The organism is Noviherbaspirillum sp. (assembly GCF_035654295.1).
In the GTDB taxonomy this organism is placed as follows: domain Bacteria; phylum Pseudomonadota; class Gammaproteobacteria; order Burkholderiales; family Burkholderiaceae_D; genus Noviherbaspirillum.
This window is the reverse complement of sequence record NZ_DASRXF010000084.1, coordinates 1-49,568: the sequence shown is the minus strand read 5'-3', so window position 1 is coordinate 49,568 and position 49,568 is coordinate 1. Positions and strand designations below refer to the sequence as shown.

The following is a 49,568-nucleotide window of genomic DNA, read 5'->3' as shown; positions in this document are numbered from 1 at the left end:
CACGATGGTGTACGGCGTTCTGAATCTGATCAACTTCGCGCACGGCGATGTGCTGATGATCGGCGCCATGATGGGCGTCACCATCCTCAAGATCCTGCAGACGGTCGCTCCCGACCTGCCCGGCATCGTCAAGCTCGGGATCGCCATCATCGGCGCCATCCCGGCCTGCATTCTGGTCAATATCATCATCGAGCGCGTCGCCTACCGCCGCCTGCGCAACGCGCCGCGTCTCGCTCCGCTGATCACTGCGATCGGCGTGTCGATCCTGCTCCAGACCTTCGCAATGATGATCTGGGGCCGCAGCCCGATCCCCTTCCCGCAAGTCATGCCGTCCGAGCCGTTCACCATCGGCGGAGCGCTGATTTCGCCGACCCAGGTCATGCTGCTCGTGCTTGCCACCGTCGCAATGATCGGCCTCGTGCTGCTGGTCGAGCGTACCCGCATGGGCCGCGCGATGCGCGCCACGGCGGAGAATCCCCGCGTGGCCGGCCTGATGGGCGTGGACGCCAACAAGGTCATCGTGCTGACCTTTGCGATCGGTGCGGCACTGGCAGCGGTTGCCGGCGTGATGTGGGGCGCCAACTACTCGTCGGCCCAGTTCGCAATGGGCTTCGTGCCCGGCCTGAAGGCATTCTCCGCAGCAGTGCTCGGCGGCATCGGTAACATCTACGGTGCGATGGTCGGCGGCATCCTCCTCGGCCTGATCGAAAGCCTCGGCGCCGGCTATATCGGCGACCTGACGGGCGGCTTCCTCGGCAGCCACTACCAGGACATCTTTGCATTCATCGTGCTTATCATCGTACTCACATTGCGTCCGTCCGGCATCATGGGTGAACGTGTTGCGGACCGTGCCTAAGCGCAAGTAGAGGAGAGATTCATGTCAACACTATTCGACGTCAAACAACATCCGCGCAAGGCGTACACGAGCTTTGCGATCCTGGCCATCGTGCTGGTCGCGTTCCCGTTCATTGCCTCCAACTACGGCAATTCCTGGGTGCGCATCATGGACCTCGCGCTGCTGTACATCATGCTGGCGCTCGGCCTGAACATCGTGGTCGGCATGGCCGGCCTGCTCGACCTGGGTTACATCGCGTTCTACGCGCTGGGCGCCTACATGACGGGCCTGCTTGCTTCGCCGCAGTTCGCCACGGTGCTTGAGTCCTTCGTCAACACGTACCCGATGGTGGGTAATGCGCTCATCTGGATATTTGGAGAGGAAGCTGCGAAAAACGGCATACACCTGTCCGTCTGGATGATCGTTCCGCTCGGCGCTGCGCTGGCTGCCTTCTTCGGCGCGCTGCTCGGCGCGCCGACCCTGAAGCTGCGCGGCGACTACCTTGCCATCGTGACCCTCGGCTTCGGCGAGATCATCCGTATCTTCATGAACAACCTGAACGCGCCGGTCAATATCACGAACGGTCCGCAAGGCATCAACCTGATCGACCCGATCCGCATTTTCGGCGTGTCGCTCGCAGGCGAGCCGGGCTCCAATGCGACCGTCAAGTTCCTCGGCTTCTCCATGCCGTCGGTGAACGCGTATTACTTCCTGTTCCTGTTCCTGTGCGCGGCGATCATCTTCATTTCCATCCGCCTGACGCACTCCCGCCTGGGCCGCGCATTCGTCGCCATCCGTGAAGACGAAATTGCTGCCAAGGCAATGGGCATCAACACCCGCAACGTCAAGCTGCTGGCATTCGGCATGGGCGCTTCCTTCGGCGGCGTGGCCGGTGCCATGTTCGCCTCCTTCCAGGGCTTCATCTCGCCGGAATCGTTCTCCCTGATGGAATCGATCGCCGTGCTCGCAATGGTGGTGCTCGGCGGTATCGGCCATATCCCCGGCGTCGTGCTGGGCGGTGTCATCCTTGCCGCTCTGCCGGAAGTCCTGCGCCACGTCGTGGAACCGCTGCAGCGCCAGCTGTTCGGCGCCGTGCTGATCGATGCCGAAGTTCTGCGCCAGCTGCTGTACGGCCTGGCAATGGTCGTGATCATGCTGTATCGCCCGTCCGGCCTGTGGCCGTCGCCGCAGCACGAAGACCGCATGGATGCGAACGCCAAGAAGCGTCTCGACGAGAAAGAACCCACGGCGCTGGCTGCATAAGGAACTTACATGAGCGAACAAGTCATTCTGAATATTGCAGGTGTCAACAAGCGCTTCGGCGGCCTGCAGGCGCTGTCGGATGTCAGCGTCAAGATCATGCGCGGCCAGATCTACGGCCTGATCGGTCCGAACGGCGCGGGCAAGACCACGTTCTTCAACGTGATCACCGGCCTCTACCAGCCGGACACCGGCAGCTTCGAACTCGGCGGCAAGCCGTATTCGCCGTCGGCCCCGCATGAAGTGGCCAAGGCGGGCATCGCCCGTACGTTCCAGAACATCCGCCTGTTCGGCGAGATGTCCGCGCTGGAAAACGTGATGGTGGGCCGCCATGTGCGCACCAAGCAGGGCGTGCTTGGCGCAGTCCTGCACCATAAAGCCGCGCGCGAAGAAGAGGCATCCATCCGCCGCCGCGCGATGGAGCTGCTCGACTTCGTCGGTATCGCGCACTTTGCGCACCGCACTTCGCGCCACCTCTCCTACGGTGACCAGCGCCGCCTGGAAATTGCGCGCGCGCTCGCGACCGAGCCGCAACTGCTGGCCCTGGACGAACCCGCTGCCGGCATGAATGCGACCGAAAAGCTCGCCCTGCGCGAGCTGCTGGTCAAGATCAAGGCTGAGGGCAAGACGATCCTGCTGATCGAACACGACGTGAAACTGGTGATGGGACTCTGCGACCGCCTCACGGTTCTGGACTACGGCAAACCGATTGCGGAAGGCGCACCGGCCGAGGTGCAAAAGAACCCGGCCGTGATCGAGGCATACTTGGGAGGGTCTCACTAATGAGCGAAAACATTCTGAAGATCAGCGGCCTGAAGATTGCCTACGGCGGCATCCAGGCGGTCAAGGGCGTCGATCTCGAAGTCAACAAGGGTGAACTGGTCACGCTGATCGGCGCCAACGGCGCGGGCAAGACGACCACCCTCAAGGCGATCACCGGCACGCTGCCCGGCTGCAAGGTGGAAGGCCAGATCTATTACTCCGGCAGCCAGATCCAGGGCGCGAAGTCGTTCGAGCTGGTGAAGAACAAGCTGGCGATGGTGCCCGAAGGCCGCGGCGTATTTACGCGCATGACCATCCTCGAAAACCTGATGATGGGCGCCTACATCCGCGACGACAAGGGCGGCGTCCAGGCTGACATCGACAAATGGTTCGGTGTCTTCCCGCGCCTGAAAGAGCGCTCCTCGCAGCTGGCCGGCACCCTGTCGGGCGGCGAACAGCAGATGCTGGCCATGGCGCGTGCGCTGATGAGCCATCCGAAGCTCCTGCTGCTGGATGAGCCGTCGATGGGTCTGTCTCCGATCATGGTGGAAAAGATCTTCGAGGTGGTGCGCAGCGTCTCCGCTCAGGGCGTGACCATCCTGCTGGTCGAGCAGAACGCAAAGCTCGCGCTGCAGGCAGCGCACCGCGGTTACGTGATGGACTCCGGCCTGATCACCATGACCGGCAATGCGAAGGACATGCTCGACGATCCCAAGGTGCGCGAAGCCTACCTCGGCGAAGGCTGACGCAAGCACTTCCGTCCTGCACAAACCGCCTTGTTCGCTCCCGCGACAAGGCGGTTTTGTTATGCACCTGCACCCTCGCGCAAGCGCGAATGACAAGTGGCATAATCGTCGGATAACAAGGAGCACACATCATGCAATTTGCCATTCCCCAGCAACCCGCCGCCATCGTTCCCGTCGCCGGCAGCGACGCCGTATTTCCAGTCCATCGCATCTATTGCGTCGGCCGCAACTACGTCGAACACGCCAAGGAAATGGGTGCCACCGGCAGGGAGGCACCGTTTTTCTTCATGAAGCCGGCAGATGCCGTGCTCCCGGTTCCGCACGGTACCGTCGGCGAGATGCCTTATCCCCCGATGACCAGCGACCTGCACCACGAAATCGAACTCGTGGTGGCCATCGGCAAGGGCGGTCGCAATATCTCCGCGGCCAGCGCACTGGAGCACGTCTGGGGCTATGCGGTCGGCCTCGACATGACGCGCCGCGACCTGCAGGGCGAAGCCAAGAAACTCGGCCGGCCGTGGTGCACCGGCAAGGGCTTCGACTTTTCCGCGCCGATCGCGCCTATCCATTCGGTCGCGGAAGCCGGCCACTATGCAAAGGCCGAGATCAAGCTCGATGTGAACGGCGCAAGCCGTCAGAAGAGCGACGTCGAAAAGCTGATCTGGAATGTCGCTGAAACCATCGAACACCTGTCCAAGTACTATGAGCTGCGTCCCGGCGATCTGATCTTCACCGGTACCCCGGAAGGCGTCGCCGCGGTGAAACAGGGCGACCTGCTCGAAGGCGCGATTACTGGATTGGGTGAGTTGAAGGTCCGCGTCGTTTAACGCTCACGACTCCGGAGGCATCGGCATGAAACTGTACAGCTACTTTCGCAGTTCAGCGTCCTACCGCGTGCGGATCGCGCTGAACCTCAAGGGACTACCTTACGAGACCGTCCCTGTGCACTTGCTTCGCAACGGCGGGGAGCAGTTCAGCCCGGCATACAGGAAGCTGAATCCCGATGCGCTGGTACCTGCGCTCGTGGATGAGGCGGATGGCGGGGAAAGGGCGCTGACCCAGTCGCTCGCCATCATCGAGTATCTCGAAGAAACGCACCCGACGCCGCCGCTGCTTCCAACCGATCCGCTCGACCGCGCTTTCGTGCGCGGCATCGCGCTATCGATCGCCTGCGATATCCATCCGATCAATAACCTGCGCGTGCTGCGTTACCTCGTCCGCGATCTGAAGGTCAGTGAAGACGACAAGAACGCGTGGTACCGGCACTGGTGCGAACAAGGGCTGGCCTCGCTGGAGACGATGCTTTCCAGGGACAGCCGTACCGGCCGATTCTGCTACGGCGACGCGCCTTCGCTGGCCGATTGCTGTCTCGTCCCGCAAATCGCCAACGCACAGCGGCTGAACTGCGATCTTTCCGCGATGCCCACGCTCATGCGTATCAACGAGGCCTGTCTCGCCCTCGATGCATTTGCGAAGGCGGCGCCGGCCAGGCAGCCGGACGCCGAATAGGGCCGGCTTATCCGGCCTTGTAGGCAATCACGGTCTGGCGTTGCTCGCCCAGGCCGTCAATCCCGAGGACCAGCTCGTCGCCGCGCTTCAGGAATTGCGGCGGCTTCATTCCCATGCCGACGCCCGGCGGCGTGCCGGTGGTGATGATGTCTCCCGGCATGAGCGTCATGAAGCGGCTGACATAGCTGACCAGCTTCGCAACCGAAAAAATCATTTTCCGCGTATTGCCCGACTGGACGCGCTTGCCGTTCAGGTCGAGCCAGAGATCGAGGCGCTGCGGATTGGGCACTTCGTCGCGCGTGACCAGCCAAGGGCCGACCGGGCCGAAGGTGTCGCAACCCTTGCCCTTGTCCCATTGCGTTCCGCGCTCGAACTGGTATTCGCGTTCCGACACGTCGTTGACCACGCAGTATCCGGCGACGTGGGAAAGGGCATCCTTTTCGCTGACCGAGCGTGCAATGGTCCCGATCACGACGCCGAGCTCGACTTCCCAGTCGGTCTTCTTCGATCCCCTCGGCAGCATGATCGGATCATCAGGGCCGCATAGGGAAGACGTCGCCTTCATGAAGATGATCGGCTCCTTCGGGATTGCCAGGCCGGCTTCCTGCGCATGGTCCGAATAGTTCAAGCCGATGCCGATGAATTTCCCCACTTGTGCGAGAGGAACGCCGCGCCGCGGATTGCCGCGCACCAAAGGCAGGGACGCCGGCTTGATCCTGGCCAGCCTGGCCAGCGACTTGTCCGAAAGCTGCTCCGGACCGATGTCCTCGACGACAGCGGACAGGTCCCGCAGCCGGCCCTCCTCATCGATCAATCCCGGCTTTTCCTTGCCGATGCGGCCGTAACGTACCAGTTTCATGCATTCTCCTGATGATGTTCTTATGGGTTTCCGAGAGGGAAATCGAGAAGGCAATATAGGTGCAGCGCCGACGCTTGTCCATAGCGTTGCGCAAAGGGAGGCGGGGATCGGGCTTATTGCCCAGGGGCGGGCAATGAAATGAGAGACGGCCGGCAAAGCCGGCCGCCCTGTGCTTTCGCTTTGGGTGGTGTTCTACAGGACCAGGAAAATCAGCGATAAACCGGCCAGCATCGCACCTTCCATCAGCATCACAACGAACGGGATTTTCATCTTCGTCCTCCTTCCAAAAGACAAGTCTGGTGGCTCGATGAAACCTCTCAGTCGTTAGTCAGGGTCGGACAGGCAAAGTTCGCCCTTTCGCAGCAATACGTTGGTGCGAACCTGGATCGCGCGAGGCGCGGGTACGGGCTAGTGCGGAGCGGGAGGGATGATGAGTTTCCCGAGAAGGCTGAGGCGTTTCGACACTTCGGAGACGCTTTCCGGACGGTCTTGTTCTGCGGCATCCCCGGCCTGGGTGTCATCCGGCTCGTCGTTTGTAAGTGCGGGGGCAACCGGCTTCTGGTTCGGCAGTGTCGGCATGTGTAACTCTGGTGAAGAGGGATAGAGCCATCTTACTGCCGGCATCCCGCCGCATCTTGAGTTTCGTCATTTGCCGCCGCGCGTTGCTCAGCGGCTCCAAACCGTGCCCGACCAGCCTGGACCGCCCATCTGCGAACCGGCTCCATTGCCGCTGCGCAGCCGCTGCCGTCCGCCGTGGCTGTGCGGATGCCGGCGGAAACCGCCGCCGGATTGGATATGCATGTTGAACGACGGGGCCGGGGCGACGTAGACCGGCGGTGCCACATACACCGGCGGCGCGACATAGACCGGAGCCGGGGCGTGGTAGTAGACAGGAGGCGTACTGTAATGGGTTACCGGCCCATGAATGTACTCGGTCGCGGTGATGTGGTGCACCGGACGCGTCTCATAGACCGCGCAGCCTGAGAGCAGGGCAGCAAGTGCGATAGCGGAAGGTGCGAGTAGTCTGGTCATGGTACGGATTCCCTCTCCATTGAGTATAGGAATACCGCTTGCCCGGCCGAAGAAAGTTACGGATGGTTACATTCTCGCGGTCCCGGGAGGACCGGACATGGTGCTAGGGAAGGGGAATTGGTCCCGCCGACAGGAATCGAACCTGTATCTAGCGCTTAGGAGGCACTCGTTCTATCCATTGAACTACGGCGAGACGCTTGACCGGCTGCATGACAGCCAAGGCAGGATTATAGCCGAGACCACGGAGATAAATGGTCTTTCCGCCATCGCAATCGGTACAATGCGTGCTTCTTCTCTCATTTCGGTCGCGCGGACACGCGGCGCGGCCTGCAACCTGCGTATCTATGGCTGTCATTTCCCTTACCAACGCCCAACTCGCATTCGGGCACGTCGCCCTGCTTGACCACGCGGAATTTTCCCTCGAGGCCGGAGAGCGCGTGGGCCTCATCGGCCGCAACGGCACCGGCAAGTCTTCGCTGCTGAAGATCATTGCGGGCACGTCGAAGCTGGACGACGGCCTGCTGGTGATGCAGCAGGGGATCAAGATCGCCTACGTCGAACAGGAGCCGGCATTCTCGGCCGAGGACAGCGTGTTCGACGCCGTGGCCGCGGCCATGCGCGAGACGCAGCAACTGCTCGATGAATACAACGGCCTGACGGCACGCCTCGGCGGGCACGAGGACGAGGCCCTGATGGACCGCCTGCATAGCCTGCAGGCGAAGCTCGACGCCGCCGACGCATGGAGCCTGGGCAACCGCGTCGAAACCATCCTGGCGCGGCTGAACCTCGACAAGAACGCGGTGATGAGCACGCTTTCCGGCGGCACGCAGAAGCGCGTAGCGCTCGCCCGCGCACTTGTCGGCGCACCCGATGTGCTGTTGCTCGATGAGCCGACCAACCATCTCGACTTCAATTCCATCATCTGGCTCGAGGCCCTGCTGCGCGAATTCAAGGGCAGCATCCTGTTCATCACCCACGACCGCTCCTTTCTCGACAACGTCGCCACGCGCATCGTGGAACTCGACCGCGGCCGGCTGCTGTCCTTCCCCGGCAACTTCAGCGCATACCAGGCGCGCAAGGCGGAGCAGCTCGAGATCGAAGCGATCGAGAATGCGAAGTTCGACAAGTTCCTGGCGCAGGAGGAGGTGTGGATCCGCAAGGGGGTGGAAGCACGCCGCACGCGCAACGAGGGGCGGGTGCGCCGGCTCGAGGATTTGCGCGTCAAGCGCAGCCAGCGGCGCGATCAGCAGGGGCAGGTGAGACTGGATGTATCGGAAGGCGAGCGCTCGGGCAAGATCGTTGCGGAACTGACCGGTATCCACAAACGCTTCGGCGACAAGGTAATCGTGCGCGATTTCAGCGCCACCATCCTGCGCGGCGACAAGGTCGGCCTGATCGGCCCCAACGGTGCGGGCAAGACCACGCTGCTCAAGCTGATTCTCGGCGAGGAAACGCCCGATGCGGGAACGGTGCGGCAGGGAGCGCGACTGCAGGTCGCCTACTTCGACCAGATGCGCGCACAGCTGAACGACGAGGCCAGCCTCGCCGATACCATTTCGCCCGGCAGCGACTGGGTGGAGATCAACGGGCAGCGCAAGCATGTGATGAGCTACCTGGGCGACTTCCTTTTTGCGCCGGAACGCGCGCGCTCCCCGGTCAAGTCGCTCTCCGGCGGCGAGCGCAACAGGCTGCTCCTGGCGCGCCTGTTCGCCCGTCCGGCCAATGTGCTCGTGCTCGACGAACCGACCAACGACCTTGATATCGATACGCTGGAGCTGCTCGAGGAATTGCTGGAGGATTACAGCGGCACCGTATTCCTCGTCAGCCACGACCGCATGTTCCTCGACAATGTGGTGACGCAGGTCATCGCCGCCGAGGGCGACGGGCTGTGGAGGGAATATGTGGGCGGCTACAGCGACTGGGAACGCGTCCGTCCTCAACAGGCGCCGTCTGCGAAGCCGGCGGCCAAGCCGGAAAGCAAACCGGTCGAAAAAACCGCGGCGCAAAATGCGCAGAAGCCGAAGAAGCTCAGCTACAAGGAGCAGCGCGAGCTCGAAACCCTGCCCGGCCTGATCGCCGGGTTGGAGGCGGAGCAGAAAGCGATCTCGGAGCAACTGGCCGACCCGGAACTGTACCGCCAGCGTCCGGACGAGGTTCAGAAGCTCAATGCGCGCTTTGCGGAGATCGACGAACTGCTGATGGAAAACCTCGAAAAGTGGGAGGCGATCGAGGCCAAGGCCAAGGGGTGAAGGCTTGAACCGATTTCAGTTCATGCGCCGGGAGGCTTCCCGCAGCTCGGGCAGCTTGCTGCGCAGGACTTCCGCATCCGAAGCGTATGGCCGCTCGGCCAGGTACGCTTCGAGATCGGCCAGCGCGGCCTGCGGGCACTCCAGGTTGGCATAGGCGAGGCCGCGGTCGCGCCGCTCGGTGATTTCGTCGGGCAGGAGGATCAGCAGGCGTTGCTGGACGCCAAGGACGCGCTGCCACCGCATGTGCTCGACGAACAATGCCTTCAGGTTGCGCAGCATGCGCACCAGGATTTCCCGCGGATGCGCCGCATGCAGGTAATACGACAGCGGTATCGCACCCGGGTAGCTGTGATGCTCGAAATAGGGCTCGAGCCGTTCTTCCAGTTCCTCCCGCGAGAGGCTCACGCCGTTGAACGGGTCCAGCACGATGTCGCCCGACTGGATCGACAGCTTCATCAGGAAGTGTCCCGGGAAGGAAATGCCTTTCACGTCCAGGCCGATCTGCTGCGCCAGTTCCATGTACAGCACCGCGAGTGAAATCGGGATGCCGCGCCGCGTCGTGATGACCCGGTGCAGGTAGCTGTTGTCCGGGTCGTAATAATCGTTCACGTTCCCGGCAAAGCCGAGTTCGCGGTAGAAGAAATGATTGAGCATGCGCAGCTTCTGCACGCTGGAGGCATCGGGTGCGAGGCGCCGTTGCAGCCTTGCCGCCATCTGATCCACTTCTGCTTGGGTTGCTGCCAGGTCGAGCTGGGGTTCGACGTCCTGCGCGATGGCGAGCGCCGCCTCGAAGAGTGGAATGGAGTCGTCCTCCTGTACGAGCGACGCAAAGTAGTCGAGGGATTTGATCACCATACAATGACCATCATAAACCATGACGCCGCCAATGAAAGGGCGGTGCGGCAAGGCGAGGGATAAATTTGGGAGCCCGGAATTGCCTCAGACGGAAACGCGTTTGAAGTCGCGGAAGCGGAATCCCATGACGATCAGCGCACCGAAGTAGGTGATGCCGCAGGCCAGCATGACGAGCGTCAATGCGCCCACTCGCTGGAGCGGGCGGTCCTGCATCCCTACCCAGTCGAAATGTCCGGCCGTCCAAAGCGCGACGCCGGCCAGCAGGAACAGCGCGCCGGTCAGTTTCACGAGGAAAAGTCCCCAGCCCGGCAAGGCTTCGTAGATGCCCTTGCGGCGTAGTCCCCAGTACAGGAAGGCGGCGTTCAGACAGGCGCCCACGCCGACCGACAGCGCCAGTCCGGCATGCGCAATCCAGGGCACGAACAGGAGGTTCATCAACTGCGTTGCGATCAGGACGCCGATGCCGATCTTGACCGGGGTGCGAATGTCCTGTTTCGCATAGAAGCCCGGAGCGAGGATCTTGACCACGATCAGGCCGATCAGCCCGACGCCGTAAGCGATGAGCGCGCGGCCGGTCATGGCGACTGCCTGCGAATCGAATTTTCCGTAGTGGAAGAGCGTCGTGGTCAAGGGCTCCGACAAGGTCAGCAGTCCGACCGCCGACGGCAGGGCGAGCAGGAAGGTCAGCCGCAGGCCCCAGTCCAGCAGCGAAGCGTACTCGGTGTGATCGCCCTGCGAATGCGCTTTCGACAGGCTGGGCAGGAGAATCGTGCCGAGTGCAACGCCGAGCAGCGCGGTCGGGAATTCCATCAGGCGGTCGGCATAGGACAGCCACGACACGCTGCCGTTTTCGAGACGGGAGGCGATGTTGGTGTTGATGATGACGCTGATCTGCGCGACAGACACGGCGAGGATGGCCGGCACCATCTGCTTCAGCACCCGCCGCACGCCGGCGTCGGCCAGCGCGGCTTTCAGGTTGATGCCGATGCGCGGCAGCATGCCGATCTTGCGCAGGGCGGGCACCTGGATCGCGACCTGGAGGATGCCGCCGACCACGACCGCAAGCGCCAGCGCATAAACCGGCTGCTCCATGTAGGGTGCAACGAGCAGCGATGCCGCGATGAACGACAGGTTGAGCAGCACAGGCGTGAAGGCGGGTACCCGGAACTGGCGCCAGGTATTCAGGATGCCGCCCGCCAGCGCGACGAAGGCCATGAACGCGATGTAGGGGAACATGATGCGCGTCATCACCACGGATGACGCGAACGCTTCCGGGTCCGACTTCAGGCCGGTCGCAATGAAGTAGACAATGACCGGCGCACCGGCAATACCGAGCAGGCAGGTCAGGATCAATGCCCAGACCAAGGCGGTTGCGACATGATCGGTCAGTTCCTTGGTCGCCGCATCGCCTTTCTGGTTCTTGTATTCCGCCAGGATGGGCACGAAGGCTTGCGAAAACGCGCCCTCGGCGAACAGCCGGCGCAGCAGGTTGGGAATGCGGAAGGCGACGAAGAAAGCGTCGGTGTAGGCGGAGGCGCCGAAGGCGCGAGCGATCAGCAGCTCGCGCAGCAGGCCGGTCACCCGCGACAGCATGGTCATGCCGGAGACCGTCGCCAGCGTTTTGTGCAGTTTCATGGGGCGCAATTATAGCCGGTCGACATGGGCCGTCACGGGGTGGCCGCTGCCGTCTTGTGCAGGCGCAGCAAGAGCGGGGCCGGGTATCGCGGTGAAAATGCGCTAAACCACGGGATGCATTGCCCGTTTCCCAAAACAAGGTTATACTCAGCGGCTTTACAGAATTTCGTATCGCATTTCGCGAAGCCCGATTTCGATTTAGGAAACATTCATGGCAAATACCGCACAAGCGCGCAAGCGTGCTCGTCAAGCAGTCAAGCAAAACGCACACAACTCCAGCCAGCGCTCCACGCTGCGCACGGCAATCAAGGCCGTCCGCAAGGCGATCGAGGCAGGTGACAAGGCTGCTGCGGCGCAAGTATTCCAGCGTTCCGTTTCGACGATCGACCGTATCGCCGACAAGAAGATCATCCACAAGAACAAGGCTGCTCGTCACAAGAGCCGTCTGGCTGCTGCCCTGAAGGCGCTCGCCGCCTAAGGTGCCCGTTCCGCCGCGCTTATCGCGGTGGCAAGCCCGGAATAAACAAACCCGCGAGGTTGAGGCCTTGCGGGTTTTTGTTGTTTTCGCCTTGTTCGGGTATTGCGCCTCTCGCGCGCGGTCATCCGGTCAGCGTGGCAGGCCCTCGATCGTCATGCCCGGCTTGATGTTCTTTTGCCGGAACCACCCCTGGTTCATTTCCAGCGCGTAACGAATCGGCTTTTTCGCGCAATGCGAATCCGTCGTCTGCGGCTGCATGTCTTCAATGTTGACAATCTTGCCATGGTCGTCGATGAAGGCGACGGACAGCGGGATGTAGGTGTTCTTCATCCACATGCAGACCGAAGCAGGCGCGCCGAAGTTGAACACCATGCCTTCGTTCGGCCCCATCTTCTCCCGGTACATCAAGCCTTGCTGTCTTTCAGCCTCGGTGGCCGCGACTTCCGCCCGGATGACATGCATGCCTGCGTTCAAGGTGATGACGGGGAAACGGGAGGGCTGCTGTGCGGCAGCCATCGGCGCGATGGCTCCCAGCAGTGCTGCGGCGAGGGAAGTCAGGGAAATCAGCGGACGTGCGGTCATGGGTCTATTGCAAATGTTGATCGTGTTGCTCCGGATGAGAGCATAAAACAAAAAAGGCAGGACGCGCCTGCCTTTCTCGCACCGCGGACGCTGATTACTTGGCTGCGGCGGCTTTCTTGGCCTTCTTGGCTTTCTTCACCTTCTTCGCCTTGGGCGCCGAAGCGTCGGCGGCTGCGGCCGGCGTAGCGGCCGGAGTAGCCGGGGTCGCAGGCGCGGCAGCATGGCTGGCGGCGAACGCAGCAGTGGCAAACAAACCGGCAACGAGAGCAGCGATCAGTTTCTTCATTTTCTTATCCCTGTGATGGAGGTTGATGGAAACCACGATTCTTTCGAATCAAAGTGATTAACGATTCGGCATGAGAGTCGTTGACAGGAAGCGCGTCTGTATTTCCCTTGCCGAAATTGCAGTCCTGTCAATCTTGTTGCTATGATCCGGGCATCCGGTGGCCTCGCGCCGCTAACGATCGTCCTGGATCCCCATGAATTCTTGCCTCTTCGCGGCCCTGCTGGCGCTGTCCTTCCTCATGCCATGCGCCGGCGCCGCTCCCTATATACCTGCCTCCGATGCCCAAGTCCTGGAGCGGCTGCCCTTCAAGCCGAACGACCCTGTGGCGCGCGAGCTGGCGGAACTGCGCGCAGCCGTGCGGCGCGACCCGCGCAACCTTGATGCCGCTGTTGCGCTGGCGAAGCGTTACTACGGCCTGGTCGGCGAAGATGGCGATCCGCGCTACCTGGGATATGCGCAAGCGGCGCTCGCGCCGTGGTGGGACATGCCATCGCCGCCCGCCGAGGTGCAAGTCCTGCGGGCCAGCATCCGCCAGTTCCGGCATGACTTCGACGGGGCAGTCGACGATCTTACCCAAGTGCTGGAACGCGAACCGCGTCACGCGCGGGCGCTGGCCCTGCGCGCCATCATTCACATCGTCCAGGCGCGCTATGGCCTGGCACGCTACGATTGCCAAGCACTTCAGCAAGCCGGCAATTCCCTCGTGGGCCTCGGATGCGAGGCGATGGTCGATGGACTGACCGGGAGGGCGGGGCCGGCATACGCTACCTTGCAGGCAGCCGTGTCCGGGCAGGCCGGCCTCGCATCGGAGGAGATGCTGTGGCTCCAGGTGCGCCTGGCCGAGCTGGCGCAGCGCCAGGGGCGCGACGACCTCGCCGAATCGCATTTCAAGCAGGCCCTCGCGCAAGGCATACCGGACACATTCATGCTGGCCGCCTATGCCGACTTGTTGCTCGATAAAAAGCGCCATGCGGAGGTGGCCAGCCTGCTCAAGGATAAATCACGCTCCGACGTCCTGCTGTTGCGGCTGGTCTTTGCCGAACGGGCACTGGCGCTGCCGACGGCCAAAGACAGGGAGGCGGAACTCGCCGCCCGTTATGAGGCTTCCCGTATGCGCGGTGAAACCGTCCACCAGCAGGAAGAGGCGCGCTTCGCGCTCCAGGTGCGCAATGACGCCAAGACGGCACTCATGCTTGCCCAGGAAAACTGGAAAGCGCAGCGGGAACCGAGAGATGCACGGATTTTCCTCGAAGCGGCGATTGCCGCAAAGGACCCCGCCGCTGCACAGCCGGTGCTGCAATGGATGGATGAAAGCAGGATCGAAGATGCAAGCCTGAGCAACCTTGCGCGGCAACTGAAGGGAGTGCGCAAGTGAGCGCCCGGTTGCTGCTGGCGATCGTTTTCGTCCTGCTCGCGCTGCCCGCCCGGGCGCACAAGCCAAGCGACAGTTACCTGACCCTTGTCACCGACGGCATGGCAATCGACGCGCAATGGGACATCGCCCTGCGCGATCTCGACTTCGCCATCGGCCTCGATACCAACGGCGACGCTGAAATCACCTGGGGCGAGCTGCGCGCCAGGCACGAGGAGATCGCGGCCTATGCCTTGCCACGGCTCGCCATTTCTACGGAGGGGAGGGCGTGCCCGGCGACCCTGACGCAGCATCTGGTCGACGACCACACCGACGGCGCTTACGCCGTGCTGCGCTTTCGCGCCGAATGCGGCGGCCCGTTCCGCGTCCTGCACCTGCGCTACGGCCTGTTCTTCGATCTCGATCCCCAGCACAAGGGTTTGCTTCGCCTGGAATACCAGGGCAAGTCCACCACCGCCATTTTCGGCACCGAGAAGGCAAGCCAGGAATTCAGTCTCGCTGCGCCGAGCAGGCTGACCCAGTTCATCGACTACGTCGGCGAAGGCGTCTGGCATATCTGGATCGGATTCGACCACATCCTTTTCCTGGTGGCGCTCCTCCTGCCAGCGGTGGCATATCGTTTCCGTCAGGAGTGGCGCCCGGTCGATGCCTTCCGTCCGGCATTCTGGAATGTCTTCGGGATCGTGACCGCGTTCACCGTCGCCCATTCGATCACTCTGACGCTCGCCACGCTTGGCGTCGTCAATCTGCCGTCGCGGCTGGTGGAATCGGTGATTGCCGCCTCGGTCGTGATCGCCGCGCTCAACAACCTTTACCCGATCTTCAGCGAGCGCCGCTGGATGATGGCCTTCGCGTTCGGCCTCGTGCACGGCTTCGGGTTCGCCAGCGTGCTGGCCGACCTCGGCCTGCCTTCCGATGCGCTGGTCCTGGCGCTGGTGGGATTCAATGCCGGCGTCGAGCTGGGGCAACTGGCCATCGTCGCAGCCTTCCTGCCGCTCGCCTACGCGCTCAGACGCACCGGCCTCTACCGGCATCTCTTGCTCACAGGAGGCTCCTTGCTGATCGCGCTGCTGGCGGGAATCTGGCTGGCCGAGCGTGCGTTCGACCTCGCGCTCCTGCCTTCCTAGCTGAGCTCGGAAGGCGACACCTCGCGCAATTCCCCGGGCCACACCGGGTGGGTGGCCAATGAGAACGGACCGATCGCGATGCGCACCAGGCGCAATGTCGGGAGACCCACTGCCGCGGTCATCCGGCGAACCTGCCGGTTCTTTCCTTCCGCAAGCGTGATCGCCAGCCAGTGCGTCGGCTTGTTCGCCCGGTGGCGGATCGGCGGGTCGCGTTCCCACAGCCAATCCGGGGCTTCGATTTCACTGACCTTGCTTCGTTGCGTGACGAAATCGCCGAGGTCCAGCGGCCCTGAAAGGCGGTCAAGCGTCGTGCCGTCCGGCTCGCCCTCGACCTGCGCGATGTAAGTCTTCGGCTGCTTGCTGTCCGGATGACTGATGCGATGCTGCAGTTTCCCGTCGTCGGTGAGCAGGACGAGGCCTTCGCTGTCGGCGTCGAGGCGGCCCGCGGGATAGACGCCCGGAACATCGATGTAATCCGCCAGCGTCTTGCGCGCGGGGTGGGGTGAGAACTGGCACATCACCTGGAACGGCTTGTTGAACAGAAAGAGCGCCATGCAATCTCGAAAAAGGTAATCGTGGTCAAGGAGGGCGTATTTTACGCTTTGAATGTGCCGGATTTTGGAGCTAATCTGGTAGGCGTCGCAGCTGGACCCTCCCTTCGCAGATCGCCTGTGTTTCCGCTTGTCCGGAGACGGGTTGACGTTTTTGCACGAGTATTGGAAGGAAGTAAAAACTATGGCATCCCGTAAAATACTAGTGCATAATACGAAATGTGGTCTTATGTCTTATATAAGACCGGAGCTTCGCTTTAAAACAAAAATTTAAAGTCAGGAACGGTCTTCTCTTTTCCTCCCCAACCCCGGAGCCTACGATGTACCAACATATCAAAGTGCCTGCCGACGGCAAAAAAATCACAGTCAACGCCGACTTCTCCCTGAATGTTCCCGACAATCCGATCATTCCCTACCTGGAAGGTGACGGCACGGGCGTGGACATCACCCCGGTCATGATCAAGGTGGTCGACGCGGCTGTCGCGAAGGCCTACGGCGGCAAGCGCAAGATCAGCTGGATGGAAATCTTCGCAGGTGAAAAGTCGACCAAGGTCTACGGCCCGGACGTGTGGCTGCCGGAAGAGACCCTGGGTGCGCTGAAGGACTATGTTGTGTCGATCAAGGGCCCGCTGACCACTCCGGTCGGCGGCGGCATCCGTTCACTGAACGTCGCGCTGCGCCAGGAACTCGACCTGTACGTCTGCCTGCGCCCCGTACGTTACTTCAAGGGCGTGCCTTCGCCGGTGCGTGAGCCGGAGAAGACCGACATGGTCATCTTCCGCGAGAACTCCGAAGACATCTATGCCGGCATCGAGTGGGCAGAAGGTTCCGACGGCGCCAAGAAGGTCATCGACTTCCTGGTCAAGGAAATGGGCGTCAAGAAGATCCGCTTCCCGGGCACTTCCGGCATCGGCGTCAAGCCGGTCTCGCGCGAAGGCACCGAGCGCCTCGTGCGCAAGGCGATCCAGTACGCGATCGACAACGACAAGCCCTCCGTGACCCTGGTCCACAAGGGCAACATCATGAAGTACACGGAAGGCGGTTTCCGTGACTGGGGCTATGCACTCGCACAGAAGGAATTCGGCGCCGAGCTGATCGACGGCGGCCCGTGGTGCAAGTTCAAGAATCCGAAGACCGGCAAGGAAATCACGATCAAGGATTCGATCGCCGACGCGTTCCTGCAGCAGATCCTGCTCCGTCCCGCAGAGTACAGCGTGATCGCCACGCTGAACCTGAACGGCGACTACATCTCCGACGCGCTGGCTGCGCAGGTCGGCGGTATCGGCATCGCCCCGGGCGCCAACATGTCCGACTCCGTCGCCATGTTCGAAGCCACCCACGGCACCGCACCGAAGTACGCCGGCAAGGACTACGTGAACCCGGGTTCGCTGATCTTGTCCGCGGAAATGATGCTGCGCCACATGGGCTGGGTCGAGGCAGCGGACCTGATCATCACCTCGATGGAAAAGTCGATCACTTCGAAGAAGGTGACCTACGACTTCGCCCGCCTGATGGACGGCGCGACCCAGGTGTCGTGCTCCGGCTTCGGCGACGTGATGATCTCGAACATGTAATTCGCGCCAGAAGGACAAAAAAGGCCGGACAGTCGTCCGGCCTTTTTTTATGCTCGCCCGCGTCTACTTGATCTGCGTCTGTTCGAGCGCGAAGCGGATCAGGTCCGCCTGTCCCTCGATGCCGAGCTTGCGCTTGATATTCAGGCGATGGGTCTCCACGGTGCGCACGCTCAGGTTCATTTCGCGTGCGATATGCTTGTTCGACTTTCCGGTGGCGATGCATTGCAAGACTTCCCGCTCGCGCGGCGTCAGCAGCAGAGCCGGCGGCATGGGCCGCGAAAGCTGTTTGGCCAGCCCGGCGCTGTAATAGATCCCCCCCGACATGACAGTGTCGATTGCCGCGATGATGTCGGTTGCCGGCGCGTCCTTCAACACATACCCGCGCGCGCCGGCCTGGATGGCCTGCATCACATACTCCGCCTTGTCATGCATGCTCAGCATGAGCACCGCGATCTCCGGATACAGCGTATTGAAGCGGCCGGTCAGCTCGATGCCGTTCATCCCGCCCGTCAGGTTGATATCCATGAGCGCGAGATCCACGTTCTGCTTGCCTGCCTGCTCCAGCGCCTCGGTGGCACTGCCGGCCTCGGCGACCACGCTGAAGTGCGGAATCGTTTCAAGGCGAGCGCGCAATCCGTCGCGCACCAGCGGGTGGTCGTCGACCAGGAGAATATGGACAAAGGGCTGGTTAAGCATATCGTTCAAGACCGGGGGAGGGTTGCTGTGACTTGCGTACCGGCGACGGAGGAGGCCATTTCAAGCTTGCCGCCGATCGCATTGACGCGTTCATGCATGTTACGCAGGCCGATTCCGCGCTTCGGGTGCTGGGCGATGTCGGCGACATCGAAGCCGACGCCGTTGTCCGAAACCACCAGCCTGACGCTTGTTTTGCCGCCTTGCAGACGTACACCGGCCTCGGAGGCATTGGCATGGCGCTTGATATTAGTGAGCGCTTCCTGGGCAATCCGGAACAGGACCGTATTGGCTACGTCGTTGAGGCCCTCGATGACACCCTCCAATTCGAAGCGCGTGGCAATGCCGGTGCTCTCGCTGAATTCGCGGGCGAGGTGGTCCAGTGCAGGAGCGAGTCCCAGGTCGTCGAGAAGGGCGGGGCGCAGGTCGTGCGATATCCGCCGGACCTCGCCGAGCACGTCGTTGAGCTGGTTTGCCGCCCGATCGAAGGACGCCCGCGCGACCTCCGGCTTGTTGGCCTGCGCGACCAGCTTGGCAATTCCTGACTCGACCTGCAGCTTGATCGATACCAGCCACTGGCTGATGCCGTCATGCAGGTCGCGCGACAGGCGGGCACGCTCCTCTTCCTGCGAACGCACGACGCGCTGCGCAAGCACGCGCAGCTTGGCGTCCGCGACGCGGTACTCGCTGATGTTCAGCGCCACGCCCGAGAGCGCAATCACCAGGACGCTGGCAATGGCGATGCCGGCGATCCACAACATCGTGTTGCGGATATTTCCGGAGATTTGCGTGTCTATCTTCGCCAGCGCCGCGTCGACGTCGTCAAGGTAAATGCCGGTGCCGAGCATCCATCCCCAGCGGTCCACCTTGACGACATAACCGAGCTTCGGGGCGACTTTCCCCGACGAGGGTTTTTCCCACAGGTAGCGGACATATCCGCCGCCGGCTTTTGCCTGTGCGACAAGGCGCTGGATGGTCGGACTGCCTTTCGTGTCACGCAACTCCCAGAGATCGCGGCCGACGAGTTGCGGCTGGCGCGGGTGCATCAGGTTGCGGCCTTCGAGGTTGTACAGGAAGAAATAGCCGTCATCGCCGTAGTCGAGCTTGGCGAGAATGGCCTTGGCTTCCTCTTTCGCAGCGTCATCGTTGCGGCCGGAGTCGACCAAGTGGGCGATAGAACGCTCGGCAAGGGACACGTAATGCTTGAGTTCCGTTTCCTTGCTCGCAAGGTAAGCCGCCTCCACCGACGCCCGCTGCTGCTGCGCAAGGATGGTCGCCTGGTAGCGTACCGCGAGCGCAATGGCGATCAGGGCCACGATGAGCGGCGCGATCGCGAGGACGATGATCTTGTGGCGGAGCTTCATGGGGCGTTACTTTACAGCCATTTGTACCGTAAGCGCCTACAAGTTTTTACGGAAATCCACGCCGTGTGGTAACTACAAGCCGTGTGTAAATTTCGCGCGGTGAAGAGCAGGAGGGAGTGAAGGCGACAGGTGAAGAAGGGCGGGCGAAAAAAAACCCCGCAGTTGCGGGGTTTTTGTGCTCTTGCCAATCGCGGGGTGATTAGGCGCCCTGGATATTGGAAGCTTGCTTGCCTTTCGGGCCTTGCGTGACTTCGAACGAAACCTTCTGACCTTCTTTGAGGGTCTTGAATCCTTGCATCTGGATTGCGGAAAAGTGCGCGAACAAATCTTCGCCGCCGTCATCCGGAGTGATGAATCCGAAGCCTTTCGAATCGTTGAACCACTTGACGGTACCTGTTGCCATAAAAGCGTCTTTCATTTAATGACTAATCACACGAGCCGTAAAAGCAAGAAGCCTCGCGACACGCTGCCCCCTCTTTATAACTTGCTCACTTCGTATTGACAATACCATAACGCTTGTGTTGTCAATCGATACCATTGTTCCTTCAAAAATTATAAAAGTCAAGGCGGTGTCAAGGCGTTTTTTGACATATTACAAGGAAATTGCACATGAATACGCCTTGATTTCGCGCATTTCAGCATCATCTGCGCTCTGTGCCGAAACGGCGTAATATCAAATATACCGATGGAATATCCTTTTCTTTCGCGCATAGCGCCCGGTTGGACGTTTTAGAATAGACGAATGGCAACTCAGCACGATAACGGTACGGTACTTGCTAGGCAGGAGCAGAAGCTCAAACCGCCGCCGATGTACCAGGTCCTGCTTCTTAACGATGACTACACACCCATGGAGTTTGTCGTAGCGATCATTCAAGAGTACTTCAACAAGGATCGGGAGACCGCGACGCAGATCATGCTCAAGGTTCACCGCGACGGCAAAGGAATGTGCGGCGTCTATCCAAAAGACATAGCGTCCACTAAAGTAGAATTAGTTTTAACCCACGCCCGAAAAGCAGGACATCCCCTGCAATGCGTGATGGAGGAAGCATGATTGCGCAGGAACTCGAAGTCAGTTTGCACATGGCGTTCGTCGAGGCTCGCCAGGCCCGCCATGAGTTCATCACAGTGGAGCACTTGCTGCTCGCGCTGCTCGACAACCCGTCGGCAGCCGAAGTATTGCGTGCGTGCGCAGTCAATATAGAAGACCTGCGCAAGACGCTGACCAATTTCATCAACGACAACACACCGACCGTGCCCGGCACGAGCGAAGTGGACACGCAGCCGACCCTCGGCTTCCAGCGCGTGATCCAGCGCGCGATCATGCACGTGCAGTCGGCGTCCAACGGCAAGAAGGAGGTCACCGGCGCCAACGTGCTGGTCGCCATCTTCGGTGAAAAAGATTCCCATGCCGTGTATTACTTGCACCAGCAAGGCGTGACCCGCCTCGACGTCGTGAATTTCATTTCGCACGGCGTCCGCAAGGACCAGCAGGCCGATTCGCAAAAATCGCCGGAAGGTACGGAGGATGCGCAGGCCGAAGGCCAGCAGAAGGAAAGCCCGCTCGACCAGTTCACCCAGAACCTGAACAAGCTCGCTGCCGAAGGCAAGATCGATCCGCTGATCGGCCGCGAGTCGGAGGTCGAGCGCGTCATCCAGACGCTGTGCCGCCGCCGCAAGAACAACCCGCTGCTGGTGGGCGAGGCCGGCGTTGGCAAGACGGCAATTGCGGAAGGCCTCGCATGGCGTGTGACCCAGGGCGATGTGCCGGAAGTGTTGCAGAACGCTGTCGTGTATTCGCTCGACATGGGTGCCCTGCTGGCGGGGACCAAGTATCGCGGCGATTTCGAGCAGCGCCTCAAAGCGGTGCTCAAGCAGCTGCGCGACAACCCGCACGGCATCCTGTTCATCGACGAGATCCACACGATCATCGGCGCCGGTTCCGCCTCGGGTGGTACGCTCGATGCCTCCAATCTGCTGAAGCCGGCGCTCTCGAGCGGCCAGCTGAAGTGCATCGGTGCAACGACCTATACCGAGTTCCGCGGCGTGTTCGAGAAGGATCACGCGCTGTCCCGCCGCTTCCAGAAGATCGACGTGACCGAACCGACCGTCGAGCAGACCGTGCAGATCCTGCGCGGCCTGAAGTCGCGCTTCGAGGAGCATCACGGCGTGAAGTATTCCGCTTCCGCACTCACCTGCGCGGCGGAGCTGTCTGCACGGTTCATCAACGACCGTCACTTGCCTGACAAGGCGATCGACGTGATCGACGAAGCGGGCGCGGCGCAGCGCATCCTGCCGAAGTCGAAGCAGAAGAAGACCATCGGCAAATCCGAGATCGAGGACATCATCTCCAAGATCGCGCGCATTCCTCCGCAGACGGTCAACCAGGACGACCGCACCAAGCTGCAGACGATCGAGCGCGACCTGAAGAATGTCGTGTTCGGCCAGGATCCGGCGATCGAAGCGCTGGGTTCCGCGATCAAGATGGCGCGTGCCGGGCTGGGCAAGATGGACAAGCCGATCGGTTCCTTCCTGTTCTCCGGCCCGACGGGCGTCGGCAAGACCGAGGTGGCCAAGCAGCTCGCCTTCATCCTCGGCATCGAGCTGATTCGCTTCGACATGTCCGAGTACATGGAGCGCCATGCGGTGTCCCGCCTGATCGGCGCGCCTCCCGGCTATGTCGGCTTCGACCAGGGCGGCCTGCTGACCGAGGCCATCACCAAGAAGCCGCACGCGGTGCTGCTGCTCGATGAAATCGAAAAGGCGCATCCGGATATCTTCAATATCCTGCTGCAGGTGATGGACCATGGCACGCTGACCGACAACAACGGTCGCAAGGCGGACTTCCGCAACGTGATCATCATCATGACCACGAACGCGGGGGCCGAAAGCCTGCAGAAGCGCACGATCGGTTTCACCGAGAAGAAGGAATCGGGCGACGAGATGGCGGACATCAAGCGCATGTTCACGCCCGAGTTCCGCAACCGTCTCGATGGCATCATCAGCTTCAAGGCACTGGACGAAGAGATCATCCTGCGCGTGGTGGACAAGTTCCTCATGCAGCTGGAAGAGCAGCTCCACGAGAAGAAGGTGGAAGCCATCTTCACCGAGAACCTGCGCAAGTACCTCGGCAGGAAGGGCTTCGACCCGCTCATGGGCGCGCGTCCGATGTCCCGCCTGATCCAGGACATGATCCGCAAGGCGCTGGCAGACGAACTGCTGTTCGGCCGCCTCGTCTCCGGCGGCAAGGTCACGGTGGACCTCGAAGAGAACGAGCAGATCAAGCTCGAATTCGCCGAGAACGATGCGCCGCCGCCGTCCGCGCCCGAAGAGACGCTGGAAGTCGAATAAGCCTACCCAAGCTTACTCAGGCGAGCCCGGATCCGCGAAAGCGATCCGGGCTTTTTTCTTACTGGGCGGGATTGGTGATCTCGCGGTGAATGGCGTTGATGGCGTCGATGACCGAGTCCGGCAGGCGCACCGCAAGCGCATCGATGTCTTCCTGCAGTTGCGCCATCGTGGTGGCGCCGATGATGGTCGAGGACACGAAGCGGCGCGAATAGCACCAGGCCAATGCCATCTGTGCGGGCGTCATTCCGTTCGCGCGGGCGAGGGCGGCATAGCGTTTTGCCGCTTCGGCCACCGATGGCCGGAGATAGCGCGGGCTCCAGTTGGGCGGGAAGATCGTCAGCCGTCCGTGCGCCTTCGGATCGTCGAGATACTTCGCGCTGAGCTGGCCGAATGCAAGCGGGCTGTAGGCCAGCAGGCCGACGTTCTCGCGGTAGCACACTTCGTCGAGCCCGTTCTCGAAGCTGCGGTTGACGAGGTTGTACGCGTTCTGGATCGACACGATGCGCGGCAGGCCGCGGTTTTCCGCCTGCTTGATGAATTCGCACACGCCCCACGACGTTTCGTTCGACACGCCCACGTAGCGGATCTTCCCCGCCTTGATCAGGCCGTCGAGCGCGGCCAGCGTATCCTCGACTGCCGTGCAGGGGCGCTCCTTGTCGGGATCGAATGCGATCTGGCCGAAGATCGGTGCGTTGCGGCTGGGCCAGTGCAACTGGTAGAGATCGATGTGGTCGGTCCGCAGCCGCTGCAGGCTGCTGTCGACCGCCGCACGAAGGTTGGCTGCGTCGAAGTCGCTTTCTCCGTTGCGTATCCAGGTCATGCCGCGCGATGGTCCGGCCGCCTTGGTGGCGAGAATGATGCGGTCGCGCTTGCCGGATTTCTTCAGCCAGCTGCCGATGTGGCTCTCGGTGCGCCCCGTCGTTTCCGCGCGCGGCATGACGGGATACATCTCGGCCGTGTCGATGAAGTTGATACCGCGCTCGAGCGCGTAGTCGAGCTGGCTGTGCGCCTCGGCCTCGGTGTTCTGTTCCCCGAAGGTCATGGTGCCGAGGCAAATCCTCGACACCTGGAGGTCGCTGTTGCCCAGGGTGATTTTTTCCATGGTCGTCTGTCAAAGGCGCTCCACCGCCGTCGGCGGAGCATGACAGAACTTTAACGCGATTTGCGCAGCGCTGCCGCGCACTCCTTCACCAGCGCGGGGCCGCGGTAGATCAGACCGGTGTAGAGCTGCACCAGTGATGCGCCGGCGGCGATCTTTGCCTGTGCATTCTCGCCGGAGAGGATGCCGCCCACACCGATGATGGGCAGGGCATCGCCCACTTCCGCCTTCAGCGCGCGGATCACTGCGTTCGACATCTCGAAGACCGGGGCGCCGGAAAGCCCGCCGGTTTCCTCCGCGTGGGAAAGGCCCTTCACCGCATCGCGCGTGATCGTCGTGTTGGTGGCGATGACCGCGTCCATCTTGTGCCGGAGCAGCGCGGCGGCGATCGATTTCACCTGTTCGCCATCGACATCCGGCGCGATCTTCAGCGCGATCGGCACGTAGTGCTTGTGCTTGTCGGCCAGGCGTTGCTGCACCTCCTTCAGTTGCGACAGCAGTGCGTCCAGCTCGGAACCGCCCTGCAGCTGGCGCAGGTTCTTCGTGTTCGGCGACGAGATGTTCACCGTCACATAGCTGGCGTAGGGATACACCTTCTCCAGGCAGTGCAGGTAATCGTCGGCGGCGCGTTCGATCGGCGTATCCGCGTTCTTGCCGATGTTCAGTCCGAGCACGCCTTCCTTGTTCCGGAAAAATTTCGATGCCTGCACATTGGCGACGAAGGCATCGACGCCGCCGTTGTTGAAGCCCATCCGGTTGATCACCGCATTGGCCTGCGGCAGGCGGAAGATGCGCGGCTTCGGATTGCCCGGCTGCGGCCGCGGCGTGACGGTGCCGACTTCGATGAAGCCAAAGCCGAGCGCTGCCAGCCCGTCGATATAGGCGCCATCCTTGTCCAGGCCGGCCGCGAGGCCGACGGGGTTGGGAAAGGTGATGCCCATGACGGTGCGCGGATCGGACGCCGGCTTGCCGGCCAGGGCCGTCAGTCCGCAGGCGGCCGCGTTCTTCAGCGCGGGCAGAGTCAGGTTGTGCGCGGTTTCCGGGTCCAGAGAGAACAGCAGGGGGCGTGTGAGGGCGTAAAGCAGTTTGTCGGACATGGGAAACCGGCGCAGTGAAAACCCGCTATTTTACTATTGCAGCCGCTCAAAACCGGAAATCAGGTCTCCGCCTGCCACGGCTGCCAGCGCCCGCGCTGCAGCGCTTCCAGCGGCTGGAAGTTGACCTTGTATGCCATCTTGCGGCTGTCGCGGATCCAGTAGCCCAGGTACACATACGGCATGTTCAGGCGCCGGGCCTGTTCGATCTGCCACAGCACGTTGTAGGTGCCATAGGATGCGCCCTCGACGTCGGGATCGTAGAAGGTGTACACCGACGACAGCCCGTCGTTGAGCACGTCGATGATGCTGACCATGCGCAGCGTGCCGCTGGCGTCGCGGAATTCGACGAGACGGGTATTCACCTTGCTCTGCAGCAGGAACTGCGCATACTGGTCGCGGCTGTCCTGGTCCATGCCGCCGCCCGCGTGGCGGGCCGACTGGTAGCGAAGGTAAAGCTCGTAGTGCTCAGGCACGAAGGAGAGCGTGCTTACCCAGGTCTCGAGCTCGCCGTGGCGTTTCCACGCGCGGCGCTGGCTGCGGCTCGGCGTGAAGTCGGCGACCCGAACGCGGACCGGGATGCAGGCATTGCAGCCGTCGCAGTAGGGGCGGTAGGTGAAGATGCCGCTGCGTCGAAAGCCGTTCTTCACAAGCTCGGAATACACGTCGGCGTTGATCAGGTTCGACGGCGTCGCCACCTGTGAACGCGCTTGCCGCCCTTCCAGGTAGCTGCAAGGGTAAGGCGCGGTCGCGTAGAACTGGAGCGTCGCAAACGGCAGGTCTTTGAGGTGCGTCATGTGCGTGATGCCTGGCTACGATACTGGTAATTTACACTGTAAGCGCCGGCGCCGTGAGAAGCATCTTCAACGAGGCTCAGTACAGGTCGACCGGATGCCACACCTCGATGGGTGGAAGCCGCGTTGCCTGCCGCAAATGCCTGATGAAATCCTCGCGCGGAATCGCGACGGCGCCGAGCGATGCGAGGTGCGCTGTCTCCTGCTGGCAGTCGATCAGCGCTACCCCGTTCAGCCGGAGAAAGTGGACCAGGTAGGCCAGCGCAACCTTCGAGGCATCCGGTACGCGCGCGAACATCGACTCGCCGTAGAACATCCTTCCGATGCACACGCCGTAGGCTCCGCCGACCAGTTGTCCGTCCAGCCATACTTCCGACGAATGCGCAAAGCCGCGCCGGTGCAGACCGGTGTAGCCGCGCACGATGTCCTCCGAAATCCAGGTGCCCGCGCCATCCCTGCGCGGCGCCGCACAGGCACGCATCACGCGCTCGAACGCGGAATCGAAACGTACTTCCCATCGGTGGTCGGTGGCGATGCTGCGTTGAACTTTCTTCAGTGTTTTTTTGAGACTGTGCGAAATGCTGAAGCGTTCAGTAAACAGCACCATGCGCGGATCGGTGCTCCACCACAGGATGGGCTGGCCCTCGGAAAACCACGGAAAAATCCCGCACCGGTACGCCTCGAGCAGGCGCGCCGGCGACAGGTCGCCGCCGGCTGCCAGCAGGCCCGGTGCACCATCTTCGTCCGTCAGTGCCAGCGAGACGTCAGGAAAGGGCGTGTCCGCCTCCAGCCATGGAATCATTCCGCCTCCCCAAACTGGGCCGGCGCCGTGCACCGGTAAAGTGCATGCCGGGCATGCGAACATGGCGTCAGAAAAATTTCCATTTATAAATCAGTAAGTTGCCGATCCGCACCAAAATGGAATGAATTTTGCATCATCCCCGAGCATTAAAACAATCTTGCACACTTACAGGGAGAGTCTTTTCATGGAGGCGTATAAGAACGGCGCCGATGCCTTATTCATCCTGCTCGGCGCCATCATGATTCTTGCCATGCACGCCGGGTTCGCATTCCTGGAACTCGGCACGGTCCGCAAGAAGAACCAGGTCAATGCGCTGGTCAAAATCTTAGTCGATTTTGCCGTGTCGACGATTGCCTATTTCTTTGTCGGCTACAGCATTGCCTACGGCGTCGACTTTTTTGCCGACGCTGCCACGCTGGCACAGAAGAACGGCTATGAGCTGGTCAAGTTTTTCTTCCTGCTGACCTTTGCCGCCGCGATCCCCGCCATCATTTCCGGCGGCATCGCCGAGCGCGCCAAATTCTATCCGCAGCTGGCCGCGACCGCACTGCTGGTCGGACTGGTCTATCCGTTCTTCGAGGGCATCGTGTGGAACCAGAAGTTCGGCATCCAGGCCTGGCTCAAGGCGGCGTTTTCGGAAGAGTTCCACGACTTCGCCGGCTCCGTGGTGGTCCATGCGGTGGGAGGCTGGGCGGCGCTGCCTGCGGTGCTGCTGCTCGGCGCGCGCCGCGGACGCTACTCGAAGGACGGCGCCATCGCTGCGCATCCGCCCTCCAACATTCCCTTCCTCGCGCTCGGCGCCTGGATCCTCACGGTGGGCTGGTTCGGCTTCAACGTCATGAGCGCGCAGGCGCTAGACAAAATGAACGGCTTGGTCGCGCTCAATTCGCTCATGGCGATGGTCGGCGGCACGCTGGTGGCCGTCCTGCTCGGCAAGAACGACCCCGGGTTCGCCTACAACGGGCCGCTGGCCGGCCTGGTTGCAGTGTGTGCGGGTTCGGACCTGATGCATCCGCTCGGCGCGCTGATCACGGGCGGCATCGCGGGCGGGATTTTCGTGTGGATGTTCACGCTGACGCAGAACAAGTGGAAGATCGACGACGTGCTCGGCGTGTGGCCGCTGCACGGCCTGTGCGGCGCGTGGGGCGGGATCGCGGCGGGAATCTTCGGCCACAAGGCGCTGGGCGGCCTGGGAGGCGTGGCCTTCATGTCCCAAGTGGCGGGCACGTTGATGGGCGTGGCGATTGCGGGCATCAGCGGCCTGGCGATCTATGGGCTGTTGAAGAAATTCGTCGGGCTGCGCCTCGATCCGGAGCAGGAATTCGACGGCGCCGATCTCTCGATCCATCGCATCAGCGCGACGGCGGAACGCGAGACGAGCTGGTAAGGTGCTTGCTCCAGAAAAAGGGGCCGCCGAAATGCGGACTCTTTTTCATATGCCGGCGTCGCCGAGATCTCGCCCCTTCACGCATACATGTGACTCACCAACTTCTTCACCGAGCTCTGAATAAGCCAGCCGTCGCGAATGATCCGGATCATCTCCTGCGACAATGATGCGTACCGTTCGCGATCCGACAAGAGGCTGAAGATCGCCTTTGCCAGTGCTTCCGGATTCTTGTCAGGTACGGTAAGTCCTAACGAAGGTTCCAGCAGCTCTTCAATCGATCCGGTCCTTGTAGAGATCACGGGAATGCCGTAACTCATTGCCTCCATCAGGCATACGGGGACGCCTTCATGGTGTCCCTCGCCCAGGTTCACGCTTGGAAGAACGAACAAATCGATGTGGCCGTTCGCGTAAAGGCTGAACAGTTCCTTCTGGCTCAGGTGACCAAGAAACTCCACGTTGCCGGCCAAGCCGAGAGAATGCGTCAAATCCTCCAGATCAGTCCGCAACGGTCCTTTACCCGCGAGTTTCAACCTCACCGGCATGCCCCAGGCGAGAAGCAGCGCGGTTGCTTCCAGCAGATAACGATGGCCTTTGACTTCGAGCATGTTCGCCGCACAAAGGATCACCGGGACATCATTGTCGAAGTGCTGACGCCCTGACGGATAGACGTGGCTTACTCCCATTGGAATCATCATCGCCTTGCGCTGCGTTACGCCCAGGCGGAACGCGTCTTCCATCCCGCGGCGTGAAATAAAACGCGCGAACCGGGCTGTTGTCGACTTTACGGAGAGGAGGTTGTTTTCGTATATGTCCCAGCGATGACAGGTGAAGGACCACGAAACGCCGGACATCTTCGATGCAAGCATGGCCATTGTCGAACTTGTGCCCGCCCAATGCGCATGGATATGGCCGATGCCGCACCGCTCGATTTTCCAGGCAACCCACATCGCTTTCGGAAAGACGGCCAGGTTCTTGAAAATATGCTTGACCGGCAGCTGCAATATGCAGCCCAAGGCGCCGAGAGTCCGCAACGGGTGCCGCAACAGTGTCCTGACCGCTCCCGAAAGCACGGGAAAGGAAAGCAGCTGTTCACCCAACACAAGGACGCGCGGTACCTTTGGCGACCATTCCCGGCGATGATGTCCTCTGGGAAGGAGTGGAATGATAATGATGCCGTCGACATGTTCCTTCAGAGTCTCAATTTCCGGAATAAGAAAAGTTTCACCGTCGCCAAACGGGAATGATGCGGTGATGTATGCGAGATTCATAAGAGTGGACATTTGTCTTTCTTGGGATCCGTCGAACGAAAAGCAACACGATGATTGGAAGGCCAAACCCTTTAAAAAACGCGACATGAAAACCGACGAGGTCGCTGGAGACGAAGTTCAACATGCTTGCCACGCCGGTTGCCACCAAGGTCCCGATCGCGGCGTCCCTGTTGCTGAAAGTGGAAAGGCGTGCGACATACCGAATGATCATGGCGGTCAGTACGCCCCACAAGATCATTCCGAATGGACCGAAATTCATGAATGCCTCGGACAGGAAGAAAAACTGCCTTCCTTCATTTCGTTTGGTCATTCCATAAAAAGTCGCCGCGTACCAATTGGATAAGCCGTCCGGCCTTTCGGGCCAGATAACCCCCGGAACGAGCATCAAGAGCGAGCGCACCGAATAGGCGCCGAACCCAAGGATGTACTCTTCGCCGACCGTTCGGACGACTTGAGGCAGGGTCTCGAACGGAATGGCGAAGTTCCCGGTCGTCAGTGCGTAGAAAAGGCCTGGGTTGTGCTCTTCGAGCCGCTTGTTCTGTTCCATCAGCATCGGAAGGATGCTGTCGACGTTGTCGTAACTGGCGCCGCGTATGAGGCCGATGAAATTCAACAAGAAGAAAATCGTGGCCGCGATGGCGGCGATCCGCAGTAGCGAGAGACGCTTGTAGGCGGCGTGATACGCGTACACGACTGCACCCAGAAGCACGAGCAGCGCTCCTCTTCTCCCCATCAGGAAGAACGTCAAGGTGAGCGACAAGATCATCATTACCGCCAGCCACAACTGCGCCTTCGATCTTGATATGAATGCCGAGAAAAGAAGATAGACGGTCAGCGCGGTCAGCCAGTCGAATGCAATCGCGTAATGTCCCGCATCGTTGAAAAGTTCAGTGACCCTGTATCCGACAAGCAGCAAGTTCAGGATTCCGCCGACATGAGAGCCCAGACGCGACAGCATCCACAGGCTGACAAGCAGAAACATAACAAAAACCATTTGCTCATACAAACCCATCGTTGCTGCCGGCCGTTCGACCGGACTCCTGACGGCCGGCGGCTTGAGCCGGTAAGCAATAGCGAAGGTGATGTTGAAATATGCGCACATCACGAGGGAGATGGGAATGTATTCCGTAAACAACGCAATTTGCGGACTGATCATCCCATCGACGCTGATCGTGAAAATTGAACGTATCGACAGTGGCAGGATGTACAACGCCACGACAAGCAGGAAGTAGATCGGCAAAGCGCTCTTTCCCAGCGATCCCCTGACAAATTGAAAGCGCCTGTTCATCCCAAGGATCCATACGGCTACGGCAACCGAGATGAGATAAACAAGAAGCCCAAAAAAAATCAGTCCGTCGAACACTTGCTTTCCTAATGTCGTGTTTTGAATAGTGGTTGCAGGGGAGTGGAGTGTTCGAAGGATCGAGGGCCGCCGGCGCACTACGAGCCTTGTGCTACTTCATCCATTGCTTCATCAACTTCAAGAGTCGGCTGCCCTTTTGACGGGCGCATAAAAGTACTTCGCCAAAACGACGATTACCATGGAAGCCATCACCAGTTCGGCAGTCGTCCATGCCACTGCCGCTTGCTCGGATCTGTCGTCGCCGGGGTAGGCAATCAGGAGGAAAAACAGCGTCAGTGCACACGTGATCAGTCTCACGATCACCATCATCGCGTTGACGCGGAACTTTCCGATCGCCATCAGCGCCGGCATGCCGACGTATCCGATATACATGAACGGCACACCGAGAAGAATGAGTTGAATGGAACGAGTTGCTCCTGCATAAGACGAGCCGAAGATCACGGGAATAAGGAAAGGAGCGAGCTGCCACGCTACCCCGACACTGATGACAATCACGATGAGCGGCCAGGCAAGAGTCTTCAGGTCGACGGCGACATCGTCAGTCGTTTTGGCGCTTGACCAGCGATTGAATAGAAGCGGGGCAACCATCGTCAAGGGAAGTATCGATGCTTGATAGATATATGCGGCGAGCGAGAAGAATGCGACGTCGTCATAGCCGCCGCCAGCCCGGCGAAGCAAACTGATCGTCAGAACTGGCTGCATCGCCATCACGATGGACTGTACGAACGTCGTGCTCCCGTTTGAAAGAAGATTCTTCCAGGGGAGGGAGTTGTGGCTGAGTTCCGAAAGAAATGGGCGCGAATATCGGATGGTGACGATTGCGCTCAGCGATCCCGCAATCGCATACGCCAGTATCGGGTCGAACCAGTTTGTGCCGAGCAATAAAGTTATTGCGGTGAAGAGAAACAAGGCGGGCAGGATCGTTATGAACGAGAATCGCCATCCGTCATCGGCCGTCAACAGAATTCCACGCAGGAGGCCATGCACGATCAGTCCTGCAACGGCAAGGGCCAGAAAGAGGGTGTCTGAGAAGCGGAGCTTTCCTATCGGAAGAAAATTCAGTTGCTCAAATGGGACGATCCAAAGCGGGACAGTCACCAGGAATATGGCAACGGCCCCATATTTCATCGACCACCGGGAAAGTTGACCGCGGGCTATGTGCAGCCGGTTGATACCGTAAATAAAACTCTGCGGCAGGCCGAGCAAAAGCCCGACCACCAGAAGGTCGACAAACGCCTTCACCTCCGAAAATCTTCCCTGCTCGTCTGGGCCAAGAATGCGTGCGATGAAAAATACTGTGAGAAAGATCGCGCCCGAGCCGAAAGACTGAATAGTAATAGTAGTTAAAAATTTCTTTATCGATGCCATCGCGGCGGATGTACTTCCAGCTTCAGAAATTCACGGGCAACCTATCGCGCATGCGGCGTGCAGCACAGCAACCCCACTATCACTGCTTGTTGCCAACCTTAAAATGATAGGAGGCGGTCAGGAGAAAGATAATTACGAAATATCGATACCGATTGCTGCCGCCGCAATGCATGTATCGACTTATTTAATGCTTTGAAAGTCTTCATAGCCGTCGCCGATGCCCGTGCCGCTCGCCGTCATGCATTTCGCCGGAGAACGAAAAAAAGCCTGCTAAAGCATTTGCTTTAGCAGGCTGAGAATGTGCAGCTTGTGTTGCGTTGTTAAATCACTTTTCCATCTTCGAACAGAAATGTCGCGATGACCGGTCGGTCAAGCGGGAGCTCTGTAAGCCGAGTTCCCGTGCCCAGTAGAATGAGCTGCTTGACCAGCGGGGATCAGTACTTGTACGCCCCCAGATCAACCGGCGAGCCGGAAGGACGTGCGGTCCCTGCGAAATCGACGGACGGCGCGTAAGTCGCCAAGCCCCTGCCGATCGCCGGCGACGTGGACTGGAGGTGGTAATCACCTGTCACCGTGCCGGTGTAGTTCTTGAACTGCGGATCGTTGGCGATATCTCCGGTGGGCCGCAGGCCATTCTTCAGCGCGTAGTTCGAACCCAGGTTCCCGTAGACCAGATTGTTCGCGTACACGTTATGGGTGCCAGTCGCACCATCTTCCGAAATACCGTGCCTGCCGCCGAGGTGGCCGTTCTTGTACACGATATTGTTGGCAACGACGGTATAGTCATTGAGGGTCGCATCGGCGTCACCGGCGCCAACCAGGATGCCACCGACCAGGTTATTGAATACCGTGTTGTTGGCGATGAGGGTCTTGGTCGCACCGTGCCACATATGGATACCCCAACCTTGCGAGCCGTGAACGATGTTGTTGCGAACGGTTTCGTTCTGGCCTTCGAGGTAAATCGTATGCGTCAGATAGCAAGCCACACCGGTGTTGTTGCCGACGTTGTAAACCCAGTTGTTTTCGACAACGTTGTAGCTTCCGCGATAGGTGTGGATACCCGCGCCGCCGCCGGAGGGGCAGAGACCCGGAATGTCATGAACCTTGTTGCCGACGATGCGGGTGTAAGAACCATACGTCTCGATACCCTGCGTGCCGGAGGGGTTGGTGAGCTCGAAATCCTGAATGCCGATGTAGTTGCCGCGCGGCTGGAACATACCGACGATCTTCGCGCCCCACTTCGACTGCGAGACAAAGGTGATCGGTGCGGTGGACGTGCCGCTGGCGGAAACGATGACGTTGCCACTATACGTACCCGGCGCGACACGAATGGTCGTGCCAGCCTTGGCGACGCTTGCTGCTTTCTGGAGCGTCCTGAACGGCGCAGACGCGGTGCCGGGATTGGAGTCGGAACCCGTCGGCGAAACGTAGCGGTCATTGGCGGTGACAGCCGGGGCCGGGGTCAGAGCCGGAGCCGGTGCCGCACCGGGAGCAGGCGCAGGTGCCGGAGCGGGCGCAGGTGCAGGTGCAGGTGCAGGAGCAGGAGCAGGTGCAGGAGCAGGAGCGGGTGCAGGAGCAGGTGCGGGTGCCGGAGCAGGTGCCGGAGCGGGCGCAGGTGCCGGAGCGGGCGCCGGAGTTTTAGTACCTTTACGGGCATAGTATTGCTGGACGAATTCACTCCATATCGCGGACGGATTTTGCAGGCGATATAGGGCCCATCCGGCTTGCAGATCGGTGGATTCGGCTGCTGCGACTTCGGTGCTCGCGGCTACATCGGCCGCTTGCATTTCTTCGGCCGTGACATCGCCGCCTCCGCCGCCGCAGGCGGACAGTAATACAGAAGCAGCAGCACAAGTGAGGGCGGCCATCGAAAGTCGTTGTGAATGCAGGTAATTCAAAATCATCCCCTTTGCAGATCGTTGGAAACACTGCTCGTAAGCAAGTGATTACTGAGAGCAATGCTCTTCGGAAATGGTTCCGAATATCTGCAAAGGAACTTTAAGACGGTTTGTAACAAGGCTTGCGCAACAAACCGTCAGGCGGATACCTCCTCCTGGGAAAGTGTTACAGGCATTTGCAACGTAGCGCAGCGGAGTGCGTCATTATTTGAAGACGCGCAATTCCCTGCCTTTTTTATGGCGACTGAGGGAGCGACCGGGCAAAAAACCGGGGCGAGCGCGTGTCCCGCCGTGCGGCGAACCTGTAAGCCGTTATCGTTTTTTCTCTGCTCGCCCGTTAAACTTGTCGGTTCTTCAGCTAAAGCGGGACTGGCAGGCACGCTGGTGCAAGATGAGTAAAGCAGTAAGCTTGATGAGAAGACATGGCCGGCTCGCGACGGGCGAGGCGGCCAGGTGGCGGCAGAGGAAGAACTGGAAAGGGTAGTGTCAGCAGGGGGGCCGCCGCTCCATCAGCCGCGCTCGGTGTTTCCCGCCTCATTGTTGAGGGCAGCCAGAGGTGGCATGAAGCGGTACGCGAGCTCCCACTTCTTTCGCCACAGGAAGGCCAGTGTTCTCGACCCCTCGTAAAAATTCCCGAACTCGAGGAATTGCGTGGATATCCTGTTCTGATAGAAGAAGAACGGATGCGGCCCTGACTCCCGGCGTTGCGTGTCGCGGTACATGCCGGAAACCTCGAGTGTCCCCCCGCCCCAGGGGAAATTGAACATGTACCATGCAGCCTGGCTGCACATCGTGAAGCGGCAAGGATGCGCGGGGTCGTGCGGGCTCATCGCGACAAGGCCCGTCGCCGGATCAAAACGCAGTTGCTTGTCGACGTCGGTCAGGTGGATGGTCAGTGCTGGAACGCGCTTTCTCTGACGCGGAAAATGCGCGGTAAAGGCCGTCATGGAATTCCGGGCCGCCTTCATCAATTGTTCCTCAGGCACCGCAGGCGGAGTGGGGTCAATCGCCTTTTCGGCGTTGAAGTCTTCCCGGTAACGTTGCAAGGCATTGGCGGACGCAGCGTCATCCTTCTCGAGATTCCACACGTCGCCGGGATACATGAAGTGCAGTCCCGGAATTCCTTGCCCCGCGATTGTGTCGGGTGTATTGATCCAGGCATTCATGCGCCGGTTCTCTTCATTGCAGAAATAAACGAAGCTCGCAAACGGCACGATATGGTCAGGTTTGACTATGCGGGCCTGCCAGCGAAGTTCATCGAGCTTCTTTTCGCTGCCGCCCAGCTCATCGTGATCGTTCCCCACCCAGTTGGCGATCGAGAACTGGGTAAAGAGTACGGTGATAGGCCCGAGCGCTGACTTGACGTAGCGGAGCTGCCTCGGGTTCAGCACACAGTCGTTGAGATTCAGGATGCACTTTCCCTCGCTTCGCACGGCAAGGAATGAATCCATGCTGCCCACGGAGCCGCAATACACCTCGATGTCCTGCTCAAGCTTCGTCCATTGATAGAGCGGCAGTTCGGTCACGCGGGCGAAGCCGAGTTTGCGCAGCGCATCGACGATACGTTTGGAAGTATGGTTCTGGTAAAGGACGATGATGCGCTGCTTGTCGACGAGAGGGATCGCCTTCAGGGTCGGGAAATGGAAATGGTCCGGGTGCTCGTGGGACAGCCATAGATAATCGACGGTGGACCAGTCCACCTGCATTGGCGGACTTACTTGCGCCCAACTGTCGTTGAAGACCTTCCCGCTGAGCCACGGGTCGCAGACTAGCCGCTTCCCCCGGGCCAGAACGGAAAAGCTGGCGTGGCCGATAAACTGGATTTGCATGTTTCTGTCACCTCCCGCGCGTGCGCGCGACCTGGCCTGCATCGAGCAGGCTGCTCGTTTAGGACGCTGGCGGGGCTGGGCCACGCCGAGTGGTTCAAACTTTGGAAGCAGCGCGGCGTACGCCCCGGCCTGAAACACCAGGGGCGGCAGGTTGGACCTGTCGAAATCGATCACCTCGCCTACCAATATAAGGTGATCGCCGGCCTCGTGCCGGAATGCGGTCTTGCACTGCAGCCGGGCGCAGCAATTCTTCAATAGGGGCACGTCACCGAGGCCGGGCTCCACGTCAATCCCCGCAAACTTGTCATTCCCGCTCGTCGCAAAACGGCGCGACAGTGTTTCCTGCTCTGCCGAAAGAATATGGACCGCCCAAGTCTCGCTTTCGCTAAATGTCGCGAAACTGCGCGCGCCGCGGGACAGGCTCCACAGTATCAGGGGAGGATCGAGTGATACCGAATTGAAGCTGTTGACTGTCATGCCTACCGGACGTCCTTCGCTGTCGCGCGTAGTGACGATTGTTATTCCCGTCGTAAAGGTCCCCAGGGTACGGCGATACTCGCGCAGGTCGGACGCCGCTATGCATTGCATTTCCATCTTCATTGTTTGGCGGGTGGCTGGGGCAGGCTTTGATATATGACGTGCACCGGAATTTGCACAACGTTCACTGTACAGAAGCAGAGATAGAAAAAAAGTCGAAATTTTCGAACGTTCCCGGAACGTGTAAAGCTGCACGCCCTAACGCTGCTTGCTTTTCCCCTGGCCGCTTACTTTCGTTGTGCTTGGGCAAAGGCAGCCAATTCCACGCCGCAAAACTGGACAAGTTTTGCTCCAATCTAGAAATTGAATCGGACCAATGCGTCCGCGCGCGGTGCAGATCGAAATCTTGAACTTATTTTTCCCGTGGCCGCTGGTTAAGCTTTAAGGACTGTTGGTCGCCGGTCGGCGCCGATGCTTCTGGAATAACAACCAGCCCAGGATAAATGCGCGATACACTTCCAACACTCACCGCACGCGTCGGGGAAAAGCTTGTGTCGATGAGCCGGTCGACAAAGATTGCCCTGATGCTGGCATCCGACTTACTTTCCCTGCCGTTCTGCTCCGCAATTGCCCTCTTACTACGGGTAGGCAACACCGCCTCGGCGGCAGATTACGGCGTGGCGCCGCACATTCTGATTGCGGCGCTGACCGTGCCGGTCCTCGCGCTCGCCGGCTTGTATGGCGCGGTGATTCGCTTCATCGACCACAAGCTGCTGACGGCAACCGGCATCGGCCTCGCCATCGCTGTGGCGTGCGGAGTCCTGATCTCCGCAGTGTTTGATTACCGCGGCCTGCCGCACAGCGCGCTGGCGATCTACTGGTTCATCGGCTTTGCCTATGTCGTCAGCTCCCGGCTGCTGGCCCGTGCGCTGGTGCGCAACCGCACGGCCGGCATGCGCCCCGCAGAACCGGTGGCGGCCATTTACGGCGCGGGCGAGGCCGGCGTCAAGCTGGCGCGCGCCATGCGCCTCAGCGGCAAGTACAGAGCCGCATGCTTCTTCGATGACAAGCTTGCACTGGCCAACAGGACGGCAGCAGGCCTGAAGATCATCCATTCCGATCATATCGTCGAGACGGTGGCCGAGAGGCATATCGAACTCATCGTGATTGCGATTCCTTCGGCCACGGCCGAGCAGCGGCGGGAAATCCTGTACAAGGCTCGCAAGACCAACGCCAACGTCAAGATTCTCTACAACCTGATGGAGCTGGCGGACGAGGAAATCACGGCCCACTCCATACGCGAGATCAAGATTGACGACCTTCTGGGGCGCGAACCGATCCGCCCCGACCCGGAGCTGTTTGCCAAGTGCGTGCACCGTCAGGCGGTGCTGGTCACCGGCGCCGGCGGGTCGATCGGCAGCGAGCTCTGCCGCCAGATCATGACTTTGGCGCCGCGCGAGTTGCACATGGTCGACCATGCGGAACATGCGCTGTACAGCATTGAGCAGGAGCTGCGCGCGCACTTTCCGCAGGCGACGATCCGGCCGCATCTCGGCTCCGTGTGCGATGCCGGACTGATCGAACGCATCATCGGCGGCGCGCGCATCGACACCGTGTATCACGCAGCGGCATACAAGCATGTCCCTATGGTGGAGGACAACATCGCGGAGGGTATCCGCAATAACGTGGTCGGGGCGGAAGTGGTCGCCACGGCGGCGTCGATGTTCGGCGTCAAGACCTGCGTGCTGGTCTCGACCGACAAGGCGGTGCGGCCGACCAGTGTCATGGGCGCGAGCAAGCGCATCGCTGAACTGATCTTCCAGGCGGCGGCGGCGCGGCAGCCGTCGAAGCCGGCGACGCGGTTCTGCATGGTCCGCTTCGGAAATGTGCTCGGCTCGTCCGGCTCCGTCGTCCCGCTGTTCCTGCGGCAGATCGAGCGCGGCGGGCCGGTGACCGTCACCCATCCAGAGGTCGTGCGCTATTTCATGTCCATCCCCGAAGCGGTGCAACTCGTGATGCAGGCGGGCTCCATGGCAACCGGCGGCGACGTGTTCGTCATGGACATGGGGGAGCCGGTCAGGATCGTGGACCTGGCGCGCACCATGATCGCGATGTCCGGCTTGTCCGAGCGCACGCCGGAAAACCCGCGCGGCGACATCGAGATCAACTACGTCGGCCTGCGGCCCGGGGAGAAGCTGTACGAAGAACTGTTCGCCGGCGACAGCGCCGTGCCAAGCCGGCATCCGCGCATCATGACCACATCCGAATACGTGGTCGAGCCGGATGTGCTGGCACGCGAGCTGGCTTACCTCAAAGTGGCGTGCGCGACGAACGATGTCGCGATGATCAAGTTCGTCGTGCAGAAACTGGTGCACGGCTACCAGCCGTCCTTCGGCGCGGCGGAGACGGAGCAGGGCGCTGAAATGGCGTATCGGAAAGCGGCAAACGGGCTCTTGCGCCTGGCACACGGTCTCCGTGCCCGGGGCTAGTCAACTTCAACAAAAGGAAAAAGCGGATGCAGTACGTCGACAACTCCATTTCGTACAAGCCAGTACATCTCCTCCAGCCGGGACATGCCGACTACCTGGAAGAGCTGATCACGCGCCTCGAGACCAGGACTGCCGTCATTGGCATCATCGGCCTCGGGTACGTCGGGCTTCCCCTGATGCTCCGCTATGCCAATGCCGGCTTCAAGGTGACCGGTTTCGACATCGACGCCCGGAAGGTCGCGATGCTCAATGGCGGGCAGAGCTATATCGAACACGTCACATCACGCTCCATCGCCGACGCGCGCAACCGCGGCTTTGAGGCGACCACCGACTTCTCCGCGGCATCGGAAGCGGACGCGCTGATCATTTGCGTCCCGACGCCGCTCAATGCTTACCGCGAGCCCGACCTCAGTTTCATCTTCGGCACCGTGGACGCGCTTGTGCCGCACATGCGCAAGGGCCAGATCATGTCCCTGGAAAGCACCACCTATCCGGGAACGACCACCGAGGAACTGCGTCCTCGGCTGGAGGCGCGCGGCTTCGAGGTAGGGCGCGACGTATTCCTGGTGTTCTCGCCGGAGAGGGAAGATCCGGGCAATCAGCAGTTCAAGACACGCTCCATCCCCAAGGTGTGCGGGGGGGATACGCCTGCCTGCTGCAAGGCCGGCATCGCGCTGTACGGCTCGGCGATCGACCAGGTCGTGCCGGTCAGCTCGACGCGCGCGGCCGAACTGACCAAGCTGCTGGAAAACATCCACCGCGCGGTCAACATCGGCCTCGTGAATGAGATGAAGATCATCGCCGACCGCATGCAGATCGATATCTACGAGGTGATCAATGCCGCTGCCACCAAACCCTTCGGCTTTACCCCCTACTATCCCGGGCCGGGGCTGGGCGGCCATTGCATCCCGATCGACCCGTTCTACCTGACCTGGAAGGCGCGGCAGTACGGGCTGCACACTCGTTTCATCGAGCTCGCCGGCGAGATCAACAATGACATGCCCTACTGGGTGGTGAACAAGGTCATCAACGCATTGAACGATCGCGGCCTTCCGCTGCGCGGCAGCAAGATACTGGTGCTGGGCATTGCGTACAAGAAGAATGTGGACGACATGCGCGAGTCGCCGTCGGTGACGCTCATGGAGCTGCTGCGCGAACGGGGTGCCGAGGTGTCTTACTCCGATCCGCATGTTCCGGTGTTCCCGCCGATGCGCGAGCACCATTTCGATCTTTCCAGCATCGAACTGACACGAGAATCCATTTCGTCGCACGACGTCCTGCTGCTTGCCACGAACCATAGCGACTTCGACTATGCCTTCATCCAGAAGCACGCCAAGCTCATCGTCGACACGCGCGGCGTCTATCGCGATTCGTATCCGAACGTCGTCAAGTCCTGAGGACCGAACATGGATCATTCACCGCTCGCCCTATCCGGAAGAAAAATACGCTTTGCCCTCGTCGGCTGTGGACGAATATCGGGCAATCACTTCAGCGCGCTCAAGCAGCATGGCGACCATTGCGAACTCGTCGGCGTATGCGACACCGACTACAAGGCCCTTGAGAAGGCGGCGGGGTCCACCGGCGCGCATCCTTACCGCAGCCTTGAAAGCATGCTCGAAGGCTGCAACGCGGACGCGGTCATCATCACTACGCCGTCCGGCCTGCATTCGCGCCAGGCGATCCAGGTAGCCGATTCTGGAAGGCACGTGATCACCGAAAAGCCGATGGCGACGCGCTGGGAAGACGGCAAGCGCATGGTCGCCGCCTGCGACGAACGGCGAGTGCGCCTGTTCGTGGTCAAGCAGAACCGGCGCAACACGACGCTGCAGATGCTCAAGAAGGCGGTGGAGGAGCGGCGCTTCGGCCGCATCCACATGGTGAACGTGAACGTGTTCTGGACGCGGCCTCAGGAATACTACGACAGCGCCCGCTGGCGGGGCACCTGGGAGTTCGATGGCGGTGCATTCATGAATCAGGCGAGCCACTATGTCGACCTGCTCGAATGGTTGATCGGCCCGGTCGAGAGCCTGCACGCCTACACCGCGACGCTCCAGAGAAATATCGAGGTGGAAGACACGGGCGTGATGAGCCTGCGCTGGCGCAATGGCGCGCTCGGATCCGTGAACGTGACCATGCTCACCTACCCGAAGAACCTGGAGGGCAGCATCACCGTGCTCGGCGAAAAGGGAACGGTTCGCATCGGCGGAATGGCGCTCAACGAGGTGCAGCACTGGGAATTCGCAGAACGGCGCGACGAGGACGATCACGTGAAAGAAGCGAGCTACCAGACCTCCTCCGTGTACGGATTCGGCCACGCGCTCTATTACGAAAATGTGATCAAGGCGCTGTGGGGCGAGGCGGAGGCCGAGACCGATGGGAGGGAAGGTCTGAAGACGCTCGAAGTGCTGATCGCCACCTATCTTTCCGCGCGGGACGGCCGGCGCGTCGCGCTGCCGCTGGAGTACTGACATGTCGGACAACATCCATCCGACTGCCGTCGTCGATCTGGGCGCCGTGCTCGGCGAAGGTACCCGCGTGTGGCACTTCTCGCATGTGTCGTCCGGGGCGCGCATCGGGAGGCGCTGCTCGCTCGGGCAGAACGTGTACGTGGGCAGCGACGTGGTGATCGGCGACAACGTCAAGATCCAGAACAATGTCTCGGTCTACGACGCGGTGGTGATCGAGGACGATGTGTTCTGCGGACCGAGCATGGTGTTCACCAACGTCTACAACCCGCGCGCCGCAGTCGTGCGCAAGGACCAGTACCGCAGGACGCTGGTGCGGCGCGGGGCGACGCTGGGCGCGAACGCGACCATCGTGTGCGGCGTGACCATCGGCGAGCACGCCTTCGTGGCTGCCGGTGCGGTGATCAATCGCGATGTTCCCGACTTCGCCCTCATGGCCGGCGTCCCCGCCCGCCACGTCGGCTGGATGAGCCGCTACGGGGAGCGGCTCGCGCTGCCGATATTCGGCAACGCGGAGACGGTTTGCCCCCATACCGGCGAGCGATACGTGCTGCGTGACGGCATTTGCATGCTCGCACCTGTCAACGAGACAAGATCGAATGCAGCCTGAGCCATGGAATTCATTGACCTCGATTCGCAGTATCGCTTGCTGAAGGACAGCATCCACGCGCGCATGCAGAAAGTGCTCGACCACGGGCAGTACATCATGGGGCCCGAAGTCGGCGAACTGGAAGAGCGGCTTGCAGCATACACCGGCGCACGGCATTGCATCACGGCCGCATCGGGCACCGAGGCCCTGTTGATCGCGCTGATGGCGATCGGCATCCGCCCCGGAGATGAGGTGATCACGACACCGTTCTCCTTCATCGCGACCGCTGAAGTCATCGTGCTGCTGGGTGCGGTGCCGGTGTATGTCGACATCGAGGAGGATACGTGCAACATCAATGCCTTCCTGATCGAGGAAAAGATCAGTGCCAGGACGCGGGCCATTATCCCGGTTTCCCTGTACGGGCAGCCCGCAGACATGGATGAAATCAATGCAATTGCGGACCGGCACGGGTTGGTGGTGATCGAGGATGGCGCACAGAGTTTCGGCGCCGATTACAAGGGGCGCAAGAGCTGCAACCTCTCTGCCATCGGCTGTACCAGCTTCTTTCCCAGCAAGCCCTTGGGCTGCTATGGCGACGGCGGAGCGATCTTTACCAGCGACGACAACCTCGCCCGAACGATGCGGGAGATCCGCGTCCACGGACAGTCGCGGCGGTATGTGCACAGCCGCGTCGGTGTCGGCGGCCGGATGGACACGCTGCAATGCGCGATCGTGCTGGCGAAGCTGGAACAGTTCGAATGGGAGGTGGAGCAGCGCGTCTCCATCGGCAAGCGTTACAACGAGCTGTTCGGGGAGCGCATCGGGAAGGTCCGGCAACGGCCGGACCGCACCAGCGTGTTTGCGCAGTACACGGTCATGGTGGAGAACAGGGATGCGGTGCAGGTATTCCTGCGCGAGCTGAATATCCCGACAGCAGTGCATTATCCGGTGCCGATCCCCATGCAGCCGGCTTACTCCAGTTCTTCGCCGGCGTATTACCCGGTTGCGCAGCAAAAGGCGAGGGAGGTGATGAGCCTGCCGATGGGGCCCTACCTGCCACGCGGTTCCCAGTCCAGGATCGTGGAGGCAGTACTGCTCGCCGCCGCCCGCTGATCGGAGCCGCCGGCCCGAAGTAAATCCATTCACTGCAACGACGGAATACATGCGCATCCTTTATATCAACCATTACGCGGGTTCCCCGCGCCACGGGATGGAATACCGGCCGCATTACATGGCCAGCAACTGGCTCCGAATGGGGCATGACGTAACGGTGGTGGCGGCGACGGCTTCGCACCTGCGCCAGAAATCTCCGGATACCTTCCAGGACATGGCCGAGGAAATGGTCGAGGGCGTGCGCTATGTCTGGCTGAAGACGCCTGCATATGAGGGCAATGGCTTGCGGCGCGTGCGCAACATGGCGAGCTTCGTCTTTTCGCTTTATCGCTTCAGGAAGCATCTTGTCCAGGCCTTCAGGCCGGACGTCGTCATTGCTTCCTCGACCTACACCTGGGATATTTTCCCAGCGCGCACCATCGCCCGGCTTGCAGGAGCGAAGCTGGTGTTCGAAGTGCACGATCTCTGGCCGTTGTCGCCGATGCAGCTGGGCGGCATGCCGCGCTATCACCCTTTCATCATGTCCTTGCAGTGGGGAGAGGACTATGCGTGCCGTCACGCGGATGTCGTCGTGAGCATGCTGCCCTATGCGGACAAGCATCTCTGCGGACGCGGCATGGACCGCGGGAAGTTCCACTATGTGCCGAACGGCATCGACCTTGAAGAATGGCAGGCAAGCGCCAAAGCGCTTCCCGCGGCGCACCGCGCGGTGCTGGAATCGTGCCGGCGCGATGGCCAGTTCATTGTCTGCTACGCCGGCAGCCACGGCTTGTCCGACGCGCTGGATATTCTGGTGGACACTGCCGCCGAGGTGCGCGACCAACCGGTCGCCTTTCTGCTGGTCGGCCAGGGACCGGACAAGGCGCGTCTCAGGGAGAGGGCGATGCTCCTGGGATTGAAGAACGTGCATTTCCTCGACCCGGTGCCGAAAGCGGCGATCCCTGATCTCCTGCGCAGTGCCGACTGCCTCTACATCGGCGGCAAGGACCAGCCGCTTTACCAGTTCGGGATCAGTCCCAACAAGATAATGGACTACATGGCGTCCGGTCGGCCGGTAGTGAGTGCCTTCCAGGCGGGAAACGACGCGATCGGCGAAGCCGGCTGCGGCTTCAGCGTCAAGTCCGAAGACCCGGTAGCGATCGGCAGCGCGATCCTAAAGCTGATGGAGATGCCGGCCGCGGAACGTGAGCGGATGGGAGATGCGGGCCGGGCCTACGTGCGCGCACACCACGACTATACGCAGCTCGCGCAGAAGTTCCTGCAGGCGCTGTGAGGAGCGGATACGTGATCGAATACATCCCGCAAGTTGAAGCACCTGGCGCGGGCATAAATGATGCAATACGAGGCCTTCCATGAACAAGTTCATTCCTTTCGCATTGCCGGACATCGGCGACGAGGAGATCGAGGCCGTCGTCGCATGCCTCCGCTCCGGTTGGATAACAACCGGCCCGGAGACGGCGCGATTTGAAAAGCTGTTTGCCGAATATCTTGGCGGCGGCGTGCAAGCGATTTCGGTCAATTCCGCCACGGCGGGCATGCACCTCGCGCTCGAAGCACTCGGCATCGGTCCAGGCGACGAAGTGATCGTGCCTACTCTCACGTTCACCGCCACGGCGGAAGTGGTCCGCTACCTCGGGGCCGATGCGGTGCTGGTGGATGTGGAGCCGGATACACTGACGATAAGCCTGGAAGCCTTCAAGGCTGCGGTGACGCCAAGGACGAGGGCAGTCATGCCCGTCCACTATGGCGGCCTCCCGTGCAAGATGGACGCGATCATCGACTTTGCGCGCTCCCGCGGCATCGCTATCGTCGAGGATGCCGCACACGCATTTCCCGCCTGGTATGACGGCAGGCTGGTGGGAACGCTGGACAGCGATGCGACGGTGTTCAGCTTCTACGCCAACAAGACCATGACGACGGGCGAGGGCGGTATGATCGTGACCTCCAACCCGAAGATCGCCGAGCGGGCCAGGATCATGCGGATTCACGGCATCAGCCGGGACGTTTTCGACCGCTTCGTTTCCGAGCGCCCAAGCTGGTTCTATGAAGTGGTCGCCCCCGGGTTCAAGTACAACCTCACCGACATGGCCTCCGCGCTCGGTATCGTCCAGCTGAGCAAGGCAGAGCGCTTCCTTGAACGCCGCGAGGCGATGGCGGACCGGTACACGCGCGAGCTGCGGGGACTGCCGCTGGTCTTGCCGGTCGAAGCTGCGGCCGGGAGCAGGCATGCCTGGCACCTGTATGTCGTGCGGCTGCGGCCGGAAGCGGGAATCGCCCGCGATGCCTTGATCCAGCAGCTTTCGGACCATCGCATCGGCACCAGCGTCCATTACATCCCATTGCACCGCCACCCGTACTGGAAGACGCGCTACGACCTGTCGCCCGAGCAGTTCCCCGTTGCCGACGCGGCATACCGCGCCATGGTCAGCCTGCCCCTGTATACCAGGATGTCCGACGACGACCAGGGCCGGGTCATCGATACGCTGCGGGGGCTTTTGTGCTGATCAAGCGGCTCTTCGACATCCTTGCCGCTTCGACGGGGTTGGTCCTGCTGGCACCGGTGTTCGCGGCTGCCGCGCTGGCCATCCGGCTCGATTCACCGGGCCCCGCCCTGTTCCGGCAGGAGCGGGTAGGAAAAGGGGGCGTGCCGTTTCTGATCCTCAAGTTCCGCACCATGTATGTGGGCGCCGAGGCCAGGGGCCAGATCACGCGCGGCGCCGATCCCCGGGTGACGCCGGTTGGGGCGGTGCTGCGGCGCTGGAAGATCGACGAGCTGCCGCAGCTGGTCAACGTGGTGCGCGGCGAAATGAGTTTGGTGGGGCCGAGGCCGGAAGTGCCCCGCTACGTAGCCTGCTATCCGGCGGCGGTGCGCGAGGCTGTATTGTCGGTGCAGCCCGGGATTACCGACTGGGCTTCCATTTGCTTCCGCGAGGAGGGCGAAGTCCTCGGAACGGATGCGGACCCGGAGCGGCGCTATGTCGAGGAGATACTTCCGATCAAGCTGGATTACTGCATGCGTTATGTCAATGATCACGGGTTCTTCACGGACCTGAAGATCATTTTCATGACCCTGCGGGCGATTGTGCGGTAGAGGGGGCATGTCGATGATATGGCTTGTCTTTCCCCGCCAGGAAGAGCGCGGCCGATTCGAGCATGACGGAGCTCGGATCGCTGTCCAGGCTCATCGCGGCGGCGACCGCCAGCACGCTGCATACCGACAGGGATGCGACGCGCGGCCGGTCGAGTGCCGGCTTGCGCATCTCGCCGGCGAAGCGGATGAAGCCGAGGCTGATTGCCGCGCCCAGGAGCAGCCCTGCGACCGCTTCGGATGCGGAATGCTCGTCGAAGACGCTGACAGCCACGGCCATCACTGCCCCGGCGCCCAGCCCGCACAGGATGCCAGCCGTCCGCAAACCAGGGCGCGCGTCGTGCAGGAGCAGATAGAAGAGAACGGGGGCTACCGCAGTGCTGCGCATGGCGTGCCCGCTGATGCCGCGGAAGTGGATTGCGTCGACCGCCATGCCCCAGCCGATGTAGGCCATCTTGCTCGCGGCGACGAGGGCAAGCCCGGCGGTGAACAGCAGGGCCCATGTCACCGCCATGCGCCGAGCGTTCCCGGCCCACATCCAGGCCGAGAGACAGAGCGCGACTGGAATGAGGAGCAAGCTGCTGCCGAGGAGTTTGAATTCTTCAGTCGCGAGCATGACGGTACCGTTGATGTCGTTTGATGGACATGCAGTGAAGTGATTTGTTCCGCGCCGCGCGCGGTGCGTGAACACCGAAAATGCCCTCTGAACGAGGGCGGAATGATCGAAATTTCCAACTTATTCATTCATCGCAGGTTTCCTACACTCTATGGTGAATGAAAGCGTATTTGGGGGAGTTTATGTTTCTCGCATTTAAAAACGTGCTCGTGCTTGCCCCCCACACCGATGATGGGGAATTGGGCGCGGGAGGGACCATTGCACGCCTGATCGAGAGCGGCGCGCGCGTCAGTTATGCCGCATTCTCTTCGGCGGAGAGTTCGCTCCCGCCGGGCTTTTCCTCGGACACGTTGGTGCGCGAGGTGAAGGTGGCGACGGCCCGCCTCGGTATCCGGCCGGAGAACCTGTATGTGTACGGTCACAAGGTGCGCGAACTGGAATACGTGCGCCAGCAGGTGCTCGACCAGATGATCCTGCTGCGGAAGAACAATTACGACCTCGTGATGCTGCCCAGCCAGCGCGACATCCACCAGGATCACGAGGTGGTTGCCCGCGAGGGCCTGCGCGCATTCAAGCAGTCGACGATCATCGGGTATGAGCTCATCTGGAACAATCTCAGCTTCGACACATCCTGTTTCGTGCGCCTCGATCGCCACCATGTCGACAAGAAATGCCATGCGCTGACGGCCTACGAATCGCAGGCCGACAAGCAGTACATGGCGGCCGAGTTCATCATCGCGCAGGCAAAGACGCGCGGCGTGCAGATCGGCGCAAACTATGCCGAGTGCTTCGAGGTGCTGCGATGGGTGATGTGACGCTCGCGGTGCACCAGCCGAACTATCTGCCCTGGCTCGGCTACTTCCACAAGATGTCGCGCGCCGACATTTTTGTCTTCCTCGATACCGTCCAGTTCGCGCGCCGCGGCTATACCCATCGCGTGCATGTGCTGGGGCCGGGCAGGACACAGCTGTGGCTGACGCAGCATGTGCGCAAGCGCGCGGTCGAGGAGCAGGTGATCCACGACCTCGCGTTTTCCGACCGCTGCTGGATAGACCGGCACCTGAAGACCTTCGAAGCTTCCTACGGCAAGGCGCCGCACTTCGACAGCGTGTTCGAATTCCTGGAAGACCGGCTGCGTGCCGGCGCCGAGCCGCTGTCGCGCCTCAACGGCAGGCTGATCCTGGACCTCGCGGCACGGCTGGGAATTGCCCCACGGGTGCTCTACGCATCTGAACTGCCGCCCGTACCCGTGTCTTCTCCAAGCGAGCGGATTGCCCATATTTGCGACCACTTCGGTGCGCGGCGCTATTTGTCCGGTTCAGGCGCGCGCGCGTACAACGACGTGCACGTGTTCGGTGCGCACGGCATCGAGCTGGTCTACAACGACTTCAAGTCGATGTCCTATCCACAACGTAACCTGCCGGACGGGCAGGACTTCGTCGCCGGACTGTCGATTGTCGATGCCTTGTTCAACATCGGTTTCGACGGCGTGGCCGGCCTGCTGCGGCCGGAGGAAGGCCAGCGGCCTCCGGCGCGGACGATTCCGAACACGGTGCAGTCCCGGCCGAACGGAAAGGCAGGCTTGCAGCCTTCATTCTGACTGCCGGCAGCACGCATGCTGCTGGAGCAGGGATTGGATGCATCAATCGAGGGGAGGCTTATGGAATCGGCTACCGGAGCCGGTGCGCCTGCGCGGTGCGCGGAAGTGAGCGAGCATTGTTATCTGAACGAGATCCCTGCGTTCGCGGAATCCGAGCTCGCGAGACTGTACGGCTACATCCACTCTTCGCTGGCCTTTTTCAGGACCTTCAGGCCCCGAGACGGAGTCAATACCTACGTTACCTGGCGGGATGGCGTACCCGTCACATTGCTCGTATTCCGGTGCGACGGCCGGCGTGTCGACGTCTATAACGAAATGTGCTTCATCCCGGGAGCCGACATCGGGCGCTTCGCGCGGTATGTGTTTTCGCATTTCGATCGCGTGCACATCATCAGTTTCAAGGGAGTGTTGACCGACCCGTCGCACCTGCCCTTCCCGACGCTGCGCTATACGACGCGAAGGAAAACTGGGAGATCGAACTGCCGGCCACACCCGAGGAATATACGGCCCATCTGGGCAAGGCGACGCGCGAGAACGTCAAGCGTTACAGGCGCCGCCTGGAGCGCGATCATCCATCATTCGAGCAGCAGTTCCATACCGCGGGAGAAATCGACGAACAGCAGGTGCGCGACATCCTCGCACTGAGCCGCTCGCGTATTGAGGCCAAGAAAATGAAGTTCGGTTTGGACGAGGCCGACGTGGCGCGCGTGGTGAGCCTCGCCAAGGAATGCGGCTTGGTGACCGTCCTGCGCGTGGGCGGGCAGATTTGCGCGGGGACGATCAGTTATTGCGTTGGTTCCGAGTACCTCGCGCACATGATCGGGCACGATCCCCGCTATGACGCCTACTGGGTCGGAACGCTGTGCTATTACACGACCATCTGCGAAAGCATTTCGCGCGGCGCGAAAAAATTCCACATGGGCGGCGGCCGCCACGAATACAAGACCCGGCTGCTCGGCGTGCGGCGCGACATGGACCGTATCGACATCTACCGCTCGTCCGGCCACCTGTTCCTCCACTTCGACGAGGTGTTGAAGACAGGCTTGCGGGTGCTCACGCGCAAGACCAAGGTCTGGCTGCTCGAACGGGAGAAAAGCCTGGTGACGCGATCG

46 protein-coding genes and 1 tRNA gene are annotated in these 49,568 nt (G+C 61.0%); 25 read left to right on the top strand and 22 right to left on the bottom strand.

Features of this window, described 5'->3' with window-relative positions:
* The 6 genes from VFF99_RS09115 to maiA all read left to right on the top strand — a co-directional run.
* A partial coding sequence (locus VFF99_RS09115; RefSeq protein WP_325017089.1) for a branched-chain amino acid ABC transporter permease occupies positions 1-856 on the top strand: 856 nt, incomplete at its 5' end.
* A gap of 21 nt (positions 857-877) precedes the next feature.
* Positions 878-2,098 (top strand): ABC transporter permease subunit, encoded by a 1,221-nt coding sequence (locus VFF99_RS09110; protein ID WP_325017087.1) that lies wholly within the window; start codon positions 878-880, stop codon positions 2,096-2,098.
* A 9-nt stretch (positions 2,099-2,107) separates the two neighbouring features.
* Positions 2,108-2,878 (top strand): ABC transporter ATP-binding protein, encoded by a 771-nt coding sequence (locus VFF99_RS09105; RefSeq protein ID WP_325017085.1) that lies wholly within the window; start codon positions 2,108-2,110, stop codon positions 2,876-2,878.
* A complete protein-coding gene (locus tag VFF99_RS09100; protein ID WP_325017083.1) occupies positions 2,878-3,603 on the top strand; it encodes an ABC transporter ATP-binding protein in 726 nt (241 codons plus the stop codon). The genes VFF99_RS09105 and VFF99_RS09100 overlap by 1 nt, the downstream gene beginning before the upstream one ends.
* A gap of 131 nt (positions 3,604-3,734) precedes the next feature.
* On the top strand, positions 3,735-4,430 hold the full coding sequence (locus VFF99_RS09095; RefSeq protein ID WP_325017081.1) for a fumarylacetoacetate hydrolase family protein: 696 nt from the start codon (positions 3,735-3,737) through the stop codon (positions 4,428-4,430).
* 25 nt (positions 4,431-4,455) lie between these two features.
* Complete coding sequence (gene maiA / locus VFF99_RS09090) at positions 4,456-5,112, top strand: maleylacetoacetate isomerase (protein ID WP_325017080.1); 657 nt, start codon at positions 4,456-4,458, stop codon at positions 5,110-5,112.
* 7 nt (positions 5,113-5,119) lie between these two features.
* On the opposite strand, the gene VFF99_RS09085 is transcribed toward maiA, so the two are convergent.
* The 4 genes from VFF99_RS09085 to VFF99_RS09070 all read right to left on the bottom strand — a co-directional run bounded on the left by VFF99_RS09085 (position 5,120) and on the right by VFF99_RS09070 (position 7,196).
* Complete coding sequence (locus VFF99_RS09085; protein ID WP_325017078.1) at positions 5,120-5,971, bottom strand: fumarylacetoacetate hydrolase family protein; 852 nt, start codon at positions 5,969-5,971, stop codon at positions 5,120-5,122.
* 408 nt (positions 5,972-6,379) lie between these two features.
* On the bottom strand, positions 6,380-6,550 hold the full coding sequence (locus tag VFF99_RS09080; RefSeq protein ID WP_325017076.1) for a hypothetical protein: 171 nt from the start codon (positions 6,548-6,550) through the stop codon (positions 6,380-6,382).
* Positions 6,551-6,637: 87 nt separating this feature from the next.
* Positions 6,638-7,003: a hypothetical protein gene (locus tag VFF99_RS09075; RefSeq protein WP_325017074.1), complete on the bottom strand. Its 366-nt coding sequence runs from the start codon at positions 7,001-7,003 to the stop codon at positions 6,638-6,640.
* Between the two features lie 118 nt (positions 7,004-7,121).
* Positions 7,122-7,196, bottom strand: a tRNA-Arg gene (locus VFF99_RS09070).
* Between the two features lie 151 nt (positions 7,197-7,347).
* Between VFF99_RS09070 and VFF99_RS09065 the strand changes: the two genes are divergently transcribed.
* A complete protein-coding gene (locus VFF99_RS09065) occupies positions 7,348-9,252 on the top strand; it encodes an ATP-binding cassette domain-containing protein (protein WP_325017072.1) in 1,905 nt (634 codons plus the stop codon).
* Positions 9,253-9,267: 15 nt separating this feature from the next.
* Here VFF99_RS09065 and VFF99_RS09060 read toward each other — a convergent pair whose 3' ends face one another.
* Both VFF99_RS09060 and murJ read right to left on the bottom strand, forming a co-directional pair.
* Positions 9,268-10,107, bottom strand: a complete 840-nt coding sequence (locus VFF99_RS09060) for a SirB1 family protein (RefSeq protein WP_325017070.1) — start codon at positions 10,105-10,107, stop codon at positions 9,268-9,270.
* Between the two features lie 84 nt (positions 10,108-10,191).
* Positions 10,192-11,742, bottom strand: coding sequence for a murein biosynthesis integral membrane protein MurJ (murJ, locus tag VFF99_RS09055; protein WP_325017067.1), 1,551 nt, complete (start codon positions 11,740-11,742; stop codon positions 10,192-10,194).
* 211 nt (positions 11,743-11,953) lie between these two features.
* Between murJ and rpsT the strand changes: the two genes are divergently transcribed.
* Positions 11,954-12,220 (top strand): 30S ribosomal protein S20, encoded by a 267-nt coding sequence (gene rpsT, locus VFF99_RS09050; protein WP_325017065.1) that lies wholly within the window; start codon positions 11,954-11,956, stop codon positions 12,218-12,220.
* 129 nt (positions 12,221-12,349) lie between these two features.
* Here rpsT and VFF99_RS09045 read toward each other — a convergent pair whose 3' ends face one another.
* Together VFF99_RS09045 and VFF99_RS09040 are read right to left on the bottom strand one after the other, a co-directional pair.
* Positions 12,350-12,802: a DUF192 domain-containing protein gene (locus tag VFF99_RS09045; RefSeq protein ID WP_325017063.1), complete on the bottom strand. Its 453-nt coding sequence runs from the start codon at positions 12,800-12,802 to the stop codon at positions 12,350-12,352.
* Positions 12,803-12,896: 94 nt separating this feature from the next.
* Positions 12,897-13,088 (bottom strand): hypothetical protein, encoded by a 192-nt coding sequence (locus tag VFF99_RS09040; RefSeq protein WP_325017061.1) that lies wholly within the window; start codon positions 13,086-13,088, stop codon positions 12,897-12,899.
* Between the two features lie 193 nt (positions 13,089-13,281).
* Here VFF99_RS09040 and VFF99_RS09035 point away from each other — a divergent pair, with 193 nt between their 5' ends.
* Both VFF99_RS09035 and VFF99_RS09030 read left to right on the top strand, forming a co-directional pair.
* Positions 13,282-14,463, top strand: coding sequence for a hypothetical protein (locus VFF99_RS09035; RefSeq protein WP_325017059.1), 1,182 nt, complete (start codon positions 13,282-13,284; stop codon positions 14,461-14,463).
* Positions 14,460-15,587: a HupE/UreJ family protein gene (locus VFF99_RS09030; protein ID WP_325017057.1), complete on the top strand. Its 1,128-nt coding sequence runs from the start codon at positions 14,460-14,462 to the stop codon at positions 15,585-15,587. Before VFF99_RS09035 ends, VFF99_RS09030 begins: the two co-directional genes overlap by 4 nt.
* Here VFF99_RS09030 and VFF99_RS09025 read toward each other — a convergent pair.
* On the bottom strand, positions 15,584-16,141 hold the full coding sequence (locus tag VFF99_RS09025) for a pseudouridine synthase (RefSeq protein ID WP_325017055.1): 558 nt from the start codon (positions 16,139-16,141) through the stop codon (positions 15,584-15,586). The genes VFF99_RS09030 and VFF99_RS09025 overlap by 4 nt on opposite strands.
* A 317-nt stretch (positions 16,142-16,458) precedes the next feature.
* On the opposite strand from VFF99_RS09025, the gene icd reads away from it, so the two are divergent.
* Positions 16,459-17,712 carry an NADP-dependent isocitrate dehydrogenase gene (gene icd / locus VFF99_RS09020; RefSeq protein WP_325017053.1) on the top strand — a complete coding sequence of 418 codons (1,254 nt, stop codon included), beginning with the start codon at positions 16,459-16,461 and terminating at the stop codon, positions 17,710-17,712.
* A gap of 63 nt (positions 17,713-17,775) precedes the next feature.
* Here the strand turns inward: icd and VFF99_RS09015 are convergent, their stop codons facing one another.
* The 3 genes from VFF99_RS09015 to VFF99_RS09005 all read right to left on the bottom strand — a co-directional run bounded on the left by VFF99_RS09015 (position 17,776) and on the right by VFF99_RS09005 (position 20,172).
* Entirely contained in the window at positions 17,776-18,408 is a 633-nt protein-coding gene (locus VFF99_RS09015) for a response regulator transcription factor (protein ID WP_325017093.1), read from the bottom strand.
* Positions 18,409-18,413: 5 nt separating this feature from the next.
* The gene (locus VFF99_RS09010) at positions 18,414-19,769 is read right to left on the bottom strand and encodes a cache domain-containing protein (protein WP_325017051.1); all 1,356 of its coding nucleotides are present in this window, start codon (positions 19,767-19,769) and stop codon (positions 18,414-18,416) included.
* A 199-nt stretch (positions 19,770-19,968) separates the two neighbouring features.
* Positions 19,969-20,172: a cold-shock protein gene (locus VFF99_RS09005; RefSeq protein ID WP_324902726.1), complete on the bottom strand. Its 204-nt coding sequence runs from the start codon at positions 20,170-20,172 to the stop codon at positions 19,969-19,971.
* A 339-nt stretch (positions 20,173-20,511) separates the two neighbouring features.
* On the opposite strand from VFF99_RS09005, the gene clpS reads away from it, so the two are divergent.
* Together clpS and clpA are read left to right on the top strand one after the other, a co-directional pair.
* Positions 20,512-20,820 carry an ATP-dependent Clp protease adapter ClpS gene (clpS, locus tag VFF99_RS09000; RefSeq protein ID WP_088710310.1) on the top strand — a complete coding sequence of 103 codons (309 nt, stop codon included), beginning with the start codon at positions 20,512-20,514 and terminating at the stop codon, positions 20,818-20,820.
* The gene (gene clpA, locus VFF99_RS08995; protein ID WP_325017048.1) at positions 20,817-23,117 is read left to right on the top strand and encodes an ATP-dependent Clp protease ATP-binding subunit ClpA; all 2,301 of its coding nucleotides are present in this window, start codon (positions 20,817-20,819) and stop codon (positions 23,115-23,117) included. The genes clpS and clpA overlap by 4 nt, the downstream gene beginning before the upstream one ends.
* Positions 23,118-23,175: 58 nt before the next feature.
* On the opposite strand, the gene VFF99_RS08990 is transcribed toward clpA, so the two are convergent.
* The 4 genes from VFF99_RS08990 to aat all read right to left on the bottom strand — a co-directional run bounded on the left by VFF99_RS08990 (position 23,176) and on the right by aat (position 26,906).
* Positions 23,176-24,219 carry an aldo/keto reductase gene (locus VFF99_RS08990; protein ID WP_325017046.1) on the bottom strand — a complete coding sequence of 348 codons (1,044 nt, stop codon included), beginning with the start codon at positions 24,217-24,219 and terminating at the stop codon, positions 23,176-23,178.
* 50 nt (positions 24,220-24,269) lie between these two features.
* Positions 24,270-25,313 carry a quinone-dependent dihydroorotate dehydrogenase gene (locus tag VFF99_RS08985; RefSeq protein WP_325017044.1) on the bottom strand — a complete coding sequence of 348 codons (1,044 nt, stop codon included), beginning with the start codon at positions 25,311-25,313 and terminating at the stop codon, positions 24,270-24,272.
* 59 nt (positions 25,314-25,372) lie between these two features.
* On the bottom strand, positions 25,373-26,107 hold the full coding sequence (locus VFF99_RS08980; RefSeq protein WP_325017042.1) for an arginyltransferase: 735 nt from the start codon (positions 26,105-26,107) through the stop codon (positions 25,373-25,375).
* Positions 26,108-26,183: 76 nt separating this feature from the next.
* A complete protein-coding gene (gene aat, locus VFF99_RS08975) occupies positions 26,184-26,906 on the bottom strand; it encodes a leucyl/phenylalanyl-tRNA--protein transferase (RefSeq protein ID WP_325017040.1) in 723 nt (240 codons plus the stop codon).
* A 184-nt stretch (positions 26,907-27,090) separates the two neighbouring features.
* Here aat and VFF99_RS08970 point away from each other — a divergent pair, with 184 nt between their 5' ends.
* Positions 27,091-28,293, top strand: a complete 1,203-nt coding sequence (locus tag VFF99_RS08970) for an ammonium transporter (protein ID WP_325017038.1) — start codon at positions 27,091-27,093, stop codon at positions 28,291-28,293.
* A gap of 77 nt (positions 28,294-28,370) precedes the next feature.
* On the opposite strand, the gene VFF99_RS08965 is transcribed toward VFF99_RS08970, so the two are convergent.
* The 5 genes from VFF99_RS08965 to VFF99_RS08945 all read right to left on the bottom strand — a co-directional run bounded on the left by VFF99_RS08965 (position 28,371) and on the right by VFF99_RS08945 (position 36,619).
* Positions 28,371-29,561, bottom strand: a complete 1,191-nt coding sequence (locus VFF99_RS08965; protein WP_325017036.1) for a glycosyltransferase — start codon at positions 29,559-29,561, stop codon at positions 28,371-28,373.
* Positions 29,515-30,924, bottom strand: coding sequence for an O-antigen polymerase (locus tag VFF99_RS08960; protein ID WP_325017034.1), 1,410 nt, complete (start codon positions 30,922-30,924; stop codon positions 29,515-29,517). Before VFF99_RS08960 ends, VFF99_RS08965 begins: the two co-directional genes overlap by 47 nt.
* Before the next feature lie 117 nt (positions 30,925-31,041).
* The gene (locus VFF99_RS08955; RefSeq protein WP_325017032.1) at positions 31,042-32,292 is read right to left on the bottom strand and encodes a hypothetical protein; all 1,251 of its coding nucleotides are present in this window, start codon (positions 32,290-32,292) and stop codon (positions 31,042-31,044) included.
* A 434-nt stretch (positions 32,293-32,726) separates the two neighbouring features.
* The gene (locus VFF99_RS08950; RefSeq protein ID WP_325017030.1) at positions 32,727-34,196 is read right to left on the bottom strand and encodes a DUF1565 domain-containing protein; all 1,470 of its coding nucleotides are present in this window, start codon (positions 34,194-34,196) and stop codon (positions 32,727-32,729) included.
* Positions 34,197-34,699: 503 nt separating this feature from the next.
* Complete coding sequence (locus VFF99_RS08945) at positions 34,700-36,619, bottom strand: flavin reductase (protein ID WP_325017028.1); 1,920 nt, start codon at positions 36,617-36,619, stop codon at positions 34,700-34,702.
* A gap of 380 nt (positions 36,620-36,999) precedes the next feature.
* Here VFF99_RS08945 and VFF99_RS08940 point away from each other — a divergent pair, with 380 nt between their 5' ends.
* The 8 genes from VFF99_RS08940 (at position 37,000) to VFF99_RS08905 (ending at position 46,243) form a co-directional block, all read left to right on the top strand.
* A complete protein-coding gene (locus VFF99_RS08940) occupies positions 37,000-38,985 on the top strand; it encodes a nucleoside-diphosphate sugar epimerase/dehydratase (protein ID WP_325017026.1) in 1,986 nt (661 codons plus the stop codon).
* 26 nt (positions 38,986-39,011) lie between these two features.
* Positions 39,012-40,382, top strand: coding sequence for a nucleotide sugar dehydrogenase (locus tag VFF99_RS08935; protein ID WP_325017024.1), 1,371 nt, complete (start codon positions 39,012-39,014; stop codon positions 40,380-40,382).
* A gap of 9 nt (positions 40,383-40,391) precedes the next feature.
* Positions 40,392-41,453 (top strand): Gfo/Idh/MocA family oxidoreductase, encoded by a 1,062-nt coding sequence (locus tag VFF99_RS08930; RefSeq protein ID WP_325017022.1) that lies wholly within the window; start codon positions 40,392-40,394, stop codon positions 41,451-41,453.
* A gap of 1 nt (position 41,454) precedes the next feature.
* Positions 41,455-42,060, top strand: coding sequence for an acyltransferase (locus VFF99_RS08925; protein WP_325017020.1), 606 nt, complete (start codon positions 41,455-41,457; stop codon positions 42,058-42,060).
* A 3-nt stretch (positions 42,061-42,063) separates the two neighbouring features.
* The gene (locus VFF99_RS08920) at positions 42,064-43,152 is read left to right on the top strand and encodes a DegT/DnrJ/EryC1/StrS family aminotransferase (protein WP_325017018.1); all 1,089 of its coding nucleotides are present in this window, start codon (positions 42,064-42,066) and stop codon (positions 43,150-43,152) included.
* A gap of 49 nt (positions 43,153-43,201) precedes the next feature.
* Positions 43,202-44,425 (top strand): glycosyltransferase family 4 protein, encoded by a 1,224-nt coding sequence (locus VFF99_RS08915; protein ID WP_325017016.1) that lies wholly within the window; start codon positions 43,202-43,204, stop codon positions 44,423-44,425.
* A 79-nt stretch (positions 44,426-44,504) separates the two neighbouring features.
* A complete protein-coding gene (locus tag VFF99_RS08910) occupies positions 44,505-45,656 on the top strand; it encodes a DegT/DnrJ/EryC1/StrS family aminotransferase (protein WP_325017014.1) in 1,152 nt (383 codons plus the stop codon).
* Positions 45,653-46,243 carry a sugar transferase gene (locus VFF99_RS08905; RefSeq protein ID WP_325017091.1) on the top strand — a complete coding sequence of 197 codons (591 nt, stop codon included), beginning with the start codon at positions 45,653-45,655 and terminating at the stop codon, positions 46,241-46,243. The genes VFF99_RS08910 and VFF99_RS08905 overlap by 4 nt, the downstream gene beginning before the upstream one ends.
* On the opposite strand, the gene VFF99_RS08900 is transcribed toward VFF99_RS08905, so the two are convergent.
* Positions 46,215-46,856 carry a phosphatase PAP2 family protein gene (locus tag VFF99_RS08900; protein WP_325017012.1) on the bottom strand — a complete coding sequence of 214 codons (642 nt, stop codon included), beginning with the start codon at positions 46,854-46,856 and terminating at the stop codon, positions 46,215-46,217. The genes VFF99_RS08905 and VFF99_RS08900 overlap by 29 nt on opposite strands.
* Positions 46,857-47,038: 182 nt before the next feature.
* Between VFF99_RS08900 and VFF99_RS08895 the strand changes: the two genes are divergently transcribed.
* The 3 genes from VFF99_RS08895 to VFF99_RS08885 form a co-directional block, all read left to right on the top strand.
* Positions 47,039-47,671, top strand: coding sequence for a PIG-L deacetylase family protein (locus tag VFF99_RS08895; protein WP_325017010.1), 633 nt, complete (start codon positions 47,039-47,041; stop codon positions 47,669-47,671).
* Complete coding sequence (locus VFF99_RS08890; protein WP_325017008.1) at positions 47,659-48,456, top strand: WbqC family protein; 798 nt, start codon at positions 47,659-47,661, stop codon at positions 48,454-48,456. The genes VFF99_RS08895 and VFF99_RS08890 overlap by 13 nt, the downstream gene beginning before the upstream one ends.
* Positions 48,457-48,773: 317 nt before the next feature.
* Positions 48,774-49,568 (top strand): GNAT family N-acetyltransferase (locus tag VFF99_RS08885; protein WP_325017006.1); only part of this gene is annotated, 795 nt, incomplete at its 3' end.

What these genes read in the sequence shown, in the direction of transcription:
- VFF99_RS09095 (WP_325017081.1), top strand. Translation starts at nt 3,735, where the DNA reads ATGCAATTTGCCATTCCCCAGCAACCCGCCGCCATCGTTCCCGTCGCC.
- VFF99_RS08900 (WP_325017012.1), bottom strand. Translation starts at nt 46,856, where the DNA reads ATGCTCGCGACTGAAGAATTCAAACTCCTCGGCAGCAGCTTGCTCCTC.
- VFF99_RS08890 (WP_325017008.1), top strand. Translation starts at nt 47,659, where the DNA reads ATGGGTGATGTGACGCTCGCGGTGCACCAGCCGAACTATCTGCCCTGG.
- clpA (WP_325017048.1), top strand. Translation starts at nt 20,817, where the DNA reads ATGATTGCGCAGGAACTCGAAGTCAGTTTGCACATGGCGTTCGTCGAG.
- clpS (WP_088710310.1), top strand. Translation starts at nt 20,512, where the DNA reads ATGGCAACTCAGCACGATAACGGTACGGTACTTGCTAGGCAGGAGCAG.
- VFF99_RS08930 (WP_325017022.1), top strand. Translation starts at nt 40,392, where the DNA reads ATGGATCATTCACCGCTCGCCCTATCCGGAAGAAAAATACGCTTTGCC.
- VFF99_RS09010 (WP_325017051.1), bottom strand. Translation starts at nt 19,769, where the DNA reads ATGAAGCTCCGCCACAAGATCATCGTCCTCGCGATCGCGCCGCTCATC.
- VFF99_RS09110 (WP_325017087.1), top strand. Translation starts at nt 878, where the DNA reads ATGTCAACACTATTCGACGTCAAACAACATCCGCGCAAGGCGTACACG.
- VFF99_RS09060 (WP_325017070.1), bottom strand. Translation starts at nt 10,107, where the DNA reads ATGGTGATCAAATCCCTCGACTACTTTGCGTCGCTCGTACAGGAGGAC.
- VFF99_RS08895 (WP_325017010.1), top strand. Translation starts at nt 47,039, where the DNA reads ATGTTTCTCGCATTTAAAAACGTGCTCGTGCTTGCCCCCCACACCGAT.
- VFF99_RS09105 (WP_325017085.1), top strand. Translation starts at nt 2,108, where the DNA reads ATGAGCGAACAAGTCATTCTGAATATTGCAGGTGTCAACAAGCGCTTC.
- VFF99_RS08935 (WP_325017024.1), top strand. Translation starts at nt 39,012, where the DNA reads ATGCAGTACGTCGACAACTCCATTTCGTACAAGCCAGTACATCTCCTC.
- VFF99_RS08950 (WP_325017030.1), bottom strand. Translation starts at nt 34,196, where the DNA reads ATGATTTTGAATTACCTGCATTCACAACGACTTTCGATGGCCGCCCTC.
- VFF99_RS09035 (WP_325017059.1), top strand. Translation starts at nt 13,282, where the DNA reads ATGAATTCTTGCCTCTTCGCGGCCCTGCTGGCGCTGTCCTTCCTCATG.
- VFF99_RS08955 (WP_325017032.1), bottom strand. Translation starts at nt 32,292, where the DNA reads ATGGCATCGATAAAGAAATTTTTAACTACTATTACTATTCAGTCTTTC.
- aat (WP_325017040.1), bottom strand. Translation starts at nt 26,906, where the DNA reads ATGATTCCATGGCTGGAGGCGGACACGCCCTTTCCTGACGTCTCGCTG.
- VFF99_RS09080 (WP_325017076.1), bottom strand. Translation starts at nt 6,550, where the DNA reads ATGCCGACACTGCCGAACCAGAAGCCGGTTGCCCCCGCACTTACAAAC.
- VFF99_RS08970 (WP_325017038.1), top strand. Translation starts at nt 27,091, where the DNA reads ATGGAGGCGTATAAGAACGGCGCCGATGCCTTATTCATCCTGCTCGGC.
- VFF99_RS08965 (WP_325017036.1), bottom strand. Translation starts at nt 29,561, where the DNA reads ATGAATCTCGCATACATCACCGCATCATTCCCGTTTGGCGACGGTGAA.
- VFF99_RS08910 (WP_325017014.1), top strand. Translation starts at nt 44,505, where the DNA reads ATGAACAAGTTCATTCCTTTCGCATTGCCGGACATCGGCGACGAGGAG.
- rpsT (WP_325017065.1), top strand. Translation starts at nt 11,954, where the DNA reads ATGGCAAATACCGCACAAGCGCGCAAGCGTGCTCGTCAAGCAGTCAAG.
- VFF99_RS08990 (WP_325017046.1), bottom strand. Translation starts at nt 24,219, where the DNA reads ATGGAAAAAATCACCCTGGGCAACAGCGACCTCCAGGTGTCGAGGATT.
- VFF99_RS09100 (WP_325017083.1), top strand. Translation starts at nt 2,878, where the DNA reads ATGAGCGAAAACATTCTGAAGATCAGCGGCCTGAAGATTGCCTACGGC.
- maiA (WP_325017080.1), top strand. Translation starts at nt 4,456, where the DNA reads ATGAAACTGTACAGCTACTTTCGCAGTTCAGCGTCCTACCGCGTGCGG.
- icd (WP_325017053.1), top strand. Translation starts at nt 16,459, where the DNA reads ATGTACCAACATATCAAAGTGCCTGCCGACGGCAAAAAAATCACAGTC.
- VFF99_RS09005 (WP_324902726.1), bottom strand. Translation starts at nt 20,172, where the DNA reads ATGGCAACAGGTACCGTCAAGTGGTTCAACGATTCGAAAGGCTTCGGA.
- VFF99_RS08940 (WP_325017026.1), top strand. Translation starts at nt 37,000, where the DNA reads ATGCGCGATACACTTCCAACACTCACCGCACGCGTCGGGGAAAAGCTT.
- VFF99_RS08925 (WP_325017020.1), top strand. Translation starts at nt 41,455, where the DNA reads ATGTCGGACAACATCCATCCGACTGCCGTCGTCGATCTGGGCGCCGTG.
- VFF99_RS08985 (WP_325017044.1), bottom strand. Translation starts at nt 25,313, where the DNA reads ATGTCCGACAAACTGCTTTACGCCCTCACACGCCCCCTGCTGTTCTCT.
- VFF99_RS08920 (WP_325017018.1), top strand. Translation starts at nt 42,064, where the DNA reads ATGGAATTCATTGACCTCGATTCGCAGTATCGCTTGCTGAAGGACAGC.
- VFF99_RS08980 (WP_325017042.1), bottom strand. Translation starts at nt 26,107, where the DNA reads ATGACGCACCTCAAAGACCTGCCGTTTGCGACGCTCCAGTTCTACGCG.
- VFF99_RS09015 (WP_325017093.1), bottom strand. Translation starts at nt 18,408, where the DNA reads ATGCTTAACCAGCCCTTTGTCCATATTCTCCTGGTCGACGACCACCCG.
- VFF99_RS09025 (WP_325017055.1), bottom strand. Translation starts at nt 16,141, where the DNA reads ATGGCGCTCTTTCTGTTCAACAAGCCGTTCCAGGTGATGTGCCAGTTC.
- VFF99_RS08915 (WP_325017016.1), top strand. Translation starts at nt 43,202, where the DNA reads ATGCGCATCCTTTATATCAACCATTACGCGGGTTCCCCGCGCCACGGG.
- VFF99_RS09085 (WP_325017078.1), bottom strand. Translation starts at nt 5,971, where the DNA reads ATGAAACTGGTACGTTACGGCCGCATCGGCAAGGAAAAGCCGGGATTG.
- VFF99_RS09075 (WP_325017074.1), bottom strand. Translation starts at nt 7,003, where the DNA reads ATGACCAGACTACTCGCACCTTCCGCTATCGCACTTGCTGCCCTGCTC.
- VFF99_RS09040 (WP_325017061.1), bottom strand. Translation starts at nt 13,088, where the DNA reads ATGAAGAAACTGATCGCTGCTCTCGTTGCCGGTTTGTTTGCCACTGCT.
- murJ (WP_325017067.1), bottom strand. Translation starts at nt 11,742, where the DNA reads ATGAAACTGCACAAAACGCTGGCGACGGTCTCCGGCATGACCATGCTG.
- VFF99_RS09045 (WP_325017063.1), bottom strand. Translation starts at nt 12,802, where the DNA reads ATGACCGCACGTCCGCTGATTTCCCTGACTTCCCTCGCCGCAGCACTG.
- VFF99_RS09065 (WP_325017072.1), top strand. Translation starts at nt 7,348, where the DNA reads ATGGCTGTCATTTCCCTTACCAACGCCCAACTCGCATTCGGGCACGTC.
- VFF99_RS08945 (WP_325017028.1), bottom strand. Translation starts at nt 36,619, where the DNA reads ATGAAGATGGAAATGCAATGCATAGCGGCGTCCGACCTGCGCGAGTAT.